This is a genomic window from Gulosibacter hominis (genome assembly GCF_904842695.1).
GTDB lineage: Bacteria > Actinomycetota > Actinomycetes > Actinomycetales > Microbacteriaceae > Gulosibacter > Gulosibacter hominis.
The window spans coordinates 1-48,901 of sequence record NZ_CAJGWQ010000015.1 but is presented as its reverse complement, the minus strand read 5'-3'; the positions used below and the strand labels follow the sequence as shown (position 1 = coordinate 48,901).

The following is a 48,901-nucleotide window of genomic DNA, read 5'->3' as shown; positions in this document are numbered from 1 at the left end:
GGGGAGCGGGGGAGCGGGAGCGGGGAGTGAGAGACCGGATGCAGCAGCCCGCTGTGACCTGGTCAGCGCTAACCTGGCTCCCATGACTCAACCCCGCGCCAACGAACCAGCCCTGTGGCGCGTGCTGACCGTGGCGTTCTTGCCAACCCTGATCTACTCGATCGGGCAGGGCGCGATCGTTCCGGTCATCCCATCTATCGCAGCATCCCTCGGCGCCGATGTTGCCTTCGCCGGATTCATAGCCGGATCGCTGTTAATCGGCCAGGCCATCGGTAACCTGCCCGCTGCATCCCTTGTGGCACGGCTGGGAGAGCGGCTTTCGATGACGCTGGCGGCGCTCGGCACTATCGCGGGCGCGCTCATTTCAGTGAATGCCACGACGCCCTGGATGCTGCTGGTCGGGGTGTTGCTGCAGGGATTGATGACGGCGGTGTTTGCGCTGGCCCGGCAGTCATTCCTGACGTCGTATGTGCCGCTACGGGTGCGGGCGCGAGCGATGTCGTCACTCGGGGGAGTGTTCCGCTCGGGCGCATTTGTGGGGCCGTTTGTTTCGGCGTGGATGATCAGTCAAACCCAGTCGCCACAGGCAAATTTCTGGGCGTTCATTGTTTGTTCGGCGCTGGTAGTGGTGACGTTGCTCGCGCTGCCGGATGTTGAAAAAACCGCTGGTCGGCCGGCTGCGCGTAAACAGGTGAGCGTGGCATCGCACGACCGGCTCTGGCCGACAATCGTGCGGCGACGGGATGTGTTGCTGACGCTTGGTATCGGTGCCGGCGCACTCACCATGCTGCGGTCGGCGCGCCAGGTGGTGCTGCCGCTGTGGGGGCACGCGGTTGGGCTCGAGCCAGAGGCGATTTCGGTGGTCATGGGGATCGGCGGCGCCATCGATTTCGCGCTGTTTTTCACCAGCGGCTGGATTATGGATAAGTTTGGCCGCGCCGCGAGCGGGGTTCCGGCGCTCGTCGGGCTCGGCATCGGATTTGTGGTGCTTGGGGCTTCGACGTGGTTCGCGAACCCGCAGTGGTGGTTCATGGCGGTGACCTGCTGGCTCGCGCTGTCGAACGGAATCGGTTCGGGCATTGTGATGACGCTTGGTGCCGACCTTGCGGACCCCGATAACCCGGCGCCGTTCTTGGGGGCATGGCGCACTATCACGGATGCATCCGGTGCGACGGTGCCGTTCTTGGTCTCGGGTTTTTCAGCGTTCGCGGGGCTGGTTGCGACGGCGATGCTGTTCGGTGGGATCGGTCTGTTCGGAGCGTTCTTGTTTGCTCGCTACATCCCGTGTTTCGTGCCAAAACCGCCTGACGAGCCGGTCGACACCGGCGCCATCGAAATCCCCGGCGACTAGTTCGGGGCGCTGTTTGCCGGGGCCTGCATCCCTGCATCCCTGCATCCCTGCCCCACCCGCCCCTGCCGGCGCCGCTTATCCCTGCAGATTTTTCCCTGCAGATTTTTGTTTCCTGGCTGCATCCCCGCTGCGAGATTTGTTTCCTGGCTGCAGGCGCCTTGTGGAGTTTTGTTTCCTGGCTGCAAAAACGGGGTTTTTGCCGACTGAAACGTTTCAAACCTCGGTTTTGCAGTCAAAAATCAAAAAACAGGAAACAAAAATCTGAGGTCAGGAAACAAAAATCTGCAGCAGCTTGAGGCAGCAGCTTGATGCAGGCTGGCTGGGATGCAAGCAGCAGGCGGGGCGCAGCAGCAAACAGCAGGGCGCAGATGCAGGCGGGCTGGGGCGCGGTGCAGGGCACAGCACTGCAGGGCGCAGATGCAGGCGGGCTGGGGTGCAGGCGGGCTGGGGTGCAGGCAGGCTGGGGCGCGGTGCAGAGCACAGCAGGGCGCAGCAGGCAGGCAGACAAGCAGGCGGCGCTAGCTGCTGCCGACGAGGCGGTGGGCAGCGAGCATCACGTGGATGTCGAGCCCGCGGCGCCCCCCGGCCCAGCCCGGGCCGAGCAGTTTGGTGATGCGATCCAGCCGCTGCCGCACCGTGTTTTCGTGCACGTGCAGCTGCGTCGCGGTATCCGCCACCGAATGCGCCGCATCCAGATAGGCCGCCGCAGTGTTCACCAGCGCTGTCCCGTGCTGCCGGTCGTAATCGAGCAGCGGCCCGAGAATCTGCTCAATCGCCAGCTTGGTCGGTTCGATGGTGACGCGCGTGAGAAATGCCCCCAGCGCGCCATAGCTTTCGAGCGAAACGAGGATGCGGTCGTGACCGCTCCGCCTCGCGGCCTCAACCACGCGCAACACCAGGTCGTACTCTTCCGGAGCGATATTCAGCATGTGCAGGGTGGGGGAGTGCCCCACCAGCAGCGCCCCGCGCCGCCGCGCACCCGGCGCCCCCAGCTCGCTCTCGATCGCGGCGAACGCCCGCTCAGGCGCGATCGCCACCAACCGCTCATCGATGCGGGCGCGCAGCAGCGTGCTCCCAAAATCAACCTCAAAGCGATGCTCGAGGTCATCGAGCGAGGTCGTCGAGCCATCCGCAACCACGATGCGAAACGGTTCCCCCTCGCGCACCCCGAACTCATCCAGGCGCAGCAGTGCGGTGGGGGTCGGCCCACCCGGTGGCGGGCTGAGTAGCTCGAGGATGAGGTCGTGCCGGCGCCGGGTGAGGTCGCCGAGCTCGCGGTGGTGGGCGCGCAAAAACGTGTCGAGCATCCGCGCGCTACGGCGCAGCAATTCGGCCTCTTGCGGCTCAACCTCGCCCTCGATCAGCACGGATGCGATCGGTGCGCCAGAATTCACCCCGGCGGTCATCACCGTGAATCGCGAGCCGTCGTCGCGTCGACCGGTGACGGGCACCCCCTGCTGCGCCGAAAGGGTCACCAGTGCCCGTTCACTGTCGATCATTTCGGTGAGTGAATCATCGAGCGCGAACCGCACGGTCAGGTCAGCCAGTCGCACATCCCGCCCCAGTTCACGCGACATACCCTCGCGCAGTGCCGCGAGGCCACCCCCGGCTGCAAGCGCTTCGATCAACGCTTCGTCCACCTGCACGATCCGCCGCTGCTGTGCGAGCAGCGCTTCAGTTTCGCCAAGCTGTTCACGCAGCTGCTCGGCCGCCGCGCGCTCGCGGACGGTGCGCTCCTGCGTCACGATCGCCACGGCCGCGAGATCGGCGAGTGTTTGTGCCACCTGCACCTCGTCGGGTTCGTAGCGGTGCCAGTGTCGATGGCCGACAACCAGCACGCCAAGGATGCGCTGCTCGGCGCGCAGCGGCATGGCGAGCATCGCCTGCACCTCCTCATCGGTAACCGCGGCGTCGGTAGCGGGATCGTGCGCAAAACTCGTGTCGCCGAGGTAGTCGCTGGTGTGGGCCGGGTCGCCCGTGGTGATCGTCCGACCGGTGATACCGGTTGCCAGCGGTATTGAAACCCGGTGCAGAGCGTCGGTAAACATGCCATCGGATGCGATTGGTCGCGCGATGCCCGCATCCTCGTCTACCAGCCCCATTGCGGCAATATCGGCGTCGAGTAGCGAACGCAGCCGGGCGGTGAGCTGCTGTAAAACATCTACCGAATCGCCGAGCGACGCGAGGGCGCGCGCGAAGTCGCTGACGGCACGCATGAGTGCCCGCTGTCGGCGCTCTCGTTGGATGTTCGACGGTGATTTTTCAACCAACCTGCGGTCTGGCATGTGTAATCCTCCATATACAAAGACAAAATATGGATGAACCAACACTTACTTTAGGTCATTTAGCGAACATGATCATTCAAAAGCAATCGCAACTTGCTGGCTGTATCCCGCCACCGCGATTGCATCCCCTCGAGTATCAATGGAGATGACGTGACGAACACCCGGACTATCCGTGGAGCCGTACTCAACAAGATCGGCGCCGACGCACCCTTCGCAGGATCTCGCCCGATCACGATCGACGAGCTCGAACTCACCGGCCCCGCCGAGAACGAACTGCTCGTTCGCATCGAGGCTGCCAGCATCTGTCACAGTGACCTTTCGGTTGTGAACGGTTCACGTCCCCGCCCCACCCCGATGCTGCTCGGCCACGAAGCCGCCGGTGTGGTTGAAGAACTTGGCTCGGGTGTAACCGACCTCGAAATCGGTCAGCGCGTGGTGCTCACCTTCCTGCCCCGCTGCGGCGAGTGCCGCGAATGCCGCACCGACGGCAAGCTGCCCTGCTCGGCAGGTTCGAAGACTAACGAAGAGGGTGTGCTGCTCGACGGCACCAAGCACCTCACCCGCGACGGTGAAGAGGTCAAGCACCACCTCGGCTGCTCGGGCTTTGCCACCTACTCGGTTGTCGACCGTCGCTCGGTTGTGCCCGTGGGTGCAGACGTTCCCCCGTCGATTGCCGCCGTGCTCGGCTGCGCCGTGCTCACCGGTGGTGGCGCCGTGCTCAACGCCGCCAACCTCGGCCCCGACGACACCATCGCCATCGTCGGCCTCGGCGGTGTGGGTATGGCCGCACTGCTCACCGCGCTCGCGGTGGACAACAAGAAGGTCATCGCCGTTGACGCCAACCCCGACAAGCTCACCCTCGCTCGCGAGTGGGGTGCTGACGAAGCCTACACCTCGGCTGAGGCTGCCGAAAAGGGCATCACAGCGGATGTGGTGATCGAGGCTGTCGGCCACCCGCGCGCTTTTGAAACCGCGTTCGGCATGATCGGCTTCGGCGGCACCCTCGTCACCGTGGGGTTGCCGGCACCGGGCGCCATGAGCGAAATCGAGCCGCTCAAGCTCACCGCTCGCGCCGAAACGGTTATTGGTTCGTACCTCGGCTCGGCCGTGCCCTCGCGTGACATTCCCAAGTTTGAGCAGCTCTGGCGTGAGGGCAAGCTACCCCTCGAGCGCCTGATCTCGAACGAGATTGCCCTCGACGAGATGAACGAGGGTATGGATGCACTGTCGGCAGGCACCGTGCTCCGCCAGATCATCAAGTTTGAAAACGCCTAAATCACAACTTCAAAAACCTCATCCCATTTACTCCGCCGCCCGGTAGCCGGGCGCATCCAAGCAAAGGAATAAGAATGACCCAGCACTACCGCGTTGCAATCCTCGGTGCCGGTTTCGGTGGCCTCGGCATGGGCGCAGAACTCGTTCGCGCCGGCATCCAAGACTTCGTCATCTTCGAAAAGGCCGAAGAAATCGGTGGCGTGTGGCGTGACAACACCTACCCGGGTGCTGCTTGCGACACCCAGGCACACGTCTACTGCTACAGCTACTTCCCGCACCTGCGCGTTTCGCAGATGTACGCCGCCGGTGAAGAGATGCTCGGCTACCAGAAGGCAATGGCCAAGGAGTTCGGCCTCTACGACCACACCAAGTTCAACTCGGAAATCACCGAGGCTCGCTGGAACGACGACGAGGCCTACTGGGAGCTGAAGCTCCGCAACGGTGAAACCTACACCGCTGACGTGTTCGTACCGGCCTGGGGTCAGCTGAACGCTCCCAAGACCCCGAAGTGGAAGGGCATGGAGGACTACAAGGGCATCATGTTCCACTCGGCCGAGTGGAACCACGATGTTGACCTCAAGGGTAAGAAGGTCATCTCGATCGGTTCGGCCGCTTCGGCAGTGCAGTACGTGCCCGAGATCGCCAAGGAAGTTGGTCACCTCGAGGTGTTCCAGCGCTCGGCAAACTACATCTTCCCGCGCGAGCAGATCACCTTCACCGAAGAGCAGCTCGACGCCTTCGAAGCAAACCCCGAGCTGTTCGAAGAGTCGCGTCGCGCCATCCACGAGGTGCGCGAGGCTGGTTTCGAGCGCACCCGCACCGACTCATCGGCTCAGGCTGAGGGTGCCCAGGAAGCTATCGACTACCTCAACTCGGTTATCGAAGACCCCGAGCTGCGCGAAAAGCTCACCCCGAAGTTCGAGTTCGGCTGCAAGCGCATCCTGCGCACTTCGGCCTACTACCCGACCTTCCTGCGTGACAACGTGACCCTCGTCACCGAGGCTATCGACCACTTCACCGAGAAGGGCATCGTCACCGAAGACGGCGTTGAGCACGAGGCCGACGTCATCATCTTCGGCACCGGCTTCTACTCGCAGAACTTCCAGGGCGACCTGTCGATCATCGGCCGTAACGGCGTGACCCTCGCCGACCGCTGGGGTGAAGACGACGCTGAGGCTTACGTGGGTATCACCGTGGACGGCTTCCCGAACATGTTCCTCATGTACGGCCCGAACACCAACCTGAACCACAACTCGAACATCGCCATGTTTGAGATTCAGCAGCGCTACGTTGCCGACTTCCTCGAGAAGACCAAGGACATCGAGAAGGTCTCGGCCGATGTGCGTAAGGACGTCATCGACCAGTTCAACGCCACCATGCAGGAAGAGATGAAGGGTTCGGCCTACTCGAGCGAGTGCTCGAGCTGGTACAAGAACTCGAAGGGCAAGGTCATCAACAACTGGTCGGGCACCGTTGAGGAGTACCGCGACCTCGCTGAGACCTTCAACCCTGCCGACTACGAGATGCGTTCGGGCAACGAGGTGCTCGCCAACGCCTAATGCTTCGATAGCCGACGTGATCGGATATTGAAAACGGCCGCCGGTTCATGCGCAGCGCGCGAGAACCGGCGGCCGTTACGTTCATATGAAAGATTGATGACGGCGCCCCGACGACGTCGCGCCGTCATCGCATCCGGTTGGCGGTGTTTACCCCAGCCTGATGCCGAACAGAATGAGGAGAGATCCCAATGAGTGAACTCATCGATATTGAACAGGTTGCGCCCGACCAGCGCGACGCTATCGCGGCTTTCCGTGCCGCTGGCGGTAAGTCGTTCCAGGATGCGGAGTCGGTTGCGGTTGCGCGTGAAAACTACGAAAAATCGTGCGTGGCCAATGGTTTGCCTCGCGACGAGGTGAAGATCGTTGAGGATGTGGAACTTGGCGAGGGTGACGAGCGATTCACCATCCGCGTCTACGACAACCGTGCCGAACGCAACGCCGACGACCCGGTGATTGTGTTTTTCCACGGCGGTGGCTGGGTGATCGGTTCGCGTGAAACTCACGACCCGGTGTGCCGTCGCCTGGCAACACTCACCAACCTGCCTGTGGTGGCGGTTGACTACCGCCTCGGCCCCGAGCACCGTTTCCCGGCCGCCCACCTCGACTGCAAGCGCACCGTTGAGTGGATCCGCGATAACGCGACCGAGCGCGTGTGGAACCCGCAGCGCGTGGCCACCATTGGTGACTCAGCCGGCGGCGGGCTGGCGAACGTGCTCGCGTTCGAACCGAGCCTGCTGGTGGACGGCACCACGGTCACCGCGCAGGTGCTGCTCTACCCGATGCTCGACATGAAGAACGAGACGCCCGCCTATGAGCGCATTGCCGAGGGCTTCCCACTGACCGCGAACTCGCTGCGCTGGTTTGGCGAGAACTTCCTCGCGAGCGATGCCGACCGCACCGACCCGCGGGTATCGCCGATGCTGGCCGTGAAGGCGGGGGATGCACCGCAGCCGCCAGCGTTCATCCTCTCGCTGGGTCTTGACCCCCTGGGGGAAGAAGACCTCAACTACGCGCACAAGCTGGCCATGAACGGCACCTATGTGGAGCTCGTGCACCTGCCTCGCCACGCCCACGGCTTGTTCACCTCGGCCGGCAAGATCGCCTCGGGTGAAGTGATGCTGGAGCGTGCCGCGCAGTTTATTCTGCAGCAGGCGTAGTCATTCGGGTAACTAACGGTGGCGGGTGGCGGATGCTGGCCGCCACCGTTGTTTCCCGTCGCCGGAGGCGTTGGCGGTTTTGCTCAGCTATTGGGCAGCCGGTCGAGATAGTCGAGCAACACACCCTCACGCATCGCCCACGGCGACACATCGAGCTGTTCGATACCGAATGCCGACATCACCTCAGACAGCACAATGCCGCCGCCGACGATCTGGAACGCGCGATCGGAGGTCACGCCGGGAAGCGCCGGGCGTGATTCGGCTCGAAGCTGAGCGAGCCGCGGAATCCAGTCGTCGAGCTGCCACTTGCGCAGCGTCATCCGGTCATTCGGGCCCACCCCGTCGATTACCGAACCGGCCAGGCGGGTGAGCGAGCGCACGGTTTTTGACGAGCCGACGAAGTGGTCGGCCGGCGCCAGATCGCCAAACTTTCGTACCGCATCCGGTAGCAGTTTGCGCACGTGTTGGCGCAGCTCGGTCAGCTCACCGGCAAGTGGGGGATCGTGGTGAAAAAACTGTTTGGTGGTGCGTCCGGCGCCCAGCGGCAGCGACATTGCCAATTCGGGCAGCTCATCATCGCCCACGGCGAGTTCGAGTGAGCCGCCGCCAATATCGACCAGCATGATCCGTCCGGCTGCCCAACCGAACCAGCGCCGCACGGCCAAAAATGTGGTGCGTGCCTCATCCTCGCCCGACATCACCTGCAGATCGATGCCAAACTCTTTGCGGATGCGTTTGAGCACCTTATTGCCGTTTTTTGCCTCGCGGATGGCGCTGGTTGCCATGGGCAGCAGCTCATCAAGATTGGCGTCATCGATGAGTTTTTTTGCGTGCGCCATGGCTTCCATGATCCGTTTGACGCCGTGGTCGCTGATCGCGCCCGAGTCGTCGATGTATTGCATGAGCCGCAGCACGCGCTTTTGTGACGCCATCGGCACGGGTTTTGCCCCCGGATGCGCATCCACAATTACGAGGTGAACGGTGTTAGATCCGACGTCGAGTACTCCGAGGCGCATGGATTCAATCGTACTCTTTGGCGCGGCGGCAACAGCGCGCGGTGCGCCAGCAAGTGCCGGCATCGACGTCGCAGCGTAGAGTTGTCGGCAATGAGCGAGATTCTGGTGCGCAAGGCGGAGCTGCGCGATGTGCCGACGGTGTACGAGCTGATTCAGCCGTACGTCGACGAAAACATCGTGCTGCAAAAAGACCTCGTTGTGCTCTACGAGTCGATGCGCGACTTCGCGGTGGTCGAGGTTGATGGCCGCGTGGTCGGCTGCGGCGCGCTGCACGTGCTGTGGCGCGACCTGGGTGAGCTGCGCACTATTGCGGTTGAGCCGGGGATGCGCGGCTACGGTATCGGGTATCGGTTGGTTGAATTTTTGGTTGCGGAAGCGCGCGAAATTGGCCTGTCGCGTCTGTTCTGTCTGACTTTTGAAACGGATTTTTTTGCTCGGCACGGATTTGAACCGGTTGCTGAGCGGGTCATCGACACTGGCACCTATCGCGAGATGCTGCGCTCGCCGGATGAGGGCACGGCTGAGTTTTTGGATCTGCCGTGGGTGAAACCCAATACGCTCGGTAATACCCGCATGATTTTGAGTCTTTAACTGGACTGGGTTGCGAGCTGGCAGGCCACATTTTTTGTGCCGAACTCCTGTGGGCCACCTGTAGGTTCACTGCCGTTCACCTGGACGCTAACGCCGATCAGTAGTGTCTTCGCGTCATGACGGCCCATAGAAGGGAATATTGCGGTGCGATTTGGAAAGAAGCTGGCTGCTACGGCTGCCATTGCTGCGCTCAGTGCAGCAGGGTTCGTGGCGCTGCCGGCAAACGCGGACGGTGCTGCGGCAGCGCCCTCGACCTCGCTGGTGATCAGCGAAGTCTACGGCGGCGGCGGCAATAGCGGCGCAACCTACAAGCGCGACTTCATTGAGCTCTACAACGTGTCGGATCAGCCCATCGATCTGTCGGGCTGGCAGGTTGAGTACTTCTCAGCCAAGTCGGGCAACTCGGGCGGCGTCACCCAGCTGAGCGGCACCGTTGCGCCCGGCGACTACTACCTAATCGCACAGGCTCGGGGCAGCGGCGGCACCGTCGATTTTGAATTCGACGCCGAGGGCAAGATTGCTATGGGCGGCAAAGAAGGCATTGTTGAGCTGAGCCACAACGGCACCGCAGTTGACCTCGTTGGTTGGGGTGCGGGTGCAAAGCGTTTCGAGGGCGCGCCGGCTGCGGGCACCAAGAACGCGACCTCGGCTGCGCGTACTCCGGTCACCCAAGACACCGACAACAACAAGGCCGACTTCGCAGTCGGTGAGCCGACCCCGCAGAAGTCGGGTAACGCCGCAACCGAGCCCACTGAAACGCCCGAGCCGACCGGGACCCCGCAGCCCACTGACACTCCGAAGCCGACCGACCCGGCTCAGACGGTCACGCCGATCGTCGAGGTGCAGGGTGAGGGTGATAAATCGCCGCTGGTTGACCAGACCGTCACCGTTGAGGGCATCGTGACCGCCGTCTACCCGACCGGCGGTAAGAACGGTTTCTTCATCCAGGCCCCTGGCGAAGCTGACGCCACCCGCTCGAGCGGTGTGTTCATCTACGGCAGCAAGCACGCCGCTAGCGTGCAGATCGGCGACTCGGTCTCGGTCACCGGTAAGGTGAGCGAGTACTTCGGGTCGACCCAGATCAGCGCCAACAGCGTCAGCAAGCTCGAGCAGTCGCTCGGTGAAGCAACCCCCGTGAAGCTCGATGCCTGGCCGGCCACCGACGCCGAGCGTGAGCGCTACGAGGGGATGCTCCTTGAACTGTCGGGTGACTACACCGTCACCGACAACTACGGCCTGAACCGCTACGGTGAAATCGGGCTCGCCTTCGGCACCAAGCCGCTTGTGCAGCCCACCGAGGTTGGTGTGCCCGACTCGGCTGAAGCTCACGCGCAGGCCGACTACAACGCCGCACACGGCGTGCTGCTCGATGACGGTGCGACCTGGGATTACACCAAGAATGCGACCGCCCAGAACTCGCCGCTGCCGTACCTCTCGCTCGACAAGCCGGTCACCATTGGTGCCACCGCAGCCTTCGCCAAGCCTGTCGTGCTCGACTACGGACACGACGCCTGGCGTCTGCAGCCGCAGCAGCAGATTGTCGGTGCCGACTCGGAGTGGATCCCCGCAACTTTCAGCGATGTTCGTGAAGCAGCTCCGGCAGAGGTTGGTGGCGACATCACCGTCGGTACGTTCAACGTGCTGAACTACTTCACCGCACTCGGCGAACAAGAAAACGGCTGCAAGTTCTACGCCGACCGTCAGGGCAACCCCACCACCACCAACTACTGCCGCGCTCGCGGCGCCTACAACGCCGAAAGCTTCGAGCGCCAGCAGGCCAAGATCGTCGCCGCAATCAACAAGCTGGATGCATCGGTCATCGCTCTCGAAGAGATCGAAGACTCGGCCGACTTCGGTAAGGAACGTGACGCCGCTCTCGCACACCTCGTCAGCGAGCTGAACAAGGATGCTGGTGCCGAAAAGTGGGCATATGTCGCCTCGCCCGAGAGCATCCCGGCAACCGGTGATGACGTCATCCGCACCGCTTTCATCTACCAGCCCGCCGAGGTGAGCTACGTGGACGGCTCGACCGAAATTCTCGACAACCCCAACTTCACGAACGCCCGCGCACCGCTGGCAGCAACCTTCTCGCCGGTGGCCAAGGCCGACCAGAAGTTCGTGATGATCGTGAATCACCTCAAGTCAAAGGGTGGCGAAGGCTCGGGCGACAACGCCAGCTTCGATAAGGACGACAACCCGGCGAACAACGTCGGTGGCTGGAATGGTGACCGCACCCGCCAGGCTCAGGCCGTGGTCGAATTCGCTGAAACACAGCAGCAGAAGCAGGGCACCGACCTGGTGTTCCTCGCCGGTGACTTCAACGCCTACACCATGGAAGATCCGGTGCAGACCATCATCAATGCCGGCTACGTGCAGCAGGTGAGCGAGGGTGAGTACTCATACCTGTTCGGTGGCCTGGTTGGTTCGCTCGACCACGTGTTCGCCTCGCCTGCCGCAGCAAAGCTGGTGACCGGCACTGACATCTGGACGATCAACGCCTACGAGCCGATCGCACTCGAGTACAGCCGTAACAACTACAACGTGACGCAGCTGTACGCATCCGACCAGTTCCGCGCATCCGACCACAACCCGAAGCTCGTTGGACTGCAGTTTGAGCAGGCTGAGACCGGTTCGCTGGACGTGCAGTTCTTCCGTGACAACAAGCTGAACAACAAGCTTGACGAAGGTGAGCTGGAGACTGGCAAGGGCTATGTCTATGTGAAGGATGCAGACGGCAAGTGGTGGATGACCACCGATACGGACGGCACCTATCACTTCACCGGCATTGCTCCCGGTAAGGCCGAGGTGTACTTCCCGATTGCGAACCCGCGTTCGCAGTACTTCAACGAGGCTGACACCGCGCGTTTGCCGCAGACTGACATTAAGTCGGCGGATGCGACCTACATTGACGCTGAGACCGGTGAGACCCAGCCCGCGAAGGTTTCGCCAGGTGAGTACCCGATGGCGACCGTTGAGGTCACCGCGGATGCTCCGGCGAAGTTCGTTGCCGGCTTCTCGCAGGTGAGTGCAGTTGCGAAGGTGCTGCCAGAGGGCTCCCAGCAGGGATCGCAAGACCTCGCCGAGCTCGCGTTCTTCGACGGTACTGAGTCGGTGGATGCGAAATTCGGTTCGGGTAACAGCGACCGTTATTACGCCGCAAACAGCGATGGTTCGGAACGTAAGTTCCTCGGCGACCAGATTGTGCTGCAGGTAACTGCGAAGGATGGTTACCAGGTGCAGGGCGTTATCGCGCTCGATAGCGTCACTCCGATGAACCTCACTGAGCTGGGCGACGGCAAATATGCGGTGAACCGTGCCGACCTGTCGGAGTCATTTGGCCAGGTGGCGTTCACCGTAGTGGTCGCCGAGATCCCGACTGAGACGCCGACTCCGACTCCGGAGCCGACTGTCGAACCGACCGTTGAGCCGACTGGAACGGCGGAGCCGACCGAGACTGCGGAACCGACTGAGACCGTTGACCCGGCCGAGGTGAAGCTGACCACTGACACCAGCGAATACCTGCTGCGTGGCACCGTCATCTTCCAGGGTGAGGGCTTCACGCCGGGCGCAGACGTCAAGATCGAACTGCACTCGACCCCGGTCAAGGTGGCGGACGTCGTCGCCGATGAAAACGGTGAGATCAAGGGCGAGTTCCAGGTGCCGGCCGCAACCGAGTCGGGTAAGCACGAGGTAGTTGCTATCGAGTCGGAAGACAAGACCGCCACTGCCGACATCACGGTGCTCGAGCCCAAGCTCGAGGTCAACCCGGTTGAGGCTTCAGCCCCCGACTCGACCGCTGGGTTCTACGTTGAGGGTGCGAACTGGCCCGCCAATACCGAGCTCTCGTTCGTGGTTGCCGGCCCGAACGGCTACCGCGCCGAACTCACCGACGTGGTGACCAACGAGGACGGTGCGTTCGCGCAGCAGCTCACCTGGGCAAAGTACGACGCTGAGGGGAACCTCATCGCCAACAACCAGGAATTCCCGGCCGGCACCTACACGGTGACCGTCACTGATGGCGAATTCACTCAGGAAATCACCTTCACGGTAACGGCCAGCGACACTGAGCCGGGCCAAACTGAGCCTGGCCAGACCGACGGCGGCAAGCCCGACACCGGCAAGACCCCGTCGGGCAAGGGTGGCGTGAACTCGGTGGACGTCACCGACAAGCTCGCCAACACCGGTGCCAGCGACGTGACGCCGCTGCTGGTGGCGACCTTCGTGGTGCTCGCTGCCGGCGCTAGCCTGGTGGCACTGCGCCGCCGCAACGCCTAGCCCGCGCCAGGTGCGCAGCGCTCGATAGCGCAGCACCCATAAATCGGCAGCCGCCACTGACCAAATGGTTGGTGGCGGCTGCCGGTTTTCCAGGCACTGCCGACCGGCACCATCCGTTGGAAGTGGCGCCCGCATCCCCTGCCCGCATCCCTGCTCACATGTTCTCGGCACTGCACGCCGGAATCTCCAAAGCATCCGGGTACATTACTGCTGTGAGCACCAAACCCAGCCCCGCGGTCTACCGACGTCGTCGGATCGTGGCGCTGCTGTTGCTCGTCGCTGTGATCGCTCTCATCTGGTGGGGCGCAAGTGCAATCATTGGCTTGTTTGCGGCCGATAAACCGGATGCGGCCCCCGCTACCAACCCGCCAACAGCACCTGCAACAACACCTGAGGCCGGTAAGACCACCACGCCGGGCGACACTTCACAGCCGCAGACACCCGCCGAGCCGCGGCCCTGCGGGCCCGAAGACGTGACAGTGACAGCGGCCACCGACGCTCGCTCATACGGGCCGGACGCTCGTCCGAAGCTCTCGTTCAGCATCGAGAACACCGGTGCCAACAAATGCATATTCAATGTCGGCACCGCCGTGCAGCAATTCCGCATCACGTCGGGTAGCGACCAGATTTGGGCCTCGACCGACTGCCAACAAAACCCCGAAAATCAGCAGGTGTTATTGGAACCGGGGCGCAAATTCGAATCTCCGCAGCTTGAGTGGGTGCGGGAGCGGTCAACGCCAGATACCTGCGATGCGGAACGTCCGGCGGCGGTCGGTGGTGACTCCTACTACCACCTCAAGGTGACCGTAAACGGTGCCGAATCAGAACCGGTGATGTTCGTCCTCGAATAGGCAATATTTTCGGCACTCGAGATGGAATTGGTGGCTTGGGATGCATCCCTACAGTCGGCTGGTTGACACCATCGGCATGGTAGGCCAAAGTTCCGAGTTCTTGTAACCTTCCGTTCACCAAGTTGTTGCGGCAATGTAACAGGTGGCTGGGAGTCTGGCTGAGTCCTGGCTGACGAATCACTGAGGAGGGGCCGAGTGGCTCACAAGAAAAATTTCGTGCGCGGCGCAGTCGCTAGCGTCGTTGGCGGGCTGCTTGCCTTCGCCGGCATCGCCGCACCCGCCTTCGCTGACGAATCCCTGCAGAACACCGAGATCATTTCTCCCGCTGCCGACCTGGCCGAGGGGCAGAAGCAGATCAACATCGTTTCGTACAACGACTTCCATGGTCGACTCTCAAACCTGGAGGCTTTCGCTGCAGGTTCATTGACCATCGCCGACAAATTCGGTGCCGAGAACACGCTGTTCGTCGCCAACGGTGACCAGGTGGGTGCCTCAGAATTTGAATCGTCGCTGCAGAACGACGACCCAACAATGGATGCACTGACCGCGCTCAGTGAGGGCAGCCAGCACTCGTTCACCGTGGGTAACCACGAATTCGACAAGGGCCAGGAAGACGCTGAGCGCATCCGTCAGAAGCTCGGCGGCACCCTCCTCGCCGCGAACGTCACCAAGGGTGACGGTTCGCTGCTGATGGACGCCTACAAAATCTACGAAGTGAACGGCGTCAAGGTTGCCGTCATCGGTGCTGTCACCGAATCGACCCCGTCAGCTGTCTCGCCCCAGGGCATCCAGGGTCTCACCTTTGGCGACCCGGTTGCGGCCGTGAACAAGTACGCCGAAGAAATCGAGCAGGCAGGCGCCGCTGACATCATCATCGCCTCGTACCACGAGGGCGGCCCGACGGCCGATCTCGACACGAATCTCGGCAACGAGGTGTTCTCGAGCATGGTGAAGGACACCTCCGACAAGGTCGACCTCGTACTGCACGGCCACACCCACTACGGCTACAACTACGACATCAGCGAACGTCGGGTGCTGCAGGCCGGTGAATACGGCAAGCAGGTTGGCCAGATCGTCTTCACGGTCGACGCTGACAACAAGATCGTCAAGACTGACAGCGCAGTGATCGACACCATCGCGGACAAGGCTCCGGTTTACACCCGCGACGGTCTCTCACCGCAGTCGCAGCAGGTTTACGACAAGGTCGTGGCTATCAAGGAAGCCGCCTACAGTGAGGCCAAAGTGCTCGGCGCTGAACAGATCGGTGTTGTGAACGACGAAATCACCCGCGCCTACACCTGGGCCGACGGGGCTGCAGTCAAAGACGACCGGGCGGAGGCATCGTCACTCGGTGTGCTCGTTGCCGACTCGATGTACCAGTGGGCCAACAAGAACGTTGCCGGTGGTGCTGACCTCTCGATCATGAACCCCGGTGGCCTGCGTGCCGACATCGCCGGTGACGGCGTGCTCACCTACAAGGATGCACAGACCGTGCTGCCCTTCACCAACAACCTCGCCGTTGTCACCCTGAGCGGCGCACAGCTCAAACAGGTGTTTGAAGAGCAGTGGCAGCGCGACGCGAACGGTGAAGTTCCGAGCCGTCCCTACCTGCAGCTCGGCATCTCGCCGAACGTGTCGTACACCAGCGACTCGAGCCGCGCCGAGGGTGACCGTATCACCGGCATCACCATCGACGGCAACCCGCTCAGCATGGATGCGGAATACAAGGTTGTTATGCCCACCTTCCTCGCTGGCGGTGGCGACAACTTCCACACCCTCGCCGAGGGCTCGCTGTTTGACACCGGTTCGGTCGACCTCGACGCCTTCACCGAGTATGTGAAGGACCTGCCCGGCCAGGAACTCAAGGTTCCGACCGCACGCCCCGGTGTCGACACGGAAGGCTTCTTCACCGCCTACGGTGAGGGCCCGACCTTGAAGGCTGGCGAAGACTTCACCTTCAAGGTGAAGAACTTCAACCTGCGCTCGAAGGACTTCCTTGCGAACGAGAGCGTCGACGTGAAGATCGGCGAGCAGGTTGTTGGTACCGGCACCATCACTGGCGACACCGCTAACGGTGACGTGGTTGAGGCTGAGATCACCCTGAACATCCCGGCCGACCTCGCGGGCAAGCAGAACCTGACGCTCATCTTCAACCAGTCGGGCACCGCAGCCGTGCTGCCGCTGACCGTTGCCGAGACTGAGGATGAGGCACCCTCCATCACTGTCGACCCCGAAAAGGTGACCGTCGAGAAGTCGGCTGAGGGCATCCTCATCTCGGGTACCGGCTGGAACGCTGGCGAAGAAGTCACCCTGACCGTTACCGGTCCGGAAGGCATCAACGCACAGTTCACCGTCATGCCGAACGAGGCTGGCGAGTTCTCAGAGAACATCACCTGGGCGACCTTCGACAAGGCCACCGGTGAGGTCATCGCAGACAACCAGCCATTCCCGGCCGGTACGTACACCGTCGTTGCAACTCAGGGCGACGCCGAAGCAACCGCCACCTTCGAGGTAGTTGCTGACGAAGCCACGCCGCTGCCGAACGAGCCCGGTAAGGACGACCAGGCTGCTGGCGGTAAGACTCCCGCCGAGGGCGCCCTCGCCGCGACTGGTGCCGACAGCAACCTGCTCGTGGGCGGTATCGCCGTGGCACTGCTCATCGCAGCTACCGGCGCCACCCTCATGGCACAGCGCCGCAACGCCTAGTCTGAGCGCTCCCTAACGAGCTGCGCCCGCATCCCCGATTGCAGGGATGCGGGCGCAACTCGTTTCCGGCGGTGCGGCGCCGCGCGGTGGCGTTGCGGCGCCGCTCCGCTGCCGCCGCGCCCTCCGCTGCCGCCGCGCCGCCGCCGTTTCTTCGCCTTCTGTGTGGGTTCGCGTCAATTGTGTGTGGCAGAACACGTACAGATGACGCGAAGGCACACACAAGGCGGGGTGGCGTGGTGGTGCGGGTCGTGAACGGGTGTGGCGGGGAGTGCGCGGTGCCGCAAGCATCGAGGCAAATGGTCGTGCGGTGGGGCGTGTGGTCGAGGTGTGGCGCCGTGTTCTGTCTGGTGCACTCATCGTCGCTGCCATGGCTGACCCCTCGCCGCTCCGCGTCGCTCCGTTTCGCGCGTTTCTTCGCCTTCTGTGTGGGTTCGCGTCAACTGTGTGTGGCAGAACACGTACAGATGACGCGAACCCACACACAAGGCGGGGTGGCGTGAGCGCAAAGCGCCACGAGCCAAGCGCTACGAACTACCCGCGCTGGGCAAACCCCGGAATCGCGGCCGCGAGAGCCTGCGCCAGGCGCCCCGCATCCGGGCCCACCGGCCCCGCAAAACCGAGCCGGCGCCCCTCGGTGACGCGCTGCTTCTCGTTGGTGACATGTCGCAGATCACCAACGAGCGAAACCTCACCAAATACCGCGAGCCGATCCTCAAGCGCCGACTCGAGCTTGGCCGAGGCCAGCGCCGCAGCGATCGCCAAATCCGCCGCCGGTTCGGTGAGCCGCACCCCGCCAACGGTCGACACATACACATCATGCTGCGCAAATGACAGCCCGCAGCGGCGCTCAAGCACCGCCAGCAGCATCGCCACGCGCCCCGCATCCACACCGTTGACCACCCGGCGTGGATTCGGCGCCTGCGTTGGCACCACAAGCGCCTGGATCTCCACCGGCAGCACCCGCTTGCCCTCGAGTGCCATGGTGACGCAGGTGCCCGGCACCGATCCATCCCGGTCACTGATAAAAAGCGCCGAAGGATCCGGTACCTCGCGCATCCCCTCACCGGTCATCTCAAAACACCCCACCTCGTCGGTGGGCCCGAACCGGTTCTTCAGCGTGCGCACAAAGCGCAGCGCAGTCTGCCGGTCGCCGTCAACATGCGCCACCACATCCACCAGATGCTCGAGCAGCCGCGGCCCGGCAACCTGCCCGTCTTTGGTGACATGGCCCACAATGATCACCGGCAGTCCGCGCGATTTTGCGAGCCGAATCAGCGCCGACGCCACCTCGCGCACCTGCGAAGGCTGGCCGGCAAGCGCATCCAGCTCTGCCGAAGCGACCGTCTGCACCGAGTCGACGATGAGCAGCCGCGGCTGCACCTCATCCACATGCCCGAGCACGGTCGCCAGATCGGTTTCGCTTGCCAGATAGAGCGTGGGATGCAGTGCATCGGTGCGCTCGGCACGCAACCGCACCTGGTTCACCGACTCTTCGGCGCTCACATACAGCACCTTGGCGCCCAAGCTCGCGATCTTCGAGGCCGTGTCGATCAACAGCGTCGATTTACCTACCCCGGGTTCGCCGCTGAGCAAAATCGCGGCGCCCGGAACGATCCCGCCGCCGAGCACCCGGTCGAACTCGCTGATGCCGGTTGGCCAGTGCACGGCCTGTCCCGCATCAACCTCGGTGATGGGCTGCGCGGCGGTTGCAGGCGCGAGCGGTTCGGCGCGAAACTGCGGGCCACCGCGTGTAGCAGCGCGCTCTTCTATGGTGCCCCAGGCCTGGCACTCGGGGCAGCGGCCAACCCACTTGACGGCCTCGTAGCCGCACTCGCTGCATTGGTAAGCCGGTCGCTTTCGTTTCGTTGCCATGTGGCAAAGCCTATGGGGTGCCTCCGACACCGCCGCGCGATCGGCAGTGCGGGTTGGGGGATGCGCGCCAGTTTGGTAGTTCGATTTGCGTGAACGGCTTGGGGCGTGTAATGTCGTCCGACGGTGACGTGTCCGAGCGGCCGAAGGTGCGACACTCGAAATGTCGTGTAGGGCAACCCCCTACCGTGGGTTCAAATCCCACCGTCACCGCCGAAAGGTAAACCCCCGCCTCCCTTGGAAACAAGCGGAAGGCGGGGGGTTCTTCGTTTGTGCAAAGTCGGCTTGTGGGCACTTGCTCGGCTTGTAGGCACATTTGTTTTGCTCGTGTGCCTCGGGGTGGCGCGCGCGAGGCTCACGCGCCTCGTGAAGTGTTTCACCATCGCTGCGGTACACCGGTATCGCTGGGGTACACCGGTATGGCGGTGTACCTAGAGGTTTGCGGTGTACCCGAGGGTGTGGGCGCCGAGGGGCGGCGCGGGCGCGGGCGCGGCGCTTTGGATACGGGCGCCGAGGGACGACGCGCGGGCCATCGTTGCTCCGGGGCATGAATGAAACCCCCCGGCCGTTCCGAGAAAGGGTAGTGGGCTGGTTCTAGCTGCACACGCTTCGGGAGTTGGAACGCATCCAGTGAAGTTCGTATCCGTCGAGATCGACTGCGATTACGAGGTCGAGGTCTTCGACTTCGCGGCATGCGTGTTGCATGACCCACCGGGCCACATCCTCGCGTTCGTGTTCCTGCATGCGTTCCTGGATGTGGACTCGGACAGCGCCGGCGTGCTCGTCGGTGATGTCGGCGATCCAGAATCCGGGCGAGGTAGAGCAGAGCGATTGGAACGAGGGCGCGGGGAACTCGCCGTCACAACTGGGGTTGCCGCCGAGGACGGCTTCGGTGACCCGTGCCGCGAGGTCGGTGTGCGCTTCCTCGGTCGGCCCGGGAGCTTGTTTCTCGTCTGTGTTTTCCTCGGGCATGGTGGTGGTTTCGACAGCAGCGGGCTCTTCCGCCTGCTCATTGGGCGTGGGATTGATAATCTGGTTAATGATGCCGACGGCAATGATCACGCCGAGAGCGATCACCCACCAGCGCTTGTACCAGGGCCTCTTCGGTTGAGTGTTGGTGTTGGGCTCCATGCCTTAGACCCTAGAGTATCTGCGGCGTCGTGGTGGTACTCGCAGTCGAGGGCGTATGTATGAGAGTGCCCTTGTGCGCACATTCTGCCCGCGATCTGTCCAGAAGGGCCGATCTGACGTGGTCGAGGTACGCCCTAGCCTGGCTGCTTTAAGCGGAAGACGGGGGTTCTTCGTTTCCTCAAGCTCGGCTTGCGAGCACTTGCTCGGCTCGTGAGCACATGTTGGCCACATTAGTTTTTCCCGCTTGCCTCGGGGCAACGCTCGCGAGGCTCGTCAAGTGCTGCACCTTCGCTGCGGTACACCGATATCGCTGGGGTACACCGATATCGCTGGGGTACACCGGTATAGCGGTGTACCTCGAGGTTTGCGGTGTACCCGAAGGGGGCGGGCGCGGCGCTTTGGAGGCGGGCGCGGGCTTGAAGCGTGGCGGGCGCGGCACCCAGGTGTGACGCGCGCGAAAGTCCGCGCGCGCCTCGGGGCGACGCCCGCGGCGCATTACGAACGAAGAAGCGGCGCATTGTTGCGTCGACAAGTTTTGGGTTAGTCTGTGGCAACCCTCGAGGCGAAACAGGCAAGCAGCTGGGCTCTCTAGCAGCCGAGTTCGGGTCTGATGCGCTTCGCAGCCCACCAGTAGATGCAGAGGTTTCTCGGCCGTGCCCCCATCACAATTCCGACGACGCCTGCGCCGCGGCGTGGCGCTGGTGCTCGCCGCCGCATTCGCCCTGGTTGGCTGTGCACCGCCGACCGCCACAGAGGTGGGGCCAGACACTGGCGAAGAAATCTCCAGCGTAACCGCAGCTCTCCCTGGGTCAGTGTCGAGCCTGTATGTCGGGCATGAAGCCGGCATCCTCAACTACCACCTCGCCGCAATCGGGCAGGAGGGGCTCACCATGCTCGACGCCAACGGCGACGTGCAGCCGGCACTGGCCGAGTCGTGGGAGCAGCCCGACGACACCACCTACGTGTTCACGCTTCGTGACGGTGCGAAATTTCAGGATGGCAGCGATGTCACCGTCGAGGATGTGTTGTTCAGTCTCGAAACCGCCCGCGACCCCGAGCTTTCGCCAGGACTGAGCTACTACCTCACCGCTGTTGACCGCATCAGTGCCATCGGCGATGACCGCATCGAAATCACACTTAACGCACCCGACGCTGCTTTTCTCAAGAACATGTCGAGCGGCGGTGCGGGGTTTATCACCTCAAAACGGTTCTGGCAGGAGCACGACGGCAAGATTGGCAATAGCCGCTCGCTGGTTTTGGGTACCGGGCCTTATCGGGTGACTGAATTTGTTCCCGACTCGCATGTGAGTTACGAGCGTGTTGACACCTGGTGGGGTGGCGTCCCGAAGGTGAAACACCTCACCGTGAAGTTCATCCCGGATGAATCGACACGGCTGCTTGCGGCCCGTTCTGGGGAGATTGATATTGCCTTCAGCGTGCCGGTGCAGCAGAGCCGGTCGTGGCAGCAGGTGCCGAATATGCGCATCGAGAATGCGCCTGACCTCAGCTATGTGGGGCTCTATTTCAACACCACCGTGAAGCCGTTTGACGACCCGAAAGTGCGTGAGGCGTTCGCCCACTCGTTTGACCGGCGCGCGGTGGCCGAGAACCTGCTGCGGAATCAGGGCGAGGCGGCCGGCACCATCATGACTCCCGAATCACTCGCCACCGTGTACGACGCCGACGAGGCCCGCGAAAAGCTCGCCGAGGTGCCGCAGCGTGAGTTTGATCTCGACAAGGCTAAGGCGGCGTTGAGTGCCTCATCACAGCCGAACGGTTTTGAGACCGAAATGCTTGTTCCGGCCACTGGGCCGCATTTGAAACAGGCTGCTCTCGCCTATGCCGAAAACCTCGCCACGATCGGGGTCAGGCTCAATGTACGTGAGGTGCCGATTGAAGAATGGCTCGCGGCGGCTGATGTATCGGCCGGCTATGGCGTGAGCTATATGTGGTACTTCTCGACGCTCGGGCAGCCGGAGGAGATTTCGAGTTTCATGCTCGGCACCGGCAATGTGAGTGGGTATGAAAACTCCGAGATACAGGATTTGCTGGCACAGGCGCTGGCCGAACCCGACACCGAAAAACGTATCGAGCTGTTGCTCAAAGTAGAAAAACTGCAGGCCGCCGACATTATTGACGTGCCGCTGTGGTGGGGGCAGTCGATCACCGCAGTCAAGATGGATCTCGGGATCCGTGATCTGTCACCGTATCGGTTCGTGAGTTGCTGGCCCGCCGCACTGTATCGGGCGGCAACATGAGCGCCGCAGCCGGCGCCACCAGGCGCAAATTTAGCGACACTTTGATGGGGATGCTCACGACCCGGCTCGTGGGGATCGCGGTGGTCTTGTTCGTGCTCACCTTCGTGGTGTTTGCACTCATGTATCTCGCCCCGGGCGATTTGGCAAAAACTCTGCTCGGTAATCGACCGGTCAACCCCGAGTCGGTGGCGGCGATCCGCGCGAAATATCACCTGGATGAACCCTTCCTCACCCAGTATGGAATCTGGCTCGGGAATGTGTTCACCGGCAACCTTGGCGATTCCATCCGCTTGCAGGTGCCGGTAACTGAGGCAATCGGTGCCCGCATCCCGACAACCTTCTGGATGTGTGCGCTCGCGTTTGTGATGTCGGTGCTCATTGCCGTGCCGCTCGGTATTCGTGGCGCGGTGCGACCGCACGGTGTTGTCGACCGGGTGGGTTCTTGGCTGGCGGTGCTGGGGATTTCGGCGCCGACCTTCGCCGTGGGTGTGCTGCTGCTGTACGTGTTTTCGTACTATCTGCCGATCTTCCCGGTGTACGGCACCGGTGACGGGTTTGTCGACATGCTGTATCACCTCATCCTGCCCGCGTTTTCGTTGACCGTGGGGTTGGCGGCGATCTTGCTCAAGCTGACCCGCACGGCCATGGTTGGCGCGCTCGCATCCGACTATGTGACGGGGATGCGTGCCCGCGGAATTCCTGAACGGCAGGTTGAGCGGGTGGCGCTGCGCAATGCGGCCATGCCGATCATCACCGCGGCGAGTCTCGTGCTCACCTTCCTGGTGGGTGGCACGCTGCTGGCCGAAACCACGTTCGCGTTGCCGGGGCTCGGGAAGCTGTTGGCCGATTCGGTGATGTTTAAAGACATCCCGGTGGTGCAGGCGGCGACACTGTTGATTGCCGCGCTAATCGCCGTGATCGCGCTGCTGGCAGATATCGCTTTTTGGCTGCTCGACCCGCGGCAGCGCAGCCCTCGTGAGCGGAGGGGCCGAGCATGAGCGCACCCAAGACGAAAGTATTGACGGTTCCAGCCCTGCAGGGTCGGCGCCGCCTGCCGATTGTGGCGTTGGCCGTGCTGGCGGTGGCGGCTTTTTTGGCGATCTTCGGCAACCTCATCGTGCCGGATGCAACCAAACAGGATTTGCTTGCCGGTGCGGTACCGCCATTGAGCTATCAGCATCCACTTGGCACCGATGATCTTGGCCGGGATGTGTTGAAACTTGCGGTTGGCGGCGCGGCTTCGGCGCTGGTGGGACCGGTGCTGGTGGCGCTCGGGTCAATGGTGCTCGGGATGCTGCTTGGCAGCCTCGCGGGGTATGAGCGCGGCTGGGTCGACACGGTGATCGGGCGCTGGACCGATCTGCTGCTGGCGCTGCCCGTGCTGCTTTTGGCGCTGGTGGTGGGCGGTATTCTCGGCACGAACTACTGGATTACCGTGCTGCTACTGATCGTGCTGTTCTCGCCCAGCGATATTCGGATTGTGCGTGCGGGGGTGCTCGACCAGTCGACGCGCGCCTATGTTGAAGCGACGAAGATGCTCAACCTGTCGCGCTGGCGGATCATGTTCCGGCACGTGTTGCCAAATGTGCTGCCGCTGATCATCACCAACACGATGCTGAACGTGACGTTTGCGCTGGTGTCGTTCTCGTCGCTGTCGTTTTTGGGGGTCGGTGTGCCGAGCGACGCCGCCGATTGGGGGCGGCAGCTTGCCGACGGTCGCCACCTGATTTTTGAAAACCCCGCCGCCGCGCTCGTGCCGGCGCTGCTGATTATTGCGGTGGCGATGGCCGCGAATGTGGTGGGCGACTGGTTGGGTGAGAAGCTGGAGCGAGGTCGGGCATGAACTCGGTGACACCATCCGCTGCCATGATTGCTATCGAACGGCTCGCGGTGAACGGGCCGCAGGGCGAGGTGATTGTGCATCCCTGGAGCGCCGAGGTGGGCAGCGGCGAAACGCTCGCGCTCATTGGCGAATCGGGGTCGGGTAAAACACTCTCGGCAAAAGCGTTGATCGGGTTGCTTGCTCCGGGGCTTTCGGCCAGCGGTGCACTGCTGGTGAACGGCACGCGCTATCCGCTGGCACAGGCTGAAGCTGACTGGCAGCCGCTGCGGGGCCGGCTGGTGACGATGGTGCTGCAGGATCCGTTTACGGCGCTGAGTCCGGTGCACCGTATCGGCGAGCAGATCGGTTGGACGATCGACGCACACGCCGGGAAGCTGTCGCGCCGGGAACGAACCGACCGCATCCGCGCCGCCCTCGAAGAGGTGCGACTGCCGGCCGAAACCGCCGAGCAATATCCGCACCAGCTTTCGGGCGGGATGCGGCAGCGCGCCGCCATTGCGGCCGCGCTTGCCTCGCAGCCGCAGCTGGTGATTGCTGATGAACCGACCACCGCATTGGATGCATCCAATCAGGCCGGCATTCTTGAGCTGCTTGACCGGTTGGGGCGTGAGCGTGGCATTGCGGTGCTGCTCATCACTCACGACCTCGGCGTTGTGCGTGACTATGCCGACCGGGTGCTGGTGATGCGGCAGGGTGAAATTGTCGAGCGGGGGAACGCCAGCGAGCTGTTTACTGCGCCGAAGCACGAGTACACTCGCTCGCTGCTTGCCGCCGACCCGGTGACCGCGATGCGTAACGGTGACCTCGTGGGTGCTGCCGGCGCCGCGGATGCGGCCGAGATACCGGTGTTGCGTGCCAGCGGGGTGACGAAGTCGTTTGCCGGCCGGCCCGTGTTGCGTGGTGTCGATTTTGAGGTGCGCGGCGGTGAAATCGTGGGCCTGGTGGGTGAGTCGGGCTCGGGTAAGTCGACCCTGATGCGCTGTATCGCCGGTCTCGAGCTCGAGGATGCGGGCCGCATCGAATTCGACGGGGTGCCGGTGCGGCCGGGGCGGCGCGACCGCACCCCCGAGATGGCGCAGATCGTTTTTCAGGATCCCTATTCGTCACTCAACCCGATGTTCACCGTTGGTGACACGCTGCGTGAGGCGCTTCGGGTGGCGAACCGTCCGCTGAGTGATGCCAGCGAGCTACTTGAGCAGGTGGGACTGTCTGCTGATTATTTGCGGCGCCGACCGGCTTCGCTTTCGGGCGGTCAACGGCAGCGGGTGGCAATCGCCCGCGCGCTGGCACCGCGGCCAAAACTGCTGATCTGCGATGAATCGGTATCGGCGCTGGATGTGTCGGTGCAGGCAAAAATCCTCGAGTTGCTGCGGCGATTGCGGGATGAAACCGGGCAGGCGATTGCGCTGATTTCGCACGATCTCGGCGTGGTGCTGGCGGTAACCGATCGGGTTGCGGTGCTGCGCGACGGGGTGGTGGTTGAGTCGGGGCGCTCGGCGGAGGTGTTCGGCAACCCGCAGCATGACTACACCAAGCAGTTGGTATCGGCGGCGCTTGGCCGCCAGTCGCGAGATGATGGTGACCTCGAAGTGAAGGAGCCCTAGGTGGAACTACAGACACTGCCACTGAATGACACCCCCACTACAGAACAGCTGGCACCGGTAGCGGAATTGACCGGCGGTGTGCTCACCGACGTCTGGCAGCGCTCGCGGCACCCGTATTCGCCACAGCTGCACCTGGGCGAGGGCGTGGCGTTTTTAACGATGCGACGCGCGCACACCGCGGTGACCAAGGTTGTGGCCTCAGCATGGCGAGAATCTGCCGACATTGATGGCGCGGTTGCTGCGCTCGTTGAGTACGGTCGCGAGCGCGGGGATGCGCGGCTGCTGTGGGAGATCCCGGCGACGCCAGCGCATCCTGAAAATATTCGCGAGGTGCTCACTCGTGCCGGTGGTTGGCAGCTGCGGGCACCCTATGCATCCGCTGATGGCACCGAAAATGTTGCGGGATGGGCGCTCGCTGCGGGTGGTGGCCGTCACCCCGAACCGCCGTACTATGCCCAAACCACCGACTTCACCTGCGGGGCGGTAGCGGCGCTGCTGACGGTGAACCACCTCGCCGGCGGCGGACTTGACGGCGTGAACCGGCAGGACGACCGGCGCACCGAGCTCGCGTTTTGGCGGCGCGCCACGAACATGCCGGCGATCGACCCTTGCGCGCTGCTCGTGGAGCTTGCTGCCGAGTTGCCCGAGCATAAGGTGTCGCTGACGATTTCACAGGACGGGCCGGTGCTGCTTGAGGGCAGTGACGGGTTTATGCGCGAGTCGAAGGAGCTGCTGCAGCGCGAGGCCCGGATGCAGGCAGACCGGGCCGGGTTGCCGATCGTGACGGAATGGCAGTCGGTGTCGTCGCTTGTTGCGGCACTGCAGGACGGTGCGGTCGCCATTGTGTTGATTGACGAGGTGCCGATGCACAATGATCCGACCCCGCACTGGGTGATCGCGCATGCGGCAGACGATCGCTATATCTACATCCAAGACCCGTGGATTAACGCGCCCGAGGGCGAGACCTGGCTTGACGGGCACGATCTGCCGATTGCACTTGACGAGTTTGACGCCATGGCACGCTGGGGCGACCCCGCCTACCGGGCCATCATCGAGGTTCGCTGAGGCTGCGGCTTATGCCTGCGGTGGCGCACTGCTGCACCTTCGCTGGGGTACACCGATATCGCTGGAGTACACCGGTATAGCGGTGTACCCCGAGGTTTGCGGTGTACCCGAGGGGGTGCTGGTGCTTAGGGATGACGCCCCGAGGGTGCGGGCGCGGTGCTTAGGGCGCGGAGGCGCCGTCCGAGGGCTTTTTAAACGCGAGGATGCAGCTGGCTACGGCGAGTACGGCGAACACCACCAGGAGTGCGATGGCGATCGCCATCGTGACGTTAACGTCTATCCCGAATACCCGGTGCGCGAGTGACGCTGCTGCCGGTTCTTCAACGTCGACCACATCTTCAACGAATGCCGCGCACACAAAAATAGTTACCCACATCGCGGCCTGGCATCGGGCTGACCACTTTGGCAGTGCCCGAGCGCGCCGCGCATCGTCGCTGGCGAGCGTGATCGCGCTCAGCACCCAGCACACGATGATCATGATCGGGGCCACAGTGAGGAGCGCCAGTACGCCCATCCAACCCACGACCTGCGTAAAAAACAGCGCGCGGCCGTACGTGAGCATGAACGCGCCAAATAGCGGCGTGAACCACTGCAGCCAAAACATGGCTCGGCCCAGGCCCGTCGGTTCCAGACCCGTCGGTTCCGGGCCTTGCGGTGCTGGCGCGGGCTGGTACTGCGGGACGGGAGAGTTCGCGGTCATGATTGCTCTTTTTCCGGGTCGTCATTTGTTTGCGCGCGCCGCTCAAGGAAGGCGTCGAGTTCGGCGTCTTCACGCCGTACTCGGGCCGCCGACAAAAACCAGCGGTGGGTGGCAAATGCCCAGACGACAACCACGAACAGAGTCGTGGTGAGGCGGTTGGTGCGGGCCTGCTCGCAACCGATCGCATAGGCCAAACGCCCGTCGAGCCGGTCGACCTCGTCAGGGCCAAAATATTTGTACTCGGGCGGATTGATGTGCGTGTCGACCGCATCTTCTGCCGCATCCGGAACTATGTAGCTGCGATGCACCTCCACCGGGGCCACGTTGATGACCGGGCGGCACGGAGCTGCGGTGGTTTTGCCCGGGGCGACGAGATTGACCGACGGGGGAGCGCTCAGCAGCACCACCACCACCAGCACTCCGAGGCCTGCAAATAGCCGCGGAGCCCACGTCAGTAGCCAGTTTTTTCGCTGTCTGGGGGTCACTGCTGCTCCGATCGTCAACGGGTCGAGATCTCGGTGCCTTCACGATAGACGCCGCACCAACGCACGCGCCCGTTTTCGGCCCAATATCGAGCTGGGAACCGACCAAGATCATCCCCTGTGCCGAGGCGCCGCTAGCTGGCGGTCGCCGAAGCCTCGCAATACACATCCTGTTGACCGCACTGTTCGCACACCACCAGCCGCTGTTGGCAGGTGTCTTCGGCGCAGTTTTGCAGGCGCGAGGTGGCGGCACCGCACAGCGTGCACTCGCCAATCACTTTTGCCTCTGGCCCGAGGTCGAGATGCTCGCGGCCATCAAACACGGTGAGCGACCCCTCCCAGAGCCCCTCGTTGCCGAAACGCTCGCCGTAGCGCACGATGCCGCCGTCGATCTGATACACCTCGTTGAAACCGCGGTTGATCATCAGCGCCGAAAGAATTTCACAGCGCACCCCGCCTGTGCAGTAGGTGACCACGGGCCGGTCTTTCATCCAGTCGTAGGCGCCCGACTCGATCTCGCGAATAAAGTCGTGGGTGGTCACCGTGTTCGGCACCACCGCGCCCCGAAACCGGCCAACCGCGGCCTCGGCGGCATTGCGCCCGTCGAAAAACACGGTGTCGGGTTTTTCGGCCACCAGCTCATGCACCTGTTCGGGGCTGAGGTGTTCGCCACCGCCAACGACGCCATTTTCATCCACCACGAGCTCGTCCGGCGTACCGAACGCGACGATTTCGGGGCGCACCTTCACGCTCAGCCGCGGGAAATCGAGCGAGTAGCCGTCGGCATCCACACCAGTGCCCTCCGACCATTTCATATCGACGTTCTTGAACGCCGGGTACTGCTTGAGTGCGCGCACATACTGTTTGCAGGGCACCACATCGCCGCCCACGGTGCCATTAATCCCGTGTTTTGACACCAGGATGCGTCCGCGCAGCCCCAGCCGACGGCACAGTTCCAGCTGCCACAGCTTGATCGCCTCGGGATCGGCAATGGGGGTGAACACGTAGTACAACAAAATTTTCGGGGTGGCCATGCCTCAATTTTCGCACTCTCGTAGCGGCACCCCTGCATCCGGGCGGATTATGGTTGCTCGTATGAGTGACGCCACCATCGAACTGGCCAATGGAAACCTGCGCATCACCCGAACTGGCCCACAGGGGCGGCTCGGCATGATCGAGCTCAACCGCCCCCGGCAACTCAATGCCCTCACCGGGGCCATGATTGACGGGCTGGCCGAGGTGGTCGCAGCCTGGCGCGCCGATGCGAGCATCGAACAGATCGTCATTTTTGGTGCCGGTGAGCGCGGCCTCTGCGCGGGCGGTGATGTGGCCGAGCTTCGTACCGGCATCGTCGCCGACGGTCATACCGGTGGTGCCGAACGAGTGCTCGGCAGCGAGTATCGCCTCGATGCCACCTGGCCCGAGCTACCGCAACCGGTGGTGGCGGTGATGGACGGCCACACGCTCGGCGGTGGTGTGGGGCTATCGGGGCACGCCAGTATCCGGGTGGTTACCGAACGCAGCCGGGTGGGGATGCCGGAGGCGGCGATTGGTTTCAGCCCCGATGTTGGCGGCAGCTATTTGCTCGCCCGCATGCCGGGCCGGCTCGGCGAACACGCGGGCGTCACCGGCGCGCGATTGAACGCGGCGGATGCGATCGCCACTGGTTTTGCCGACTGGTTTATCCCATCCGATCGCATCCCGCAGCTGCTCGCGCGACTGGCGCAGGAACCGGCGGCCGAGGTGGTTGCTGATCTCGCCGAAGATCCGGGCGAGTCGCAGCTGCTGGCCGAGCGCGAGTGGATCGATGAGGTGTATTCGGCGGCAACTCTGCGCGAAATTGTTGCGCGACTGCAGAAACACGCCCCCGAGCACCAGGTTGCGGCCGAGGCGCTCGCGGCAATTTCGGCGGCGTCGCCACTGGCTGCAGCGGCGACGCTCGAGCTCGTGCGGCGCAATCGTGAGGCGGCGGATTTGCGTGCGGCAATCGACCTCGAATTTCGGGTTGGGCTACGGCTGATTGCCGGCCACGATTTCAGCGAGGGCGTGCGGGCCATGCTGGTCGATAAAGATCGCCAGCCGAAGTGGCAGCCGGCATCGCTGGATGCGGTCACCGAGCAGCAGGTGGCGGCACTTTTTGCCGAGGCGGATGCGCCGCGGATGGAGTGGTCGCTCGGGCCGCTCGGCTTGCGTGACAGTGTCGAATAGCTGAACGGCGCTCGTTTTTGTTATTCGAGCACGATGAACCGACGGGAAAATTGCGCATTAACTAACTGACCGGTCGGTGATAAATTGGTGCCGTTGCATCGACGAAGATGCATCCGTCATCCGACACATAACGAACAATGGAGTTCACATGGCTACGACTGCCACTAATCATGCGTCCGAACCGGTGACATCCGTCGCCGAGCGCCGCCGCGTGCTCGCCGCCACGATTGTCGGCACCACCGTCGAGTGGTACGACTTTTTTATCTATGCGTTTATGGCGAGCCTCGTGTTCGGTGAGCTGTTCTTTAAACCGATGGGGGCGACCCTCGGCGAAGCCGGGCCGGTGCTCATTTCGGTGGCCTCGATCGGTCTGTCATTCCTTTTCCGGCCACTGGGTGCCTTCCTCGCGGGACACTTCGGCGACCGCTTTGGTCGCAAGCCAGTGCTGATCACCACGCTCATCATGATGGGCGGGGCAACCGCGCTGATCGGTGTGCTGCCAACCGGCGATTTTGCGGCTTTCAGCGCCGTACTGTTGTTGCTGCTGCGGGTGCTGCAGGGTATTTCCACCGGTGGTGAGTGGGGCGGTGCCGCGCTCATGGCTGTTGAGACCGCGCCGATGGGGCAGCGCAACCGTGCCGGTGCCTGGCCACAGATGGGTGTGCCGTTCGGGATGCTGATGGCAACCGGGATGCTCACGGTCCTGCAGAGTGTGTTCACTCACGAACAGTTCCTCGACTTCGGTTGGCGAATCGCCTTCCTGTTCTCGATCGTGCTGATCATCGTCGGTTATGTCGTGCGTCGCGCTGTTGAAGAGTCGCCCGTGTTCAAGCAGATCGCCGAGGCCAAAAAAGAACAGACCGCCCCGGTTGCCGTGCTGTTCCGCCGCTTCCCGCTGATCGTGCTGTTCGCCGCGCTCGTGTTCGCCGGTGACAACGCCGTCGGTTACATGCTCGTTGGCGGTACCGTCAGTAAATATGCCTCCGCGCCGCTGCCGCCGGATGGAAATGGCATGGTCGGAATGGAGCCGAGCACGGTCAGTCTGCTGCTCAACATTGCCGCAATTTCGTGGGCGATTTTTACCTACCTGGGTGCCTATATCGCCGATAAAACCAGTGCCAAGACCGTGTTTATCATCGGATACATCCTGATGGTGCCAGCCTCGATCGCGCTATTCCCGCTGGTGACCATGGGCGCCGACAACCCGATCTACTTTGTGCTCGGTACCTGCCTGCTCGGTGTGCCGCTGGGCTTCTGCTACGGCCCGCTTTCGGCCTGGTATGCCGAGGTGTTCCCGGCATCGGTGCGCTTCTCGGGTGTTTCGATCACCTACGCTATCGGTGCCATCGTCGGTGGTGCTTTTGCTCCGCTGATCGTGACCGCGCTGTTCGAAGCCAACGAGGGCCGCTGGTACGGTCCCGCGATCTATCTCAGCGTGATGTCGCTCGTCGGTCTTGTTGGTTCAATCGCGCTGCGGAGCCGGCACAACATCCCGCTCGGCGCCGATATGGAAGCCAGCGGCGTGTGGGATGAATGGAAGCCGGGCGACCCCATCCCGGCCGGCGTGAAACACGATCACTAGCCGCGGTCGCGGCGGCGGGTGCGCACAGTGCCTGCCGCCCGCCGCCTGCTGCCCCGCCAAGCCGGGATCGTCGCAGCTCGGCCGTTCAACACGCAGCGGCCGGGCTGCGCTGCTAGTAGCTCGCGATCGCGTCGGCCACCTTCTGGCCGGTGCGCTGCGCGATGAACTCGCTGGTCAGCTGCTCGCTGGCACGGGCGAGCATGGCCACATCGGCCCCCACCAGCACGAAATCGATACCCGAATCGAGGTAGTCGTGGGCGAGTGCGGGGTTAAAAGCGTTAATCCCCACGGGCTTACCGGCAGCCTTTGCGGCCTCCATTACGTGACGCACCTGGGCCACGACATCGGGGTGCCCCTGCTGGCCGATGAGCCCCATCGACGCGGCCAAATCGCTCGGGCCAATAAACACGGCGTGTACGCCCTCGACGGCCAGGATTTCGTCAACGTTTTTGACGGCTTCAGCGGTTTCGATCTGCACGGTTAGCGACACAAATTCGTCGTTGGCGCGCTCGAGATAGTTGGGGATGCGGTTCCAGCGGGCTCCGCGTGCCAGTGCCGAACCCACTCCGCGGCTTCCTGCCGGCGGATAGAGCACCGCCGAGGCTGCCGCGGCTGCCTGCTCGGCGTTGTTCACCATCGGTACCAGCAGGTTGACGGCGCCGAGGTCGAGGAACTGGTTGAGGATCACCGGATCGTTTACTGGCACCCGAACCATTGGGGTAATCGGGTAGGCGGCTACGACCTGCAGCTGCGATTGCAGTGATTCGAGGGTGAGGGCCGTGTGTTCGCCGTCGATCAGCAGCCAGTCGAGGCCCGAACCAGCGGCAATTTCGGCGTTGACGAGTGAGCCAGAGCACACCCACATTCCCACCAGACCGCGATCAGCAGCCGCCAGCTGCTGATGGAAGGGCTTCGCTAGTTGAATCGACATGTAATGGTCCCCATTCGTCCGTAATCGCACAGCACGGTGTCGCCTCGCTCCACCCACATTGGGCGGGTGAACGAGCCGGCAAGAATGATCTCGCCTGCTTCCAGGCGCGAACCGTGCTGCGCGAATTTATTCGCGAGCCAGGCGACGCCGGTTGCCGGGTGGTTGAGCACCGCGGCGGCGACGCCAGACTCTTCGATCGTCTCATTTTTGTAGAGCAGCGCCGAAACCCAGCGCAGATCGATCTCATCCGGACGCATGGGGTGGCCGCCGAGCACCATCGCTCCGTAGGCGGCATTGTCTGAGATCGTGTCGACGATCGTGCGTCCCTCCAACTGGATGTGCGAGTTGAGCACTTCCAGGGCGGGGGTGACGAACTCGGTTGCCCGAAATACGTCGAAGATGTTGCAATTTGGACCTTCGAGCGGTTCGCGCAGCACAAATGCGAGCTCCACCTCGATGCGCACATTGGTAAAACGGTCGTAGGGGATGACCGAGCCGTTTTCGTAGACGGTATCGTCGAACATGACGCCATAGTCGGGTTCGCTGATACCGGTAGCCTGCTGCATCGCCTTCGATGTCAGGCCGATTTTGCGCCCCACCAAACGGCGACCGGCAGCCAACTGCTGATCGCGCCAGCGGCCCTGAATCGCATATGAGTCTTCAACCGTGGCTTCCGGGTAGCGGGCGGTGATGCGCGGCATCAGCGTCCGGGTGCGTTCGGCTTCGGCTAGCTCACGCGCGATGTCATCGATCTGTTCGGGGGAGAGCATGTTCTCTATTCTGCCCCGGAAGGCGAAGCCGCGTGTTGATATTCGCGCACCGAGTAGTGCGGCGTCATTTGTGCTCAAGTGGCGAAGAACACCATGAGCGGCACACGTAGGGTGGAGAGACCCGGTATTGAAATGAGGTTGGCGACGAATGTGGTTGCGTGAAGCGATAACCGAGCCGCCCAAAATGGCTCGCGCGGTCATCCTGCTTACCTGGCTGCGCGTGGGGATGTTCGCTGTCGCGGCGATATTGCTGGCGCGCGCCATCGCGGCCCTTGTTGCTACCGAAGCAGGGGCGCTCACCACGGAAGCAGCGGTCTGGCAGCCGGATGTGGCAGGCGCGCTGTGGCTGCTGGCTGCCGGTATCCCGGTGATGCTAATTGGCGCAGCAGCCGGCGGTATCGCCGAAGCGCTCCCCGGTTTTGAACAGGCCGATCTCGAACAAAACTGGCGCCGGCAGCTGGTGGCTGCCGCCCTGCGCGGCGCGAAGGTGCCGGCAGCTCGCGCTCACGGCAGCAGGCCCCACCCGGGTGGCAGCGCACCGTCGAACAGTGAGGGTGCGCTCATTGATATCGCCACCGCCGGCGTTGAAAAAGCCGCCGCCTACCGCGCCACCTTCCTCGCGCCAACCCTCGCATCCTTCACCGCGCCGCTTATCGTGCTGGTGGTGTGGGGCATCGCCATCGACTGGCTATCGGCGGTGCTGCTACTGGTATTCGTGGCGCTCGTGCCGGTGATCATCGTCACCGCCGGCAAATTGCTGCGCGGCTCCAACGCCGAATACCGCCGCCGCGAGGCTGCCGCCACCGCACGCTACCTCGAAATGCTTGAGGGCATCGGCACTTTCAAAGTGCTCGGTGCCACCGACCGCATGATCGCCGCGTTCGCCGCATCCGCCCGCGAATCGATGCGCGAACTATCGCGATTGCTGGTGCGCAACCAACGGATGATCATCGTCAACGACATCGTGTTCAGCTGGTTGATGGGCGTCACCGCGGTGGCGCTGCTGCTGTGGCGGCTGCTTGACGGGGCGATCGATATTGGTGCCGCCTTCGCGGGCCTGCTGTGCATCCCGCTGCTGCAAGAACCGATCGACCGCATCGGTCGCAGTTTCTATGTGGGGCTTGCCGGCCGCGCACGACGCGACCAGATCACATCCGTTCTCAAACAGCCAGTCAGCGACGAACCCACCGTAGATGCGCCCGCACACGTGCTCGATAACCGGGCCGGTCGAGAACTCGAATTGCGGGATGTATCGGTGACGGTTGATGGCCAATCGCTCCTGCATGACATCAACCTCAAAATCCCCGGCGGCGCACATATCGCCGTGATCGGCCCATCCGGAGCCGGGAAATCAACCCTGCTGCGGGTGCTTGGCGGGCTGCAGGCACCGAATGCCGGAACCCTGCTGCTCAGCGGCCACCCGGTCACCCCGAACGTGCTGCGCGACCGCTCGTCGACGGTGTCACAGCAGCCCGGGATGCTCGCGAGCACCGTCGCCGAAAACCTGCGCTTCGCCAAACCCGGCGCCGATACCGACGAACTGCAGCTGGCACTGCACCGCGCGGGGCTCGCCGATGAAATTGCCGACCTCCCCGACGGAATCGACACCGAGGTGGGCGACCGCGGCGAATATCTCTCGGGTGGGCAGCGGCGGCGTATCGCCGTTGCGCGGGCACTGCTTCGCGACCGGCCGGTGCTGCTGCTCGATGAACCCACGGCCGATCTCGACCGCGTCACCGAAGCGCGCGTGCGCACGAGCCTCGCGGCCGCATCGGTGGGCCGCACCGTGGTCACCGTCGCCCACCGCCTCGACACAATCATGGAGGCAAACTGGGTGATCGTGCTCGAAAACGGTGCCATTACCGCGCAGGGAACCCCCGCCGAACTGCTTGAACGCAGCGAGTATTTTGCGACCGCGCTCGCGGCATTGCAGCAGCCGAACAAAACCGGTGTGGCCGCATCCGACAAGATGGTTGAACGATGACCGCCAAAAAACATGAGGGTGCCTGGCCACAGGTGCGCTGGCTGCTGCAATTTGCCGGCGCCGCCACGCGCCAGCTCGCCGGTTCAATTGCCGCGCGAATCATCGGCCAGCTGCTGGCGGTAGCGCTGCTGGCGGTGCCGGCCTGGAAGCTCGGCGAAATTTGGGTGCGCGGCCCCGAGCTTGCCGCCGGAGAAGTGCTGCCTGTGGTGGTGACGGTGGCGCTGCTGGCGATCGTAAAAGCCGTCGCGCGCTATCTTGAACAGCTGCTCGGGCACCTTGCCGCGTTTTCACTCATGGCCGAGGTGCGGGTGTGGTTGCTGCGGCGGCTCGTGCCGCAGGCGCCGGCCATCACCGACGGTCAGGGGGCTGCGCGCATCCAAGCAACCGCGATCCGTGACGTCGACCGCGTGGAGGTGTTTTTTGCCCACACGATCGCACCGGCGGTGACGCTCGTGGTGGTGCCGCTGACGGTGACTATTGCCGCGGGCGTTATGAGCGGAACGCTGCCGGCGCTGGCCGTGGCCGTGGTGATGCTCGCGGGAGCAGGCATCCCGTTTATGGCGCGCACCAGCGGTGATGATGCGCGGCGCACGGCACAGCTGCGGGCAGACACCGCCCAGCACATCGCCGACACGTTGCGATTGCAAGAAGAGGTGCGCGCCTACGCTGCCGCCGATTGGCGTGCCGACCAGCTCGCCAGCATTGATGAACAGCTTGCCGAGCAGCTGCGCACCGGCGGCCGCCGCACCGGCATCCGCAATGCGGCAACCGCGCTGCGGGTGTGGCTCGGTGCCACGCTGGTGGCGCTTGCCTGCATCCCGGCGCTCGTCGCCGACCGCGCGAACCTTCCCGGTGTGCTCGTTACCGTCTCGTTTGTGTTCGGCACCGTCGGAGTGTTTGACACGGTCGAGCGGTTGGCAACTTCGCTACCGGCGGGGCTTGCTGCCACTCGCCGCATCCGCGAACTCGCCAGCGGCAAACCGACCGTTGTCGAACCTCAGGTGTCTGTCTCAGCCGCGTCCGCCTCAGCCGAGGGCGCCGAGAGCTGCCCGCGAATTGAACTGCGCGATGTGCACTTCAGCTATCCGGGCCGGGATGCGGGAGCACTGCGGGGCGTGTCGCTACAGCTGCCGGCCGGCAGTTCGATCGCACTCGTTGGCTCGACCGGATCGGGCAAGTCGACGATCGGGCGGCTCGTGCAGCGTCACTACGACGTTGACCGCGGCGAAGTGCTCATCGACGGGCACCCGGTGGCGGCGCTCGGATCGGATGCGGTGGCCGCGCGGGTTGCGGTGGCCGACCAGCAGGGATTCGTGGTGGACGGTACCGTCGCCGACAATTTGCGCGTGGCGGATGCGACGGCAAGCGACGAGCAACTCAGCTGGGCCTGCGAGATGGCCGAATTCGAGCTGCCGCTCGACACACCGGTGGGGCGCCGCGGTAGCCGTATCAGTGGCGGGCAGCGGCAGCGGCTCGTGCTGGCACGCACGCTGCTGCGGGCACGCAATGCGCCCGGCGGGCTACAGCAGGCGGTGCTGGTGCTGGATGAGGCCACGAGCCACCAAGACCCGCTCACCCAACAGCGGATGCTTGAACGCCTGGATGGCCTCGGGATCACCACGCTCGTAATTGCGCACCGGCTCGAAACGCTGCGCAACGTGAACCGTATCTACGTGCTCGAGCGGGGAACCATTGTGGAGTCTGGCCAATATGCTGAGCTGGTGGCCGCGAACGGCCGCTTCGCCCAGCTGCTGGCGGCGACAGCCACGCTCGCCTGATCGGTAGCGCCGCGGGTGAGCGGGCCTTCCAGCTGCGGATGCGCAAGAATGACCTGTATGACCAATGCACTGCTGATTGTCGACGTCCAAAATGATTTCACCGAGGGTGGCGCTCTTGCCTGCCCGGGCGGTGCTCGAGTGGCGGACGAAATCAGCGAATATCTGGCAGCATGCGGCGCCGAATATTCGGTGATTGCCGCATCCCGCGACTGGCACGATGCCGATAACGACAATGGCGGTCATTTCTCGGCCTCGCCCGATTTCGTTGACACCTGGCCGGTGCACTGCGTCGCCGACACCCCGGGATCCGAGTACCACCCCGCCCTCAACACCGAACCCATCGGTCTGCACATTCGCAAGGGCATGGGGCTTCCCGACTATTCGGCTTTCCAGGGCGTTACCGAAACCGGGCAGCTACTCGCGGATGCGCTGCGGGATGCGGGCATTACCCACCTGGATGTGGTGGGTATCGCCACCGATCACTGTGTGCGGGCTTCGGCACTCGACGCGAAGCAGGCCGGTTTTTCGGCGCGCGTGATCGTGCCGCTCACTGCGGCCGTCAACCCTGAAACCGCAGCGCAAGCGCTCGACGAGCTGCGCGCAGCCGGTGTTGACGTGGCCCTCGACTAGCTGCAGCCGTCGCTACTTGCCGGGCTCAAACTTGACTGCTGCGAGCGTTGCGGATAATTCTCCGCGCCATGAGTAGCAACGGAGTTGTGAACGCGAGAAGACCGCTGCAGGCAATCACCCATGCATAAATATCGGGTGCGACGCTGCCGTGGCCAATCGCACCTGAGATAGCGGTGGTGAGAGCAGCCAGTATCGTGCCCAATAGGGTGAAAATACCGCTGACCTGAACGAGGCGGGAATAAGCCCTTCCCATTTTGGCGTGGTCAATATATTGCTGCAGGATGGGTCCTTGCGAAGCTCCGAAGACCCCGACCGTAATTCCTGTGAGTAGCATAACTAGCGTCAAGGTCAGCGTATTCGGGCCTAGGGAAAAAAGGACATAAAGCCCACCGCACACCAGTAAAGAGGTGTTCAAGACCGATGTGGCGCCGTGTCTATGCACGAGACGCGCACAGACGACCGCCCCAATAAGGCTGCCGACAGCGAAGGCTCCGGTCACTAGGCCAAATTGTGCAATCTCAATTGAACGTGTTCTCAGAACATACAGTGGCAGGGCCTGGCTTGTTGCTCCCGCTAGCAGACCATAGATGGACGCAAGCATGAAGAGCAATTTGACTGCATCATGCTGCGAGGCCAAGTCGAGTCGGTGCGATGAGCGAGAAGTCTGGGAATTAACGTGAAGTGAACTCGCGCGATGATGGTAATGCGGGAAATCCTTCCGAAGGAATCGCAGCGTTACCAGAATCGTTGAGATCTCAAGCACGCTGGCGCTGACCAGTACTCCGACTGCACCAGCGTGCTCAAATATCAGTGGCACCATCGCAGCCGCGATGATCCCCATACTGGATAAGGCAAACATCGACCAGGATGCAACTTCTGGACGGCTTCCTGCCGGGGTGAACGCCTGGGTGAACGCAGCGCGGGTGGCGTTGAAGAACTGCCCAATAGAGAAGCTCACAAAGATGGAAACCACCATGAAACCACTAATGACTGCGACGTTGAGTGGCCAAATGAGTAATGAGAGAGTGAGAGCGATGAGAGAGATCGCTTTAATAATCGCTGAAATGACCAGCGTGTGATCTTTCCTGCCGAAATCGGCTCGGCGGCCGGCAGGGCCCTGAATAATAATCCGGGGCGCTGTCGAGGCAGCGGCGGCTGCAGCGATCGCCCACGAAGCGGTGGCGCCCGGAACCATGACTGTGATGTAGAGGCGTGCGACACTTTCAAGCAAGAACGAAGCCCCCGCACTACTTGCTTGAGCCAGTATGAGAAGAACGGCCCCTGCTACAGGGTGTCGCTCTTGCCCTTCTCTGGACGAATTCATCATTGAAAAACTACATGCTCATGAGCAGTGTTAGGCGACCCTGGTGCGCATGGGATGGAGACGGATGTGCGTGGGTCGGGAGCTTGAAACGCAATCCTGAGGAAATGGAGCGGGATGATGTCGTCATTGAGGCGGTAAATTTGCTGAGCTTTTGATTCGCTGATGGCTGGAGTCATTCGACATCTGAAGCCAAGCTGTGTCGCGTCGAGGACAGTATTTTGGCAAATGATTGAGCACGGTTAAAGTTACAGAATGGCGTCCTGGGCGGCAAGGGGAAGGGGGGCTCCCAGGCGGTTTACAGGATTCGTCCAGGCGGCTCTATATGGGTGTTTCCGGGCGCGATTGTGGCGAGCGTTTGGGGTGAGAGTAGCGGGCAGGCGTCGCAGCTACGCCAGCAGCTGATGCTGCGCGAGTTCGCGGTACAACGGCGTCGACTCAACGAGCTCTTCGTGTGTGCCGCGGCCGACCACGCGGCCGTGCTCGAGCACCACGATCTCGTCGGCGTCGATCACGGTCGACAGCCGGTGCGCAATCATCACCATCGTGCGCCCCTCGGCGGCGCGATCAAGCGCATCTCGCATCAGCGCCTCATTGCGGCCGTCAAGCGCCGAGGTCGACTCATCCAGCAGCAGAATCGGGGGAGCGGCCAGCAGTGTGCGCGCAATGGCGAGCCGCTGTCGCTCACCACCCGAAAGTCGCACGCCCGCCTCGCCAACGGCGGCGTCGAGCCCCTCTGGCGAGCGATCGAGCACCTCACCCAGGTTCACCGACCGCAGCGCCGCGGCGCACTCGTCATCGGATGCATCCGGCCGGCCCAGCAGCAGATTGTCACGCAGCGTGCCCGCGAGCGTGGGCGAATTTTGTTGCACATAGCCCAGCTGCGCGCGCAGTTCGGCGCGGTCAAGCGAACGCAGATCGGCGCCACCGAGCCGGATCGCCCCCGAGGTGGGGTCATAGAACCGCTCGATTAGCGCGAGAATGGTCGACTTACCGGCACCCGAGGGGCCAACCAGCGCGGTCTTAGTGCCGCGCGGCACCGCGAACGACACCCCGTCGAGCACGAGCGGTGAATCGACCGGGGTCGACTCATCAATTTCAAGCAGCACTTCGCTCGCGCTGCGTGCCCGGCGGCCCGTCTGGCTCACATAGCGATCAAAACGACCGGATGCATCCGCTCGCGCCCGCGCGGCCCGCACCACCCGCTCGGGGTAGCGGAACGACACATCCGCAAACTCCAGTGCCGGTGCATCCGGTGCCGCATCGGCATTCGCCGGTCCGACAACTGTGAGGCGCGGCTGGAACACATCATCTGCCGCATCCTCATCGGGCAGCTTCGTAATTTCTTCGATGCGGCCCAGGGCCCCCAGGGCTGAAGCGATCGCCGAGATCGCGCCGAAAAACAGCCCCATCGGCACCACCATCATGAACAGGAACATGATGAAGGTCACCAGGCCCGACACCGCCAAATCACCGGCGGCAACCCGCACCCCGCCGATGCCGAGCACCAGCACCAGCGAAAGCTGCAGCGCCAGCGTCGAAACCGGCACCATCACCGCCGAAATCGCCGCAATATCCAGGCCGCGACGGTAGGCCTGTTCAGCATCCGCCTCGACGCGCCGCTGTTCGCGCTCGATCGCGCCCGAAGCGCGCAGGGTGCGCATCGCCGAAATGGCGCGCTCGGTGGCGGCAGTCAAATCGCCCACCTTTTGCTGCGCGGCAGCCGACGCCCGCATCACCTGGCGAGAAAGCAGCAGCACCGCCACGAGCGAAACCACAACGCAGCTGAACGTCACCAGGAACAGCACCCAGTCGAGCAGCAGCATCGCAATAATTGCGCCGATAAAGGTGATTGCGCCACCGACCGCCTCGATGAGTCCCTGCGTCAACACCGCCCGCAGCATCGTGGTGTCACTACCGACGCGCGACACCAGATCGCCCGTGCGGCGCGCATCAAACTCGGCGATCGGCAGGCGCATGATTTTTGCGATCAGCGTGCGCCGCGCGCCCAACACGATGCGCTCACCGGTGCGTTGCAACAAAAAATGCTGCAGACCGCTCAACCCGGCGTCAACAACCACCACGGCCACGAGCGCCCAAACAATCCAACCGCTGAGCTGCCCCGCTTCGACCTGCTGGATGAGCACCCCCATCAGCACCGGCTGCGCCAGCGAAAACAAACTGCCGACGATCGAAATCGCGATGATCACGGCCATCATGCCGCGGTCGGCAAATAAATACGGCCACAACTGCCGCAGTGAGGCGCTCGGGGTGCCGTCCGGGTTGCGGTCACTTGGACGCCGACCCGATTTGCGTGGCGGTTTGCTACTGGCAGCGGGTGCCGAACCGGCGGAACCAGCGGGTTCGGCGGCAAAACTTTCGGGTACAGCGTTGGATGCAGTCACCCTGCCATTCTCGCCCATGCGAGCAGCCGTTGCACTCGGCGGCGCGGGATGCGGGCGCCACGGCCCAGGCGGGGAACAAAAAATGCCCGCCGACCCAAAACGGGTCGACGGGCGATTAAGACTCAGCGAGGCGCTAGCTCCAGAGCACCGCGATGCAAATATTAAGCAGCGCGAGCCCACCGACGAGCCACAGCGCCCACTTCGGCGCGCGCTGTTCGGGTTTGTTGCGGAAGGCGAGCAGCAGCACAAAAATCGCCACCAGCACGAGCAGCTTGATGCCGATCTTCATGTGGTTCACCATGCCGAGCTCGGCGCTCATCTCGGTGATCCCAACCAGCAGCACGCCCGAAACCAACATCAGACCGGCACCGTGCAGCATGCCCGGCAGCATCCGGCCCTCGCCACGAACGATGTCCTTAATCTGCGAAAACCACACCCCAAACAGTGCGGCCAGACCAACAAAGTGCAGAACGAGCAGGATGCCCTTGAGAATCAACATGCTCGAATTCTATCGAACGCAGGTCTCGGCCTAGCCGTCGAGCAGGTGGCCCATCCGTGCGGCCTTCACCCGCAGATATTCGTCATTGACCTCGTTTCGACCAACCTCGAGCGCAACCCGCTCGCTGACGGTGATGCCGTGCTCATCCAAATACTTTGTTTTTTCGGGATTGTTTGTCAGCAGCCGCACCTCACGCACCCCGAGCTCCATCAGCATCCCCGCAGCCGCGCCATATTCGCGCGCATCAGCGGGCAAACCCAACTCGAGGTTTGCATCCACGGTGTCGAAGCCGTCTTCCTGCAGCCGGTAGGCGCGCAGCTTGTTCAGCAGCCCGATACCGCGGCCCTCCTGACCGCGCAGATACAGCACCGCACCGCCGTGCTGCTGCACGAGCGCCAGCGCCGCGTGCAGCTGTGGGCCGCACTCGCACTTTTGCGAACCGAACGCCTCGCCGGTGAGACACTCCGAGTGCACGCGCACGAGCATCCCATCGTGAGGTTCGCCCACGCACCAAGCCATGTGCAGCTCGCCGGTGGCGAGATCGCTATAGGCGCGCACCTCAAACGTCCCCAGCTCGGTGGGGATATTCGTGGCCACTTCAAACCGAACGCGTTCCGCAGGTGACACGATCAGCCACCTAGCGGCGCGTGGTCAACGCGACCACGCCACGGGCCCGATACCCGATACCCCAGGCGAGCACCCGCCACATCGCCTCAAAAATAATCGATGACGACATCTTGGATGCACCCAGCTCACGTTCCCGGAAGGTGATCGGCACCTCCACCACGCGGTAGCCGAGCCGTTCAAACATCCAGGCCATTTCGATCTGGAAACAGTAGCCGGCCGAACCGACACCGCCCAGATCAACCTCGCGCAGCGCCGCAGCGCGATAGCCGCGGTAGCCGGCGGTGATATCGCGGATTTTTGACCGCAACAGCACCCCCGCATAGATGGATGCGCCGCGCGAGAGCAGCTGACGCGACAGCGGCCAATTTTCGGTGTCGCCACCGCGCACATAGCGCGAACCGATCACCAGATCGGCACCGCCATCCAGCTCTTCGATCATGGCCGGCAAACGCTCGGCAGGATGCGAACCATCGGCATCAAACTCAAACAGATACGCATAGCCGCGCTCATGGCCGATCTCAAAACCCTGCAAATAGGCCGACGCCAGCCCCAGCTTGCCGGTGCGGTGCAGCACCGTGATGCGGTCATCCTGTGCCGCCAGCTCATCAGCCAGCTCACCCGTGCCATCGGGCGAACCATCGTCAACCACCAGCACATCCACGCGCTCACTCTGTGCCAGCACCCGGCGCAGAATAGTTTCGAGGTTTTCCCGCTCGTTATAGGTGGGAATCACCACGAGCGTGTCGCGGCTGATCGGCGCTGCGTGGCGCCCGGTAGTGGAATTGGACATCGTTTCCTTGATTTTGGGGACAGTTCGTTAGTGCGACGACTTCGGGAAGCCGATGCGCTCATGCACGAGTTCAAGCGTCTTATTAGCTCGCTCGGCAGCGCGGTCGGCGCCATCGCGCAGCAGCCGCATCAGTTCGCCGCGGTCGTCGAGCAGCTCGGCCGTGCGGGTGCGGATGGGGGCAAAAGTTGCTTCCACAACCTCGGCAAGCCCCTTTTTCAGGTCGCCATAGCCGCGGCCGGCATACTCGGCTGCCACATCATCGACCTCGCGGCCAGCAAGCACCGCGTAAATCGTCAGCAGGTTCGACACCCCGGGCTTTGTCTCGCGGTCAAAACGAATTTCGCCGTCGGTGTCGGTGACCGCGCGCATAATTTTTTTGCGGGTCACCTTCGGATCATCGAGGATGCGCAGCAGTCCCGCATCCGAATCTGCCGACTTCGACATCTTCGCGGTCGGGTCTTGCAGATCGTAAACCTTCGCGTTTGCCTTCGGGATGAACCCCTCGGGAATCGTGAACGTTTCACCAAAACGCGAGTTGAAACGCTCGGCGAGATTGCGGGTGAGCTCGATGTGCTGGCGCTGGTCTTCGCCCACCGGCACCTGCTCGGCCTGGAACAGCAAAATATCGGCCGCCATCAGCACCGGATAGGTGAACAGCCCCACGGTCGTTGAATCCGACCCGAAGCGCTGCGATTTGTCTTTGAACTGGGTCATCCGGCTTGCCTCGCCGAACCCGGTGATCGTGCCGAGAATCCATCCCAGCTGCGCGTGCGCGGGCACATCCGATTGCACATACAGCGTCGACTTTTCAGGGTCGATGCCGGCGGCAATGTACTGGGCCGCGGTCGCGAGCGTGCGCTCACGCAGCTGCTCGGGGTCAAATTTTGAGGTGATCGCGTGCTGGTTCACCACGCAGTACACCGCATCCGCGTCATCCTGCATCTTCACCCAGTTGGTTAGCGCGCCCACATAGTTGCCGAGGTGGAGCGAATCGCTCGACGGCTGCATGCCCGAAAACAGAACTGGTTTGGTCATAGGTGACGACTTTCTCGTGATGACTCTCGAGTGTGGATAATCTCACCCATACTAGTTCGCGCACGTTACGAGCGCCGACTTCTGCCGGCCCGGCAGCTCCCAGAGGTTCATACAATGGTGCGCATGACCAAAATTCGTGTGGCTTCGGTGAATGTGAACGGTATCCGTGCCGCAGCTCGTAAAGGGATGCTCGAATGGCTCCCCGATCGGGGTGTGGATGTGCTGGCGCTACAGGAGGTGCGCGCGTCCCACGCCCAACTCGAAACCGCGCTGGGCATCGAAGCCGTAGACGACGGGAGTTTCCGAGCCGCCGACGGAACCCAGTGGCACATCGCTCTCGACGAGTGTTCGGCGAAGGGACGCGCCGGAGTTGCCGTGCTCAGCCGCATCCCGTTCGCCGAGGTTCGAACCGGCATCGGACCCGACGACTTTGACGCCACCGGCCGCTGGATTGAAACCGACCTGCGAGTGGGCGACGCCGAGCTCACCGTGATCAGCTGCTATGTGCACTCGGGCGAGGCCGAAACCCCCAAGCAGGAAGAAAAGTGGCGCTTTCTCGACGCTATGGCCGAGCGCATGGGCCAGCTGCGCGCCGAACGCGAACTGGTGCTCGTGGTGGGCGACTTCAACGTTGGTCACACCGAACGCGACATCAAAAACTGGAAGGGCAACGTCAAACGGGCCGGCTTCCTTCCCCGAGAACGCGGCTATTTTGACCGGATGTTTGGCGAACTCGCCGCACCGATCGACGCGGTTGACGGATCGGGTGGCGAGGGCCTCGGCTGGGTGGACGTGGGGCGCGTCGCCGCGGGCGATGTTGACGGGCCCTACACCTGGTGGTCGTGGCGAGGCAAAGCCTTCGACAACGACACCGGCTGGCGCATCGACTACCACGCCGCCACCCCGGCGCTGGCCGAGCGTGCATCCAACTACGCGGTCGATCGCGTCGCCGCCTACGACCAGCGCTGGAGCGACCACGCGCCGGTGTTGGCCGACTATCAGCTCTAGCAGGCGCTGCGGACTGGTGCTGGTCGACTATCAGCTCTAATAACAACTGCGGCCCGGTGCTTTCAAAGCCCGGGCCGCAGTGATGTTTGCGGGTGTTTAGTTATGTTTGAGCGTGCCTAGCGTCGTTCGGCGTTCGTTTTGTTGCTGTTCGCCTCGGTGTCGCCTGCCGCAGAGCTGTTTGTCTCGGTGTTGTTTGTCTCGGCGGCGCGATAGCCGAGCGTCTCGAGCTCAATCTCCCGCTCTTCACGGTCGAGCGCATGCTGCCGCGCCACAATCTCTTCGTATTGGCGGCGCAACTTCCGGCGGCGCCAGCGCGGCGTGGTGCTGAGCTCGTGCTTCACCTGGATGCTCTGGGTCGCCAGCCGCTCACGAAGGGCCTGGCGCTCGGTGGCGCGAGTGATTTTTTCGGCTTCCTCCACCGTGACCAGTCGCGGCGAAACCGCATTGTCATCCATCGTCACCTTCACCCAGGACGCCGTGATCAGCAGCACCATGCAGGCAAAATTAAAGAAGATCAGCACACCCAACAGCGCCGCGAATGTTGCCAAAAGCGGGTTCGACGACGCGCCACCGATCAGCATCGAACCGGCCTGCTTCAACAGCTGCAGCAGCACCGCGCCGATAAAAGCACCCTGCCAAAGAATCGGTGCCGGAACGCGCAATCGGCACATCACCTGCAGCACCAGCGCCACGATGACCGCATCGAACGCGATACCGATAAGGAGCGAAAGCACGCGCACAATAACGCCGATCGCAGCCCCCACATCCAGATGCAGCACCTCGCGGAACAGCCACGTGGTGAGGTCAGAACTCGCGGCGGTAAGCACAGCCGAAACCGCGATCATCAGACCGAAACCGAGCATGAGCAGCAGATCAAGCAGCTTCGTCACTACGAAGTTCGTTTTCGGCTGCGCGGGAAGCTCAAATACGGCACGGATCGACATGCGGGCACCGTTGAGGAAGTTCATTGCCGTCCAAAGCCCCGAAAGCAGGGCGATCACACCGGCAACAGTGAACGAAGCACTCAAACCGGTGAGCGCATCCGCACTCACCACGCCGTTTTCACCGATGAGCCCCGGAATCGAGTCAGCCAGCGACTCGATAATTGCCTCGGTGAGATCGGGACGGTTCGCTAGCACGATACCGGCAACGGAGAAAAACACCAGGATGCCCGCAAAGAACGAGAACAGCGCGGCATAGGCCATACCTCCCGCCAGTAGCGCGCCTTGCGAATCAGTCCAATGTTTGAGAGCGCGCAGCGGACGTGATGCCTGTAACCAGCCGGCGAACGCCTGCATCCGCTGGATGAATGTCGCGTCGTCAGCAACCTTCGGGAACGCCGGAAAAATAGGCGTGCGAGGTTTGCGATGCGTGCGGTTATCTGTCGAATTCTGTTCGGCCACTCAGACAGGTTAGGCGACGGAGTCAATAGGCTGGTGTAAATAGCATCCCGTCATCGGAAGGGAAACAAAAATGCAACTCAATGGTTATGGAGTGGGAACCCGCACCGCAATCGGCACCGTCGTTCGGATGCCCGACCCGCTTCCGATTCCCAGCGAAGCACCGTTCACCGGAAACGCCGATGAAGAACAGCAGCGAGTGCGCAACGCTGCCGCCCGAGTGCGGGATGCGCTCGCCGAACGCGCGGCAACCGCGGCTGGCTCGATGCGGGAGGTGCTCGAAGCGCAGGCAATGATGGCGGTCGACCCGTCGGTACTGCAGCTGGTCGACCAGGCGATTGCCGCTGGGCGCAGTGGCGAGCGCGGTGTGTACGAAGCGTTCACGCAGTACGCCGAGGTGCTGCGCGGAATGGGTGGCTACATGGCCGAACGCGCAACCGACCTGCACGACGTATCGCAGCGCATCCGTGCCGACCTTGCCGGCGTGCCGGTGCCCGAGGTGCCGCACCGTGACGAGCCGTTCGTGCTGGTGGCGATTGACCTTGCGCCCGCCGACACCGCGAGCCTCGATCTCGACCGAGTGCTGGCCTTTGTCACCCGAGACGGCTCACCGAAGGCACACACCGGCATCATCGCTGCCGAGCGCGGGCTGCCGGCCGTAGTGGCCTGCAAGGGCGCCGATGAAATTGCCGAGGGTGACACCGTGATCGTGGATGCGACCGCCGGAACCGTGGTCGTGGCACCCGATGACGAGCAACTTGCCGCGGCGCGAGAACGTCTGCGCGAACAGGAACAGTTGGATGCCGAACCCGCTGCGCCGGGCGAACTTGCCGATGGCACCGCGGTGCAGATCCTCGCCAATGTGGGGAAGCCCGGGGATACCGAGCGCGCTGCGGCAGCCGGCGCCGAGGGCGTGGGGCTATTCCGCACCGAGTTCATGTTCCTCGACCGCGACCAGGCACCGAGTTTTGATGACCAGCTTGCTGACTACACCGAAATGATGCGGCCGTTTGCGGGACGCAAGGTGGTGGCGCGGGTGCTCGACGCTGGCGCCGACAAACCGCTGCCGTTCCTCAACGATGCCGACGAACCGAACCCGGCGCTCGGGATGCGGGGGATTCGCATCCTGCGTGAGCGTGAACCGCTGCTGCGTGACCAGCTGCGGGCCCTGCACGAGGCGGCTGAGGCGACGGGCGTGGAGCTGTGGGTGATGGCGCCGATGGTGGCGGATGCGGGCGAGAGCGAGTATTTCACCGCGCTCGCGCGCGAAATCGGGATTGACGTGGCCGGGTCGATGGTGGAGGTGCCGTCGGCGGCGCTGCTGGCCGACCAGATTCTCGAATCGAGCGACTTTGTTTCGCTGGGCACCAACGACCTCACCCAGTACGCGCTCGCGGCCGACCGCGTGCTCGGTACGGTGGCGAACTTCCAAGACCCGTGGCATCCGGCGGTGCTGCGCCTGATTCAGGCAGCGGGTGAGGCGGGGCTCGCGGCGCAGAAGAATGTTGGAGTGTGTGGTGAGGCGGCGGCCGACCCGCAGCTCGCCGTGGTGCTCGTGGGGCTCGGCGTGCGCTCGCTGTCGATGGCGCCGCCGGCTATGGCAGCGGTGCGCGCTGCGCTGCGCGAGGTGACCCTCGAGGATGCTCGTGCCATTGCGGCGCGGGCGCTGCGGGCGCGCTCGGCGCAGCAGGCCCGCGAACTCGCCTTCCCCGCCTAGCCCCGTAGGCGTGCCGGGGGTCGCCCCGCGCCGCCGGCTATGGCAGCGGTGCGCGCTGCGCTGCGCGAGGTGACGCTCGAGGATGCTCGTGCCATTGCGGCGCGGGCGCTGCGGGCGCGCTCGGCGCAGCAGGCCCGCGAGCTCGTCTTCCCCGCCTAGCCCCGTAGGCGTGCCGGGGGCCGCCCCGCGCCGCAATGG

Annotated in this window: 36 protein-coding genes and 1 tRNA gene; 21 read left to right on the top strand and 16 right to left on the bottom strand. The window is 63.2% G+C overall.

Annotated elements, in window-relative coordinates; translation table 11 throughout:
• The first annotated feature begins 82 nt into the window (after window positions 1-82).
• The gene (locus tag JMV54_RS09140) at window positions 83-1,351 is read left to right on the top strand and encodes an MFS transporter (RefSeq protein WP_201518607.1); all 1,269 of its coding nucleotides are present in this window, start codon (window positions 83-85) and stop codon (window positions 1,349-1,351) included.
• A gap of 518 nt (window positions 1,352-1,869) precedes the next feature.
• On the opposite strand, the gene JMV54_RS09135 is transcribed toward JMV54_RS09140, so the two are convergent.
• Window positions 1,870-3,636: a helix-turn-helix domain-containing protein gene (locus JMV54_RS09135; RefSeq protein ID WP_201518606.1), complete on the bottom strand. Its 1,767-nt coding sequence runs from the start codon at window positions 3,634-3,636 to the stop codon at window positions 1,870-1,872.
• Window positions 3,637-3,786: 150 nt separating this feature from the next.
• Here JMV54_RS09135 and JMV54_RS09130 point away from each other — a divergent pair, with 150 nt between their 5' ends.
• The 3 genes from JMV54_RS09130 (at window position 3,787) to JMV54_RS09120 (ending at window position 7,627) form a co-directional block, all read left to right on the top strand.
• Window positions 3,787-4,911 carry an alcohol dehydrogenase catalytic domain-containing protein gene (locus tag JMV54_RS09130; RefSeq protein ID WP_201518605.1) on the top strand — a complete coding sequence of 375 codons (1,125 nt, stop codon included), beginning with the start codon at window positions 3,787-3,789 and terminating at the stop codon, window positions 4,909-4,911.
• Between the two features lie 74 nt (window positions 4,912-4,985).
• Window positions 4,986-6,470, top strand: a complete 1,485-nt coding sequence (locus JMV54_RS09125; protein WP_230972893.1) for a flavin-containing monooxygenase — start codon at window positions 4,986-4,988, stop codon at window positions 6,468-6,470.
• 188 nt (window positions 6,471-6,658) lie between these two features.
• The gene (locus JMV54_RS09120; protein ID WP_201518604.1) at window positions 6,659-7,627 is read left to right on the top strand and encodes an alpha/beta hydrolase; all 969 of its coding nucleotides are present in this window, start codon (window positions 6,659-6,661) and stop codon (window positions 7,625-7,627) included.
• 83 nt (window positions 7,628-7,710) lie between these two features.
• Here JMV54_RS09120 and JMV54_RS09115 read toward each other — a convergent pair whose 3' ends face one another.
• Window positions 7,711-8,643, bottom strand: coding sequence for a Ppx/GppA phosphatase family protein (locus tag JMV54_RS09115; RefSeq protein ID WP_201518603.1), 933 nt, complete (start codon window positions 8,641-8,643; stop codon window positions 7,711-7,713).
• A gap of 90 nt (window positions 8,644-8,733) precedes the next feature.
• On the opposite strand from JMV54_RS09115, the gene JMV54_RS09110 reads away from it, so the two are divergent.
• From JMV54_RS09110 to JMV54_RS09095, 4 genes are all read left to right on the top strand, one after another.
• Window positions 8,734-9,234, top strand: coding sequence for an amino-acid N-acetyltransferase (locus JMV54_RS09110; protein WP_201518602.1), 501 nt, complete (start codon window positions 8,734-8,736; stop codon window positions 9,232-9,234).
• A gap of 144 nt (window positions 9,235-9,378) precedes the next feature.
• On the top strand, window positions 9,379-13,509 hold the full coding sequence (locus JMV54_RS09105) for an ExeM/NucH family extracellular endonuclease (RefSeq protein WP_201518601.1): 4,131 nt from the start codon (window positions 9,379-9,381) through the stop codon (window positions 13,507-13,509).
• 212 nt (window positions 13,510-13,721) lie between these two features.
• A complete protein-coding gene (locus JMV54_RS09100) occupies window positions 13,722-14,360 on the top strand; it encodes a hypothetical protein (protein WP_201518600.1) in 639 nt (212 codons plus the stop codon).
• A gap of 195 nt (window positions 14,361-14,555) precedes the next feature.
• Window positions 14,556-17,066 carry a bifunctional metallophosphatase/5'-nucleotidase gene (locus JMV54_RS09095; protein WP_201518599.1) on the top strand — a complete coding sequence of 837 codons (2,511 nt, stop codon included), beginning with the start codon at window positions 14,556-14,558 and terminating at the stop codon, window positions 17,064-17,066.
• A 531-nt stretch (window positions 17,067-17,597) separates the two neighbouring features.
• Here JMV54_RS09095 and radA read toward each other — a convergent pair.
• Window positions 17,598-18,938, bottom strand: a complete 1,341-nt coding sequence (gene radA / locus JMV54_RS09090; protein ID WP_201518598.1) for a DNA repair protein RadA — start codon at window positions 18,936-18,938, stop codon at window positions 17,598-17,600.
• A 122-nt stretch (window positions 18,939-19,060) separates the two neighbouring features.
• Here radA and JMV54_RS09085 point away from each other — a divergent pair.
• Window positions 19,061-19,148: transfer RNA gene (locus tag JMV54_RS09085), tRNA-Ser, on the top strand.
• Between the two features lie 381 nt (window positions 19,149-19,529).
• On the opposite strand, the gene JMV54_RS09080 is transcribed toward JMV54_RS09085, so the two are convergent.
• Window positions 19,530-20,066 (bottom strand): hypothetical protein, encoded by a 537-nt coding sequence (locus tag JMV54_RS09080; RefSeq protein ID WP_201518597.1) that lies wholly within the window; start codon window positions 20,064-20,066, stop codon window positions 19,530-19,532.
• 653 nt (window positions 20,067-20,719) lie between these two features.
• Between JMV54_RS09080 and JMV54_RS09075 the strand changes: the two genes are divergently transcribed.
• Genes JMV54_RS09075 through JMV54_RS09055 form a run of 5 tightly spaced genes read left to right on the top strand, consistent with a single transcriptional unit; the run spans window position 20,720 to window position 26,836 of the window.
• The gene (locus JMV54_RS09075) at window positions 20,720-22,324 is read left to right on the top strand and encodes an ABC transporter substrate-binding protein (RefSeq protein ID WP_201518596.1); all 1,605 of its coding nucleotides are present in this window, start codon (window positions 20,720-20,722) and stop codon (window positions 22,322-22,324) included.
• Window positions 22,321-23,322, top strand: coding sequence for an ABC transporter permease (locus tag JMV54_RS09070; protein WP_230972892.1), 1,002 nt, complete (start codon window positions 22,321-22,323; stop codon window positions 23,320-23,322). Before JMV54_RS09075 ends, JMV54_RS09070 begins: the two co-directional genes overlap by 4 nt.
• Window positions 23,319-24,167: an ABC transporter permease gene (locus JMV54_RS09065; RefSeq protein WP_201518595.1), complete on the top strand. Its 849-nt coding sequence runs from the start codon at window positions 23,319-23,321 to the stop codon at window positions 24,165-24,167. Before JMV54_RS09070 ends, JMV54_RS09065 begins: the two co-directional genes overlap by 4 nt.
• A complete protein-coding gene (nikE, locus tag JMV54_RS09060; protein WP_230972722.1) occupies window positions 24,164-25,771 on the top strand; it encodes a nickel ABC transporter ATP-binding protein NikE in 1,608 nt (535 codons plus the stop codon). Before JMV54_RS09065 ends, nikE begins: the two co-directional genes overlap by 4 nt.
• Window positions 25,772-26,836: a peptidase C39 family protein gene (locus tag JMV54_RS09055; RefSeq protein WP_201518594.1), complete on the top strand. Its 1,065-nt coding sequence runs from the start codon at window positions 25,772-25,774 to the stop codon at window positions 26,834-26,836.
• A gap of 160 nt (window positions 26,837-26,996) precedes the next feature.
• On the opposite strand, the gene JMV54_RS09050 is transcribed toward JMV54_RS09055, so the two are convergent.
• The 3 genes from JMV54_RS09050 to trhO form a co-directional block, all read right to left on the bottom strand.
• Complete coding sequence (locus JMV54_RS09050; RefSeq protein ID WP_201518593.1) at window positions 26,997-27,536, bottom strand: hypothetical protein; 540 nt, start codon at window positions 27,534-27,536, stop codon at window positions 26,997-26,999.
• A complete protein-coding gene (locus JMV54_RS09045) occupies window positions 27,533-28,021 on the bottom strand; it encodes a hypothetical protein (protein ID WP_201518592.1) in 489 nt (162 codons plus the stop codon). Before JMV54_RS09045 ends, JMV54_RS09050 begins: the two co-directional genes overlap by 4 nt.
• Window positions 28,022-28,152: 131 nt before the next feature.
• Entirely contained in the window at window positions 28,153-29,052 is a 900-nt protein-coding gene (gene trhO, locus JMV54_RS09040; protein ID WP_201518591.1) for an oxygen-dependent tRNA uridine(34) hydroxylase TrhO, read from the bottom strand.
• Window positions 29,053-29,113: 61 nt separating this feature from the next.
• Between trhO and JMV54_RS09035 the strand changes: the two genes are divergently transcribed.
• Window positions 29,114-30,226 carry an enoyl-CoA hydratase/isomerase family protein gene (locus JMV54_RS09035; protein WP_201518590.1) on the top strand — a complete coding sequence of 371 codons (1,113 nt, stop codon included), beginning with the start codon at window positions 29,114-29,116 and terminating at the stop codon, window positions 30,224-30,226.
• 148 nt (window positions 30,227-30,374) lie between these two features.
• On the top strand, window positions 30,375-31,808 hold the full coding sequence (locus JMV54_RS09030) for an MFS transporter (RefSeq protein ID WP_201518589.1): 1,434 nt from the start codon (window positions 30,375-30,377) through the stop codon (window positions 31,806-31,808).
• A 112-nt stretch (window positions 31,809-31,920) separates the two neighbouring features.
• On the opposite strand, the gene JMV54_RS09025 is transcribed toward JMV54_RS09030, so the two are convergent.
• Both JMV54_RS09025 and hpaH read right to left on the bottom strand, forming a co-directional pair.
• The gene (locus tag JMV54_RS09025) at window positions 31,921-32,739 is read right to left on the bottom strand and encodes an HpcH/HpaI aldolase family protein (RefSeq protein WP_201518588.1); all 819 of its coding nucleotides are present in this window, start codon (window positions 32,737-32,739) and stop codon (window positions 31,921-31,923) included.
• Entirely contained in the window at window positions 32,724-33,509 is a 786-nt protein-coding gene (hpaH, locus tag JMV54_RS09020; RefSeq protein WP_201518587.1) for a 2-oxo-hept-4-ene-1,7-dioate hydratase, read from the bottom strand. Before hpaH ends, JMV54_RS09025 begins: the two co-directional genes overlap by 16 nt.
• Before the next feature lie 184 nt (window positions 33,510-33,693).
• On the opposite strand from hpaH, the gene JMV54_RS09015 reads away from it, so the two are divergent.
• From JMV54_RS09015 to JMV54_RS09005, 3 genes are read left to right on the top strand one after another with little or no spacing between them, the layout of a single operon-like run.
• Window positions 33,694-35,493 (top strand): ATP-binding cassette domain-containing protein, encoded by a 1,800-nt coding sequence (locus tag JMV54_RS09015; protein WP_230972891.1) that lies wholly within the window; start codon window positions 33,694-33,696, stop codon window positions 35,491-35,493.
• Window positions 35,490-37,271, top strand: coding sequence for an amino acid ABC transporter ATP-binding/permease protein (locus JMV54_RS09010; RefSeq protein WP_201518585.1), 1,782 nt, complete (start codon window positions 35,490-35,492; stop codon window positions 37,269-37,271). The genes JMV54_RS09015 and JMV54_RS09010 overlap by 4 nt, the downstream gene beginning before the upstream one ends.
• A gap of 57 nt (window positions 37,272-37,328) precedes the next feature.
• Window positions 37,329-37,901, top strand: coding sequence for an isochorismatase family protein (locus JMV54_RS09005; protein WP_201518584.1), 573 nt, complete (start codon window positions 37,329-37,331; stop codon window positions 37,899-37,901).
• A gap of 25 nt (window positions 37,902-37,926) precedes the next feature.
• Here JMV54_RS09005 and JMV54_RS09000 read toward each other — a convergent pair whose 3' ends face one another.
• The 6 genes from JMV54_RS09000 to trpS all read right to left on the bottom strand — a co-directional run bounded on the left by JMV54_RS09000 (window position 37,927) and on the right by trpS (window position 44,578).
• Window positions 37,927-39,228: an MFS transporter gene (locus JMV54_RS09000; protein WP_201518583.1), complete on the bottom strand. Its 1,302-nt coding sequence runs from the start codon at window positions 39,226-39,228 to the stop codon at window positions 37,927-37,929.
• A 383-nt stretch (window positions 39,229-39,611) separates the two neighbouring features.
• Window positions 39,612-41,627 carry an ABC transporter ATP-binding protein gene (locus JMV54_RS08995; protein ID WP_338085381.1) on the bottom strand — a complete coding sequence of 672 codons (2,016 nt, stop codon included), beginning with the start codon at window positions 41,625-41,627 and terminating at the stop codon, window positions 39,612-39,614.
• 133 nt (window positions 41,628-41,760) lie between these two features.
• Window positions 41,761-42,126, bottom strand: coding sequence for a hypothetical protein (locus JMV54_RS08990; RefSeq protein ID WP_201518581.1), 366 nt, complete (start codon window positions 42,124-42,126; stop codon window positions 41,761-41,763).
• A 30-nt stretch (window positions 42,127-42,156) separates the two neighbouring features.
• Window positions 42,157-42,753, bottom strand: coding sequence for a GTP cyclohydrolase II (gene ribA / locus JMV54_RS08985; protein WP_338085380.1), 597 nt, complete (start codon window positions 42,751-42,753; stop codon window positions 42,157-42,159).
• Between the two features lie 10 nt (window positions 42,754-42,763).
• Window positions 42,764-43,543: a polyprenol monophosphomannose synthase gene (locus tag JMV54_RS08980; protein WP_201518580.1), complete on the bottom strand. Its 780-nt coding sequence runs from the start codon at window positions 43,541-43,543 to the stop codon at window positions 42,764-42,766.
• Window positions 43,544-43,570: 27 nt separating this feature from the next.
• Window positions 43,571-44,578, bottom strand: coding sequence for a tryptophan--tRNA ligase (gene trpS, locus JMV54_RS08975; protein ID WP_201518579.1), 1,008 nt, complete (start codon window positions 44,576-44,578; stop codon window positions 43,571-43,573).
• A gap of 123 nt (window positions 44,579-44,701) precedes the next feature.
• Between trpS and JMV54_RS08970 the strand changes: the two genes are divergently transcribed.
• Window positions 44,702-45,586 carry an exodeoxyribonuclease III gene (locus JMV54_RS08970; protein WP_201518578.1) on the top strand — a complete coding sequence of 295 codons (885 nt, stop codon included), beginning with the start codon at window positions 44,702-44,704 and terminating at the stop codon, window positions 45,584-45,586.
• A 116-nt stretch (window positions 45,587-45,702) separates the two neighbouring features.
• On the opposite strand, the gene JMV54_RS08965 is transcribed toward JMV54_RS08970, so the two are convergent.
• Window positions 45,703-46,989, bottom strand: a complete 1,287-nt coding sequence (locus JMV54_RS08965; protein WP_201518577.1) for a YihY/virulence factor BrkB family protein — start codon at window positions 46,987-46,989, stop codon at window positions 45,703-45,705.
• A 70-nt stretch (window positions 46,990-47,059) separates the two neighbouring features.
• Between JMV54_RS08965 and ptsP the strand changes: the two genes are divergently transcribed.
• Window positions 47,060-48,703 carry a phosphoenolpyruvate--protein phosphotransferase gene (gene ptsP, locus JMV54_RS08960; RefSeq protein ID WP_201518576.1) on the top strand — a complete coding sequence of 548 codons (1,644 nt, stop codon included), beginning with the start codon at window positions 47,060-47,062 and terminating at the stop codon, window positions 48,701-48,703.
• The last annotated feature ends 198 nt before the right edge of the window (window positions 48,704-48,901 follow it).

Coding starts and splice junctions, on each gene's coding strand:
- JMV54_RS09135 (WP_201518606.1), bottom strand. CDS start 3,636: ATGCCAGACCGCAGGTTGGTTGAAAAATCACCGTCGAACATCCAACGA.
- trpS (WP_201518579.1), bottom strand. CDS start 44,578: ATGACCAAACCAGTTCTGTTTTCGGGCATGCAGCCGTCGAGCGATTCG.
- JMV54_RS09035 (WP_201518590.1), top strand. CDS start 29,114: ATGAGTGACGCCACCATCGAACTGGCCAATGGAAACCTGCGCATCACC.
- JMV54_RS09140 (WP_201518607.1), top strand. CDS start 83: ATGACTCAACCCCGCGCCAACGAACCAGCCCTGTGGCGCGTGCTGACC.
- ptsP (WP_201518576.1), top strand. CDS start 47,060: ATGCAACTCAATGGTTATGGAGTGGGAACCCGCACCGCAATCGGCACC.
- JMV54_RS09025 (WP_201518588.1), bottom strand. CDS start 32,739: ATGTCGATTCAACTAGCGAAGCCCTTCCATCAGCAGCTGGCGGCTGCT.
- JMV54_RS08970 (WP_201518578.1), top strand. CDS start 44,702: ATGACCAAAATTCGTGTGGCTTCGGTGAATGTGAACGGTATCCGTGCC.
- nikE (WP_230972722.1), top strand. CDS start 24,164: ATGAACTCGGTGACACCATCCGCTGCCATGATTGCTATCGAACGGCTC.
- JMV54_RS09065 (WP_201518595.1), top strand. CDS start 23,319: ATGAGCGCACCCAAGACGAAAGTATTGACGGTTCCAGCCCTGCAGGGT.
- hpaH (WP_201518587.1), bottom strand. CDS start 33,509: ATGCTCTCCCCCGAACAGATCGATGACATCGCGCGTGAGCTAGCCGAA.
- radA (WP_201518598.1), bottom strand. CDS start 18,938: ATGGCAACGAAACGAAAGCGACCGGCTTACCAATGCAGCGAGTGCGGC.
- JMV54_RS09080 (WP_201518597.1), bottom strand. CDS start 20,066: ATGGAGCCCAACACCAACACTCAACCGAAGAGGCCCTGGTACAAGCGC.
- JMV54_RS09015 (WP_230972891.1), top strand. CDS start 33,694: ATGGCTCGCGCGGTCATCCTGCTTACCTGGCTGCGCGTGGGGATGTTC.
- JMV54_RS09115 (WP_201518603.1), bottom strand. CDS start 8,643: ATGCGCCTCGGAGTACTCGACGTCGGATCTAACACCGTTCACCTCGTA.
- JMV54_RS09010 (WP_201518585.1), top strand. CDS start 35,490: ATGACCGCCAAAAAACATGAGGGTGCCTGGCCACAGGTGCGCTGGCTG.
- JMV54_RS09050 (WP_201518593.1), bottom strand. CDS start 27,536: ATGACCGCGAACTCTCCCGTCCCGCAGTACCAGCCCGCGCCAGCACCG.
- JMV54_RS09120 (WP_201518604.1), top strand. CDS start 6,659: ATGAGTGAACTCATCGATATTGAACAGGTTGCGCCCGACCAGCGCGAC.
- JMV54_RS09005 (WP_201518584.1), top strand. CDS start 37,329: ATGACCAATGCACTGCTGATTGTCGACGTCCAAAATGATTTCACCGAG.
- JMV54_RS08990 (WP_201518581.1), bottom strand. CDS start 42,126: ATGTTGATTCTCAAGGGCATCCTGCTCGTTCTGCACTTTGTTGGTCTG.
- JMV54_RS09110 (WP_201518602.1), top strand. CDS start 8,734: ATGAGCGAGATTCTGGTGCGCAAGGCGGAGCTGCGCGATGTGCCGACG.
- JMV54_RS09030 (WP_201518589.1), top strand. CDS start 30,375: ATGGCTACGACTGCCACTAATCATGCGTCCGAACCGGTGACATCCGTC.
- JMV54_RS09000 (WP_201518583.1), bottom strand. CDS start 39,228: ATGATGAATTCGTCCAGAGAAGGGCAAGAGCGACACCCTGTAGCAGGG.
- JMV54_RS09125 (WP_230972893.1), top strand. CDS start 4,986: ATGACCCAGCACTACCGCGTTGCAATCCTCGGTGCCGGTTTCGGTGGC.
- JMV54_RS09070 (WP_230972892.1), top strand. CDS start 22,321: ATGAGCGCCGCAGCCGGCGCCACCAGGCGCAAATTTAGCGACACTTTG.
- JMV54_RS08980 (WP_201518580.1), bottom strand. CDS start 43,543: ATGTCCAATTCCACTACCGGGCGCCACGCAGCGCCGATCAGCCGCGAC.
- trhO (WP_201518591.1), bottom strand. CDS start 29,052: ATGGCCACCCCGAAAATTTTGTTGTACTACGTGTTCACCCCCATTGCC.